This window comes from Pseudomonadota bacterium (genome assembly GCA_018817425.1).
Taxonomy (GTDB): Bacteria; Desulfobacterota; Desulfobacteria; order Desulfobacterales; family RPRI01; genus RPRI01.
Genome location: JAHITX010000100.1, coordinates 1 through 57,671, shown reverse-complemented (window position 1 = coordinate 57,671; position 57,671 = coordinate 1). Strand labels below are relative to the sequence as shown.

At 37.1% G+C, this 57,671-nt stretch carries 56 protein-coding genes (1 of these 56 running past the window's edge); 24 read left to right on the top strand and 32 right to left on the bottom strand.

Translation table 11 applies throughout. The features are described from left to right. From KKC46_17760 to recC, 11 genes are all read left to right on the top strand, one after another. On the top strand, window positions 1-299 hold the final stretch of the coding sequence (locus KKC46_17760; protein MBU1055648.1) for a zinc ABC transporter substrate-binding protein. Its footprint begins 595 nt before the window's first position; 299 of the gene's 894 nt are visible here — the last part of the coding sequence; its start codon lies beyond the left edge, outside the window; it ends in the stop codon at window positions 297-299. Continuing rightward, entirely contained in the window at window positions 292-1,107 is an 816-nt protein-coding gene (locus KKC46_17755; GenBank protein ID MBU1055647.1) for a metal ABC transporter ATP-binding protein, read from the top strand. The genes KKC46_17760 and KKC46_17755 overlap by 8 nt, the downstream gene beginning before the upstream one ends. Further along, window positions 1,100-1,966, top strand: coding sequence for a metal ABC transporter permease (locus KKC46_17750; protein ID MBU1055646.1), 867 nt, complete (start codon window positions 1,100-1,102; stop codon window positions 1,964-1,966). Before KKC46_17755 ends, KKC46_17750 begins: the two co-directional genes overlap by 8 nt. A gap of 340 nt (window positions 1,967-2,306) precedes the next feature. Then, window positions 2,307-3,425, top strand: a complete 1,119-nt coding sequence (locus KKC46_17745) for a carbohydrate porin (GenBank protein ID MBU1055645.1) — start codon at window positions 2,307-2,309, stop codon at window positions 3,423-3,425. Between the two features lie 42 nt (window positions 3,426-3,467). After that, entirely contained in the window at window positions 3,468-4,280 is an 813-nt protein-coding gene (locus KKC46_17740) for a DUF4198 domain-containing protein (GenBank protein ID MBU1055644.1), read from the top strand. A 13-nt stretch (window positions 4,281-4,293) separates the two neighbouring features. Then, window positions 4,294-4,626: a carboxypeptidase regulatory-like domain-containing protein gene (locus KKC46_17735; GenBank protein ID MBU1055643.1), complete on the top strand. Its 333-nt coding sequence runs from the start codon at window positions 4,294-4,296 to the stop codon at window positions 4,624-4,626. After that, window positions 4,623-4,931, top strand: coding sequence for a hypothetical protein (locus tag KKC46_17730; protein ID MBU1055642.1), 309 nt, complete (start codon window positions 4,623-4,625; stop codon window positions 4,929-4,931). The genes KKC46_17735 and KKC46_17730 overlap by 4 nt, the downstream gene beginning before the upstream one ends. A gap of 4 nt (window positions 4,932-4,935) precedes the next feature. Beyond that, the gene (gene cbiM, locus KKC46_17725) at window positions 4,936-5,565 is read left to right on the top strand and encodes a cobalt transporter CbiM (GenBank protein ID MBU1055641.1); all 630 of its coding nucleotides are present in this window, start codon (window positions 4,936-4,938) and stop codon (window positions 5,563-5,565) included. After that, window positions 5,558-6,490 (top strand): cobalt ECF transporter T component CbiQ, encoded by a 933-nt coding sequence (gene cbiQ / locus KKC46_17720; GenBank protein ID MBU1055640.1) that lies wholly within the window; start codon window positions 5,558-5,560, stop codon window positions 6,488-6,490. The genes cbiM and cbiQ overlap by 8 nt, the downstream gene beginning before the upstream one ends. Before the next feature lie 14 nt (window positions 6,491-6,504). Next, on the top strand, window positions 6,505-8,295 hold the full coding sequence (locus tag KKC46_17715; protein MBU1055639.1) for an ATP-binding cassette domain-containing protein: 1,791 nt from the start codon (window positions 6,505-6,507) through the stop codon (window positions 8,293-8,295). 29 nt (window positions 8,296-8,324) lie between these two features. After that, window positions 8,325-11,594 carry an exodeoxyribonuclease V subunit gamma gene (gene recC / locus KKC46_17710; protein MBU1055638.1) on the top strand — a complete coding sequence of 1,090 codons (3,270 nt, stop codon included), beginning with the start codon at window positions 8,325-8,327 and terminating at the stop codon, window positions 11,592-11,594. 9 nt (window positions 11,595-11,603) lie between these two features. Here the strand turns inward: recC and KKC46_17705 are convergent, their stop codons facing one another. Beyond that, window positions 11,604-12,191 carry a 5-formyltetrahydrofolate cyclo-ligase gene (locus KKC46_17705; GenBank protein ID MBU1055637.1) on the bottom strand — a complete coding sequence of 196 codons (588 nt, stop codon included), beginning with the start codon at window positions 12,189-12,191 and terminating at the stop codon, window positions 11,604-11,606. 378 nt (window positions 12,192-12,569) lie between these two features. On the opposite strand from KKC46_17705, the gene serS reads away from it, so the two are divergent. The 3 genes from serS to KKC46_17690 all read left to right on the top strand — a co-directional run bounded on the left by serS (window position 12,570) and on the right by KKC46_17690 (window position 16,180). Continuing rightward, a complete protein-coding gene (serS, locus tag KKC46_17700) occupies window positions 12,570-13,844 on the top strand; it encodes a serine--tRNA ligase (GenBank protein ID MBU1055636.1) in 1,275 nt (424 codons plus the stop codon). After that, window positions 13,841-15,343 carry a threonine synthase gene (gene thrC / locus KKC46_17695; GenBank protein ID MBU1055635.1) on the top strand — a complete coding sequence of 501 codons (1,503 nt, stop codon included), beginning with the start codon at window positions 13,841-13,843 and terminating at the stop codon, window positions 15,341-15,343. The genes serS and thrC overlap by 4 nt, the downstream gene beginning before the upstream one ends. 69 nt (window positions 15,344-15,412) lie before the next feature. After that, entirely contained in the window at window positions 15,413-16,180 is a 768-nt protein-coding gene (locus tag KKC46_17690) for a tetratricopeptide repeat protein (GenBank protein ID MBU1055634.1), read from the top strand. Between the two features lie 81 nt (window positions 16,181-16,261). Here KKC46_17690 and pilQ read toward each other — a convergent pair whose 3' ends face one another. The 6 genes from pilQ to KKC46_17660 are packed head-to-tail and all read right to left on the bottom strand — an operon-like array spanning window position 16,262 to window position 22,342. Continuing rightward, a complete protein-coding gene (gene pilQ, locus KKC46_17685; GenBank protein MBU1055633.1) occupies window positions 16,262-19,105 on the bottom strand; it encodes a type IV pilus secretin PilQ in 2,844 nt (947 codons plus the stop codon). A gap of 1 nt (window position 19,106) precedes the next feature. Then, window positions 19,107-19,847 carry a pilus assembly protein PilP gene (locus tag KKC46_17680; GenBank protein MBU1055632.1) on the bottom strand — a complete coding sequence of 247 codons (741 nt, stop codon included), beginning with the start codon at window positions 19,845-19,847 and terminating at the stop codon, window positions 19,107-19,109. An 11-nt stretch (window positions 19,848-19,858) separates the two neighbouring features. Further along, window positions 19,859-20,494 (bottom strand): type 4a pilus biogenesis protein PilO, encoded by a 636-nt coding sequence (locus KKC46_17675; protein ID MBU1055631.1) that lies wholly within the window; start codon window positions 20,492-20,494, stop codon window positions 19,859-19,861. A gap of 2 nt (window positions 20,495-20,496) precedes the next feature. Continuing rightward, the gene (locus tag KKC46_17670) at window positions 20,497-21,081 is read right to left on the bottom strand and encodes a PilN domain-containing protein (GenBank protein ID MBU1055630.1); all 585 of its coding nucleotides are present in this window, start codon (window positions 21,079-21,081) and stop codon (window positions 20,497-20,499) included. Beyond that, window positions 21,078-22,130 (bottom strand): pilus assembly protein PilM, encoded by a 1,053-nt coding sequence (locus tag KKC46_17665; protein MBU1055629.1) that lies wholly within the window; start codon window positions 22,128-22,130, stop codon window positions 21,078-21,080. Before KKC46_17665 ends, KKC46_17670 begins: the two co-directional genes overlap by 4 nt. 14 nt (window positions 22,131-22,144) lie before the next feature. Next, window positions 22,145-22,342, bottom strand: coding sequence for a helix-turn-helix transcriptional regulator (locus KKC46_17660; protein ID MBU1055628.1), 198 nt, complete (start codon window positions 22,340-22,342; stop codon window positions 22,145-22,147). Window positions 22,343-23,911: 1,569 nt separating this feature from the next. Here KKC46_17660 and KKC46_17655 point away from each other — a divergent pair. The 6 genes from KKC46_17655 to KKC46_17630 all read left to right on the top strand — a co-directional run bounded on the left by KKC46_17655 (window position 23,912) and on the right by KKC46_17630 (window position 34,056). Then, window positions 23,912-24,292, top strand: a complete 381-nt coding sequence (locus KKC46_17655) for a hypothetical protein (GenBank protein ID MBU1055627.1) — start codon at window positions 23,912-23,914, stop codon at window positions 24,290-24,292. Further along, window positions 24,292-24,645, top strand: coding sequence for a hypothetical protein (locus KKC46_17650; GenBank protein MBU1055626.1), 354 nt, complete (start codon window positions 24,292-24,294; stop codon window positions 24,643-24,645). Before KKC46_17655 ends, KKC46_17650 begins: the two co-directional genes overlap by 1 nt. Before the next feature lie 484 nt (window positions 24,646-25,129). Then, the gene (locus tag KKC46_17645; GenBank protein ID MBU1055625.1) at window positions 25,130-29,017 is read left to right on the top strand and encodes a translocation/assembly module TamB domain-containing protein; all 3,888 of its coding nucleotides are present in this window, start codon (window positions 25,130-25,132) and stop codon (window positions 29,015-29,017) included. Between the two features lie 95 nt (window positions 29,018-29,112). After that, entirely contained in the window at window positions 29,113-31,875 is a 2,763-nt protein-coding gene (gene bamA, locus KKC46_17640) for an outer membrane protein assembly factor BamA (GenBank protein MBU1055624.1), read from the top strand. Between the two features lie 127 nt (window positions 31,876-32,002). Next, a complete protein-coding gene (locus KKC46_17635) occupies window positions 32,003-33,577 on the top strand; it encodes a long-chain-fatty-acid--CoA ligase (GenBank protein ID MBU1055623.1) in 1,575 nt (524 codons plus the stop codon). A gap of 29 nt (window positions 33,578-33,606) precedes the next feature. Beyond that, window positions 33,607-34,056, top strand: a complete 450-nt coding sequence (locus KKC46_17630; protein MBU1055622.1) for a hypothetical protein — start codon at window positions 33,607-33,609, stop codon at window positions 34,054-34,056. A 32-nt stretch (window positions 34,057-34,088) separates the two neighbouring features. On the opposite strand, the gene KKC46_17625 is transcribed toward KKC46_17630, so the two are convergent. From KKC46_17625 to KKC46_17600, 6 genes are all read right to left on the bottom strand, one after another. Continuing rightward, the gene (locus tag KKC46_17625) at window positions 34,089-34,226 is read right to left on the bottom strand and encodes a hypothetical protein (protein MBU1055621.1); all 138 of its coding nucleotides are present in this window, start codon (window positions 34,224-34,226) and stop codon (window positions 34,089-34,091) included. 17 nt (window positions 34,227-34,243) lie between these two features. Beyond that, complete coding sequence (locus KKC46_17620) at window positions 34,244-34,786, bottom strand: nitroreductase family protein (protein ID MBU1055620.1); 543 nt, start codon at window positions 34,784-34,786, stop codon at window positions 34,244-34,246. 51 nt (window positions 34,787-34,837) lie between these two features. Next, the gene (locus tag KKC46_17615; protein ID MBU1055619.1) at window positions 34,838-35,023 is read right to left on the bottom strand and encodes a hypothetical protein; all 186 of its coding nucleotides are present in this window, start codon (window positions 35,021-35,023) and stop codon (window positions 34,838-34,840) included. A gap of 13 nt (window positions 35,024-35,036) precedes the next feature. Further along, a complete protein-coding gene (locus KKC46_17610; GenBank protein MBU1055618.1) occupies window positions 35,037-36,017 on the bottom strand; it encodes an MBL fold metallo-hydrolase in 981 nt (326 codons plus the stop codon). A gap of 66 nt (window positions 36,018-36,083) precedes the next feature. After that, the gene (gene focA / locus KKC46_17605) at window positions 36,084-36,953 is read right to left on the bottom strand and encodes a formate transporter FocA (protein ID MBU1055617.1); all 870 of its coding nucleotides are present in this window, start codon (window positions 36,951-36,953) and stop codon (window positions 36,084-36,086) included. A 30-nt stretch (window positions 36,954-36,983) separates the two neighbouring features. Then, entirely contained in the window at window positions 36,984-38,078 is a 1,095-nt protein-coding gene (locus tag KKC46_17600; protein MBU1055616.1) for a mechanosensitive ion channel family protein, read from the bottom strand. 273 nt (window positions 38,079-38,351) lie between these two features. Here KKC46_17600 and KKC46_17595 point away from each other — a divergent pair, with 273 nt between their 5' ends. Next, window positions 38,352-39,272: an Hsp33 family molecular chaperone HslO gene (locus tag KKC46_17595; protein ID MBU1055615.1), complete on the top strand. Its 921-nt coding sequence runs from the start codon at window positions 38,352-38,354 to the stop codon at window positions 39,270-39,272. Here KKC46_17595 and KKC46_17590 read toward each other — a convergent pair. The 6 genes from KKC46_17590 to KKC46_17565 all read right to left on the bottom strand — a co-directional run bounded on the left by KKC46_17590 (window position 39,262) and on the right by KKC46_17565 (window position 42,270). Beyond that, entirely contained in the window at window positions 39,262-39,708 is a 447-nt protein-coding gene (locus tag KKC46_17590; GenBank protein MBU1055614.1) for a YhcH/YjgK/YiaL family protein, read from the bottom strand. The genes KKC46_17595 and KKC46_17590 overlap by 11 nt on opposite strands. After that, window positions 39,709-40,326 (bottom strand): guanylate kinase, encoded by a 618-nt coding sequence (gene gmk / locus KKC46_17585; GenBank protein MBU1055613.1) that lies wholly within the window; start codon window positions 40,324-40,326, stop codon window positions 39,709-39,711. It lies immediately after the preceding gene. Further along, window positions 40,323-40,580: a DUF370 domain-containing protein gene (locus tag KKC46_17580; protein ID MBU1055612.1), complete on the bottom strand. Its 258-nt coding sequence runs from the start codon at window positions 40,578-40,580 to the stop codon at window positions 40,323-40,325. Before KKC46_17580 ends, gmk begins: the two co-directional genes overlap by 4 nt. 95 nt (window positions 40,581-40,675) lie before the next feature. Beyond that, entirely contained in the window at window positions 40,676-41,557 is an 882-nt protein-coding gene (locus tag KKC46_17575; protein MBU1055611.1) for a YicC family protein, read from the bottom strand. Next, the gene (locus tag KKC46_17570) at window positions 41,554-42,090 is read right to left on the bottom strand and encodes a DUF4416 family protein (protein MBU1055610.1); all 537 of its coding nucleotides are present in this window, start codon (window positions 42,088-42,090) and stop codon (window positions 41,554-41,556) included. Before KKC46_17570 ends, KKC46_17575 begins: the two co-directional genes overlap by 4 nt. A gap of 12 nt (window positions 42,091-42,102) precedes the next feature. Further along, a complete protein-coding gene (locus KKC46_17565; protein MBU1055609.1) occupies window positions 42,103-42,270 on the bottom strand; it encodes a Trm112 family protein in 168 nt (55 codons plus the stop codon). A gap of 229 nt (window positions 42,271-42,499) precedes the next feature. Here KKC46_17565 and KKC46_17560 point away from each other — a divergent pair, with 229 nt between their 5' ends. Together KKC46_17560 and KKC46_17555 are read left to right on the top strand one after the other, a co-directional pair. Then, window positions 42,500-42,817, top strand: a complete 318-nt coding sequence (locus KKC46_17560; protein MBU1055608.1) for a DUF721 domain-containing protein — start codon at window positions 42,500-42,502, stop codon at window positions 42,815-42,817. A gap of 2 nt (window positions 42,818-42,819) precedes the next feature. Next, complete coding sequence (locus KKC46_17555; protein MBU1055607.1) at window positions 42,820-43,542, top strand: tRNA1(Val) (adenine(37)-N6)-methyltransferase; 723 nt, start codon at window positions 42,820-42,822, stop codon at window positions 43,540-43,542. Window positions 43,543-43,716: 174 nt separating this feature from the next. On the opposite strand, the gene KKC46_17550 is transcribed toward KKC46_17555, so the two are convergent. Further along, a complete protein-coding gene (locus tag KKC46_17550) occupies window positions 43,717-44,610 on the bottom strand; it encodes a hypothetical protein (GenBank protein ID MBU1055606.1) in 894 nt (297 codons plus the stop codon). Between the two features lie 230 nt (window positions 44,611-44,840). On the opposite strand from KKC46_17550, the gene KKC46_17545 reads away from it, so the two are divergent. Next, window positions 44,841-45,020 carry a hypothetical protein gene (locus KKC46_17545; GenBank protein MBU1055605.1) on the top strand — a complete coding sequence of 60 codons (180 nt, stop codon included), beginning with the start codon at window positions 44,841-44,843 and terminating at the stop codon, window positions 45,018-45,020. Window positions 45,021-45,286: 266 nt separating this feature from the next. Here KKC46_17545 and KKC46_17540 read toward each other — a convergent pair whose 3' ends face one another. The 12 genes from KKC46_17540 to KKC46_17485 all read right to left on the bottom strand — a co-directional run bounded on the left by KKC46_17540 (window position 45,287) and on the right by KKC46_17485 (window position 57,387). Continuing rightward, complete coding sequence (locus tag KKC46_17540) at window positions 45,287-47,140, bottom strand: VTT domain-containing protein (GenBank protein ID MBU1055604.1); 1,854 nt, start codon at window positions 47,138-47,140, stop codon at window positions 45,287-45,289. Between the two features lie 19 nt (window positions 47,141-47,159). Further along, window positions 47,160-47,492: a sulfur reduction protein DsrE gene (locus KKC46_17535; GenBank protein ID MBU1055603.1), complete on the bottom strand. Its 333-nt coding sequence runs from the start codon at window positions 47,490-47,492 to the stop codon at window positions 47,160-47,162. A gap of 225 nt (window positions 47,493-47,717) precedes the next feature. After that, window positions 47,718-49,886 (bottom strand): alpha/beta fold hydrolase, encoded by a 2,169-nt coding sequence (locus KKC46_17530; protein ID MBU1055602.1) that lies wholly within the window; start codon window positions 49,884-49,886, stop codon window positions 47,718-47,720. Window positions 49,887-49,892: 6 nt separating this feature from the next. After that, window positions 49,893-51,323, bottom strand: coding sequence for an SDR family oxidoreductase (locus tag KKC46_17525; protein MBU1055601.1), 1,431 nt, complete (start codon window positions 51,321-51,323; stop codon window positions 49,893-49,895). Window positions 51,324-51,392: 69 nt separating this feature from the next. Next, window positions 51,393-52,013 (bottom strand): 1-acyl-sn-glycerol-3-phosphate acyltransferase, encoded by a 621-nt coding sequence (locus KKC46_17520; GenBank protein ID MBU1055600.1) that lies wholly within the window; start codon window positions 52,011-52,013, stop codon window positions 51,393-51,395. Between the two features lie 3 nt (window positions 52,014-52,016). Next, window positions 52,017-53,069: a phosphatidate cytidylyltransferase gene (locus KKC46_17515; protein ID MBU1055599.1), complete on the bottom strand. Its 1,053-nt coding sequence runs from the start codon at window positions 53,067-53,069 to the stop codon at window positions 52,017-52,019. Between the two features lies 1 nt (window position 53,070). Further along, window positions 53,071-53,709: a CDP-alcohol phosphatidyltransferase family protein gene (locus KKC46_17510; GenBank protein ID MBU1055598.1), complete on the bottom strand. Its 639-nt coding sequence runs from the start codon at window positions 53,707-53,709 to the stop codon at window positions 53,071-53,073. 140 nt (window positions 53,710-53,849) lie between these two features. Then, window positions 53,850-54,470, bottom strand: coding sequence for a hypothetical protein (locus tag KKC46_17505; GenBank protein MBU1055597.1), 621 nt, complete (start codon window positions 54,468-54,470; stop codon window positions 53,850-53,852). Window positions 54,471-54,532: 62 nt separating this feature from the next. After that, window positions 54,533-55,213, bottom strand: a complete 681-nt coding sequence (locus KKC46_17500) for a hypothetical protein (protein ID MBU1055596.1) — start codon at window positions 55,211-55,213, stop codon at window positions 54,533-54,535. After that, window positions 55,210-55,467, bottom strand: coding sequence for a hypothetical protein (locus KKC46_17495; protein ID MBU1055595.1), 258 nt, complete (start codon window positions 55,465-55,467; stop codon window positions 55,210-55,212). The genes KKC46_17500 and KKC46_17495 overlap by 4 nt, the downstream gene beginning before the upstream one ends. Before the next feature lie 107 nt (window positions 55,468-55,574). Continuing rightward, window positions 55,575-56,249: a hypothetical protein gene (locus KKC46_17490; protein MBU1055594.1), complete on the bottom strand. Its 675-nt coding sequence runs from the start codon at window positions 56,247-56,249 to the stop codon at window positions 55,575-55,577. Window positions 56,250-56,574: 325 nt separating this feature from the next. Further along, window positions 56,575-57,387, bottom strand: a complete 813-nt coding sequence (locus KKC46_17485) for a hypothetical protein (protein ID MBU1055593.1) — start codon at window positions 57,385-57,387, stop codon at window positions 56,575-56,577. Between the last annotated feature and the right edge of the window lie 284 nt (window positions 57,388-57,671).

Sequence of the window (57,671 nt, the reverse complement as noted above, 5' to 3'; positions counted from 1 at the left end):
ATCTTGCCAGGGATATGGGGCTTAATATTGTTGCTGTACTTCAGGAGTATGACGGCCAGGAGCCTTCGGCAGCGGAAATCCTCAAAATTATAAAAACCATCCGGAATGAAAACGCAAAAGCTATTTTTACCGAACCTCAATATCCTCAAAAAATCGGCCATGTCATAGCCACAGAAGCCGGTATTGTTACCAAAATCTTAGACCCGGTTGCAACCGGCCCAAAAAACGCATCGCTTGATTATTATGAAACAGTCATGCGAAAAAATATAAAGATTCTTAAAAAAACACTTGATGAATAAATTAAAAACAGTCGAAATATCCGCTGATACGGCAGTCTCATTCGAAAATGTAACTATCGAACGCGGTGGCATATCGATTCTTGACAATGTAACTGCTGCTGTTCCGCGGGGCGGCTGCACCGCTATTATTGGTCCTAACGGCGCAGGTAAAACAACAATGCTCTTAGCCCTGTTAGGTGAAGTAGCATATAAGGGTTTTATACATACAACATGCAATATAAATGGAAGTTGTTCAAAAATCGGCTACGTCCCCCAACGGTTCGCTTTTGATCGCGGAATACCCGTCACTGTAGTAGAATTTCTTGCAATGGGAATCCAGAGAAAACCACTATGGTTCGGTATTCAAAATGACTTAAAAAACCAATCTCTTGAATATCTTGCCTCTGTAAAGTCTGAACATCTGGCCAAACGCAAACTTGGCGCCCTTTCCGGTGGCGAAATGCAACGGGTGCTTCTGGCTTTGGCACTCCAACAGGAGCCCGAGCTGCTGGTGCTGGATGAACCGGCTTCAGGCGTGGATTTTCAGGGAGAATATATATTTTGTGAACTTCTTGACGGACTTCGTAAGGCAAAGGGCTTTACACAGCTTATGGTCAGCCATGATCTTGCCACAGTAACACATCATGCCAGCCATGTTATTTGTCTCAATCATAAAGTTGCCGCACAAGGCCCACCGCAGCATGCATTGACCAGTGAAACACTTACTGCTATTTTCGGTATGCATATGGGAATGGTAGATTCAAATTCCATGCCGGACGGCAGCACTATCTGCTCCGGACCATGCTGCAATAAGGATCAAAATGCCTGATCTTTTACCCATTTATCAAATCATTGCCAAGATTCTCCCCTTTGACTGCCTTCAGGCCGGATTCATGCAGCAGGCTCTTGTCGGACTAATACTACTTGCACCAATGGCCGCTGCTATGGGTGTCCAGGTAGTAAATTTCCGAATGGCTTTTTTCTCGGATGCCATCAGCCATTCGGCTTTTGCCGGTGTTGCGCTTGGGCTTATATTTTCCGTTAATCCTCACTGGACCATGCCTGTTTTAGGTGTTCTGGTTGCTCTTGGTATTATGGCTGTCCAAAGGAAAAGTATGTTGTCTTCCGATACTATTATCGGAGTATTCTTTTCGGCAGTAATTGCATTCGGATTGGCTGTGGTAAGCAGAGATCGCTCTGTAGCTCGCGATATGCAAAGCTTTTTATACGGTGACATTTTAACCATCGGAAATAACGATATCTTATACCTCTTCATTTTGTTTATCACTCTAATGATTTTCCAGGCATTTAGCTATAACCGCCTGCTATATATTGGGCTAAACCCTACTCTGGCCAAAGCGCACAACATACATGTAGCCACCTACCAGTATATTTTCGCAGGGCTGCTTGCTTTAATTGTCATGTTTTCAGTATGGGCAGTTGGTGTACTTCTCGTTACAGCAATGATGATAGTTCCGGCCGCAGCAGCCCGGAATTTTGCCCGTTCGGCAGGTGCCATGTTCTGGTGGGCACTTCTTATCAGCATCACATCAGCAATAGCAGGCCTGATAATTTCAGCACAGGATTGGGCAAACACTGCAACCGGTGCTACGATTATTCTTGTTGCCTGTCTCTGGTTTATCATAAGTGTTTTCTATTTACTTATACGTAAAGATTCCACAATATAAGAAAATATAAGAAATATTTTTAAAGATCATATGTTTTTTTAGTGTAAATTATTTATTGATTTTTATATTTCGTTATAATACAGATTAAAACAATCAGGAAACAGAAGTTTCCTTTAAAGAATCGTGTAAATAAATTTAATAAGGCCATGAAGGCATATCGCATCAAATATGATGCGTTAAACCTTTGTGGCTTTTTTTTTGGAAATCGGAGTTGAACATTACGGAAAGGAGATAAATAAAGATGAAAAATATCATAAGAATTGTTGTGATTGCAGTTATAACAATGTTTGCGGCAAGCGCTTTTGCCTATGATGGGAAAAACGAAGCCATACAAAAAGAAATGACCCAGATAAAGCAAAGGCTGGCTGAACTTGAAAAGATTACGGAAACCAACAAATCAAATGAATCGGCAGAAATTGGCAGAATCAGTGATAAGATCGCACTAAACGGCATAATAGCAGGCGCTTACCAGTATGAAAGTGCTAAAGACAGGCCGGGCGCCAAAGATTTTGGCCGCGGGGCTGTTCCCATTCAACTGGAGCTATCCATAAAACCCACAAAGAATGACGATGTTTTCTTAAAATTCGGGTTCGGTGCAGGAAACGGACTTAATACAGATGATCATTCTTTTGCTCTGGCACCATGGGCTGCATCTCTGGAAGATGATGTAAGGGATATAAACGGACGCAACCGTGATTATCTGCTTGCTGCATGGTACAAACATACATTTGACTTTGGCAAAGATCACACTCTTGGTATCACCGGAGGTATAATAGATGCCACGGATTATCTGGATGATAACAAATATGCCAACGATGAATACACCCAGTTCATGAATGAGGCACTGACAAACGGGCCAAACACATTTCTACCCTCATATGATATCGGCGGTGCTATGGAATGGGAGATGGAAAAGCTTTCCTTAAGGGGTGTGATCATGCAGTTAGGTGAAAACGACGAGGGTAAAGCGTATCAATTTTACGGCGCACAAATCGGATATACTATCGATACGCCCTTAGGCGAAGGAAACTACCGTGTTATGTTCGATACAACCAGTGACGATTTCAGCGATCCGGACGGAAGTGATACGGAAGCATTAAAGTGCTTTATCATCTCATTCGACCAGGAGTTAGGTGATATTCTGGGCGCATGGATCAGATTCGGATGGAGCGATGATAAAGCTATCGTACATTTTCAGGATCTGTATTCAGGAGGAATTAATATCAGCGGCAAATTATGGAACCGCGAACAGGACAATGCCGGTATCGGCTGCGCCTATTTAAAAGGCGGTAATCAGGAAATTGAAACCTCCAAGGTAGCCGAAGCTTACTTACGGATAGGCCTTAACGAGGTATTTTCAACAACTCTCGATCTTCAGTATTTAAAAGATAACCATAAAATCGGCGCCGATGATGTTAAAGGCTGGATCAGCGGCATAAGGATGACAGCAGAATTTTAGTTAGCAGAATAACAAACATAAAAAATTAAGGGGGTATTTACTATGCGTACAAAATATTTATTTTACTTATTAATATCTATGGTTTCAGCGGCTATTATATTTACTTGTGTTCCTGCATCGGCTCATTTCGGAACTGTAATACCATCAGATGACATCATCTCAAAAGATGATAGCAAAACCATAAATATTCAAATTAAATTTATTCATCCAATGGAAATGCACTATATGGAAATGGTCAAGCCCAAACAGTTCGGTGTAATCCATGACGGCAAAAAATATGATTTGCTTGGTACTCTTAAGCAAGCCAAAGGCAAAAGTCCTGATCAAACCGAAAATTTTAGTTTCTGGACATCCGAATATAAAATCCGCAGACCCGGAGACTACACCTTCTTTGTAGAGCCCACCCCCTACTGGGAACCGGCGGAAGATCTTTTTATCATTCATTACACCAAAGTATGTGTTAATGCATTAGGTAAAGAAGAAGGATGGAATGAACCTGTTGGACTGGAAACTGAAATCATCCCGCTTACAAGGCCATACGGCCTGTGGACCGGAAATTTGTTTACCGGCCAGGTATTGCTTAAAGGAAAACCTGTACCATTTGCCGAAGTGGAGGTAGAATATCTGAATGAATCTCCCGGAAATAAAAACATTGTTATCGCGCCATCGGACCCTTATGTAACCCAGGTTGTAAAAGCTGATAGCAACGGCGTTTTTACTTATGCTATGCCCAGAGCTGGTTGGTGGGGTTTTGCAGCTTTAAATGAAGCCGACTGGAAGCTCAAATATGAAGGCAAGGAAAAAGGGATTGAAATTGGAGCTGTTATCTGGGTACATACCATAGATATGAAATGAAAAGGGTGATATGATGAAAAAAATACATTTTGTTTTAATATTTGTTTCTGTGTTATTGCTTTTTTGCACAAACGCAATGGCTCATAAGGTTAATCTTTTCGCCTATGCGGAAGGAGGGAAGGTTTTCACAGAAAGCTATTTTCCGGATGGCCGCCCGGTTGAAAAGGGCAAAGTATTGGTTTTTGACAGTCAAAACAAAAAGCTTCTTGAGGGCATTACAGATGAAAAGGGGCTGTTTAGCTTTACAATACCTAAAATGGATGATTTAAATATTGTTATTGAGGCATCCATGGGACATAAGAATAATTATAAGTTGAAAAAGGCCGAAGTGGAGGCAGGAAAATGAATCTGGTTCAAAGAGCGGTTTTGATCGGTCTGCTGTGTGCCTGTTTTACTTTTACGACAGGTCAAGTTTCGGCGCAGACTACACAGGAGAATAAACCTCAAAATTACTCTGGCGATGATGTTGTGCAGCTTTTAAAAGAGCAAAACAGCAAATTATCTTCCGAACTTAGACGTATCCAGAGGGAAATAGCAGCGCTTCGCGCCGATCTCGACAAACCCGGTTTAAAAGATGTTTTTTCCGGTATCGGCTATATATTCGGTCTGTTCGGAACAGCTGCTTTTGTTGCTTCACGCAAAAAGGAATAGAAGTATGCATATATCAGACGGGGTTCTACCCATTTCCGTGACAATAGGCGGTTATATTGCGGCAGCCGGTTTTACTGCCTTAAGCGCGCGCCGTACCTCAAACAATGATCTTCCCAAACTTGCGGTAGTAACGGCGGCTTTTTTTGTTGCTTCGCTGATACATATCCCTTTCGGGCCTACCAGCGTTCATTTACTTATACCAGGGCTTACCGGAGCACTGCTAGGCCCGGCAGCCTTTCTTTCAATCGGTCTCGGCCTTCTTTTGCAAAGTCTGCTGTTTCAATTTGGGGGATTGACTGCACTTGGTGCAAATACTCTCATGATGGGACTGCCGGCTATAATATGCGGCTGGTTATTCCAAAAATATAAAGGCACCACCAGAAAGCGTCAGACTGTTATAGGAGGACTGGTGGGCGCCGCCGGAACGGTACTGGCAGCAATTATTTTGGCTGGATTGCTTTTTACCGGTGGTGAAGATTTTGTCGGTGTTGCAAAAATAGCGCTGGCAGCGCATGTACCGGTAATAATTATTGAGGGTATTGTGACTGCTTTTACCATAAGATTTCTGGCACATGTCAAACCGGAGCTACTCGAACTATCATTTTCTGATTCGCCCGGAAATAACAATGATTGAAATAAGCCATATCGAACTGCCATTATGGCAGCTGCCGGTTTTTATACTGATTCCGGTAGCACTTCTTGCTGTAACAATAGCTGTTTTAAGGCGCATCGCATACAAGCAAAGCGTGCCTGAAGAAGAACGTGACTGGTCGGTACCGGCAATTGATGAAGCCGTTTCAAAATCACCATTTTATCTCTGGGATGTTCGCTTTAAAATTGTGACAATACTTATCTTCAGTTTTATTATTGCATCACTTAAAAATCTGACACCGGCACTTGTTGCAATTTGTATCTCATCGCTTGTACTTCTTGTTGCAAGGGTTTCTTTTTCCAAAACTCTTCTAAGACTTCTTGCAATATCAGGTTTTATCAGCATGTTTTTTATAGTAATGCCTTTATCAGTGCCAGTTCACAGCAAAGATACGCTTGTTGTTTTTGGTAATATTGATTGGCTTGTTTTTAACCTTAGAGGTTTGCTGCTTGCTGCTACTATTGCCGGAAAGGCTATAGCAATTACTTTATTAATGGAGCCTCTTTTATCAACCGCTCCCCTTCCTGTAACCCTGCACGGGCTCTCCAGGCTGGGCGTTCCGGAAATGGCCGGACAGATGGTTTTATTAAGCTACCGGTATTTACATGTCTTTCGTCATGAAGCCAAACGTATGTCTTCCGGAATGCATGTAAGAGGTTTTAAAAAACATACCAACATGCAAACTTTGCGAGCTTTGTCCAATTTTCTCGGAATGCTTTTAGTGCGAAGCTTTGAAAGAACCGAACGGGTTTTTGATGCAATGCGTGCACGCGGATACAAGGGACGTTTTCCCGAACCTGCCGGGTTGAAGCTGAAGACAAGTGATATTGTAATTTCAGCAATCTGGCTTGCAGCAGGAATTGCGCTTATCATTTACGACCGTATTATATGCCATACAATATATTAAGGTAAAATATACAAATGCATGAACCTTACCAACATATCACAAGGCATATTATCAATACGCCGCTTTTTTCCGCCCGCAATCTGTTTTACCGCTACCCTGACAAAACACTTGCCCTATCCGATATCAACATAGATATAGCTAAAGGAGAAAGAATCGCCCTTGTCGGTCAGAATGGATCAGGCAAAACCACTCTGGTCAAGCAATTATGCGGATTGCTTTCGCCTGCGTCAGGAGAAGTCTTTTATGAAGAAAAACTTCTAAAAGGTGACCATCTTGATAAAAGCAGGCTTAAGATCGGTCTGCTTTTTCAGGATCCGGACGATCAATTGTTCTGCCACACTCTTATAGAAGATACAGCTTTCGGCCCCCGCAATCAGGGGCTTTCGATTCAGGATGCAAATCAAGCCGCTCTTTATGCATTGCAGAAAGTAAGTCTTACGGACATGGCCTATAAAGCTCCACATAATTTAAGCTTTGGTCAAAAAAAACGTGCTGCTTTAGCCGGTTTACTTGCCATGCAACCTGATGTGCTGTTTTTAGACGAACCAACAGCCAATCTGGACCCTCATCAGGAGCAAGTGTTTCTGGATCTATTAAAGGATTTTTCCGGCACACTTATTTGTATCAGCCATGATTTGATCTTTTTGTACGAACTATGCGATCGTGCCGTGGTTTTAGATAAGGGCCGCATACATCACGATTATACAATGAGCGAACTAGTATCTCAAAGGCAATCTCTTAGAACACACGGACTTGATTTTTCATTTCGGCTTGTCATCACAGACTCAAATACCGTTCAAACAAACACAGCACATAAGACAACTTCTTCTTCCGCAATAAATTATAATAATCAACTCGTGGCTCTTAGTGATTACCATTACCGTTATCCTGACAAAACACTTGCGCTTTGCGGTATCAATTTTTCGATTTGTGAAAACGAACGGATATCAATTGTAGGAGAAAACGGAGCTGGTAAAACAACACTCTTATCATGTCTTCTCGGTCTTCTTCATGGAAACGGAGATTTTTATTTTGCAGGAAATCCTGTTAAGCATAAACAGCAAAAGACTCTTTGGCGTCATATCGGCATGGTTTTTCAGGACTGCGCCGACCAGCTTTTCTGCCCAAGTGTGAAAGAAGAAATAGAATTTGGACTGCTTCAGCTTGGTTGTTCACGCACAGAAGCAGATAGAAGAATAAAAGATGCACTGGCAATGGTTCATATGGAAGGTTATGAAGAGCGCGTTCCCCTGCATCTTTCAGGAGGAGAACGCAAACGTCTTGCGCTCGCCTGTGTGCTTGCTATGAAACCAAAACTTCTTATTTTGGATGAACCTACAGCAGGGCTTGATCCACAGGGAGAAGAGCTGCTGCTTTCAATTCTCTCCAACCTTAACGCAACGCTTTTACTTGTAAGTCACGACATCTTTTTCATCAAGGAGCTGACAGAACGCACCATTGTTATGCACAAGGGAAAGATTATAGAAGATATGCCAATAAAAGTTTTTCTGGAAGACAAGCGCTTAGGAAATTTAAACGGATTGGCCTACTCATATCGTGAGAAAAGCAGCAGCACCATCAGCAGATTGCAGCATGAACATGAACACAGGCACATACATAAACATCTCCATATCCAGCCTCATCTGCATGAAGATGCAGGGCATTACGATCTGTTTGAGCACATACACGAACATAGCCATCATTTCGTACACAGCCATCCCGGAGAAGAAAAAGATCATAACCATACACCCCATCGCTATCACAACCACGACCATATAGAACATGATAAAGAAAACAGTTCATAACTTTAAAATATACTATTAAAAGATATCATATGCCTGGCCTTAAAATATATACCAGCAATAAACTTGAAATTCTTGTCCAAAAGCTTGCTCAGATTGTCAAAGCTCCTGCTTGCGGATCATTATCATCTTCTCTTTCCCAGGAGATTATAATTGTCCAGAGCAAAGCAATGGAACGATGGCTCTTGATGCAAATTGCAAAGCAAAACGGTGTTTGCGCAAACTGCCGTTTTCCTTTCCCCAATGCTTTTCTTGATTATTTGATTAAGAGTTTTTTCGCAGATATCCCCGGAACAAACTTTTTTACACCGGATATAATGACATTAAAACTTGTAAAAATGCTTCCGGAATTTTTAGACCGGACAGATTTTGAAGGTTTAAAAAGATATCTTAAAGACGATAAAAGCAGTTTGAAGCTTTTTGAGATTTCCGAAAAAATTGCCGATCTTTTTGATCAGTATACAGTTTTCAGACCGGATTTTATTTTTTCCTGGGAAAACAAAAAAGAAGAAAACAAAATAAATCATAAGTGGCAGGCAATTTTATGGCAAGAAATCATAAAAGATAATGAAAAATATCACAGGCCTTATCTGCAAAAAACCCTGATTGAAAAACTTAATGCCATGGCTTTGGATTCAGGAAAGTTATTTGAACGAGTATCTGTTTTTGGCATATCATCCCTTCCGCATTTTCATATGCAACTTATTGAAGAATTAGCAAATACCGTTGAAATTAATATGTTTATTTTAAATCCTTGCAACCAATACTGGACAGATATACTTACAGACAAAGAAGCTGGTAAAATAAAGAATAAATATGCAACAAACATAAAAGAAGAATATTTACATATTGAAAAGGGAAACAGCATATTATCATCTTTAGGAGAGCTTGGTAAAACTTTTATCGAATATATGACTTCTGCCGAACATATATTAATTGAAGAATTTGAGGATCAGAAATGCATTGATATACTTTCATGCATACAATCCGACATCTTAAACCTTAAAGAAAGAAATATCTCTGATAATCATTACAAACTTAAAGACCCTGATCATTCCATACAGTTTCATTCATGCCATAGCCAAACAAGGGAAATAGAGGTGCTTTATGATAATCTTCTTTCTATGTTTGAAGATTATCCTGATATTTTGCCGGATGATATTCTTGTAATGGCACCGGATATAGAAGTTTACACTCCATTTATCAATGCAGTATTTGATAACAGAGATGATGATGAACCGCATATTCCTTTTTCAATTTCAGATAGAGCCATAAGAAAAGAAAACGAAATTATAGATGGCTTTTTATCTATCCTCGATTTGGGTAAAAGCAGATTCGAAGTTTCACATGTAATGGCGATTTTAGAATATCCGGGAATTAAAGAAAATTTTGGGCTTGTTGAATCCGAACTCGAAACCATAAGAGGTTGGCTGCAAGATACCAGAATCAGATGGGGTATTGACGGAGCCCATAAAACAGCTTTGGGTCTTCCTGAAATTTTTGACAACACATGGAAGTCCGGGATAAAAAGACTGCTCTTGGGCTATACTATGTGCCATAAAGGTGCGCAGCATAACGATTCTATGTATATGGGCATCCTTCCTTTTAGCGAAATCGAAGGCTCTGATGCAAATATATTGGGAAACTTTCTTGAGTTTTTGGAAAAAATCTTTGATTTAAGAAAATCGCTGAAAGGATCTCAAACAATTAAAAAATGGCATACTCTTCTTTCGGAAATTATTGATACCTTTTTTACAACAAATGATGAGATACAGCATGGCATACAGTATATACGCAAAGTTTTAGGAGACATGCTAAACAATGCCAGGCTTTCAGGTTTTGATAAAGAGCTGGAATTTGATATTATTAAATATTATTTAAGAAAAAAACTCGAAAATAAATATAGCGTATCCGGATTTAAAACAAAAGGTATAACATTTTGTTCTATGCTTCCAATGAGAAGCATACCTTTTACAGTTATATGTATTCTTGGAATGAATAATGATGCTTTCCCAAGAAGTTCATATTCATACAGCTTTGACCTTATGGCAAGCAATCCCAGACCGGGTGATAGATCAAAGAAAAATGATGATAAATATCTATTTCTTGAAGGTTTAATAAGCGCAAGAAAAATATTTTATTTAAGCTATGTCGGGCAAAGCATCCAGGATAACAGCCTGATACCGCCTTCTGTAATAGTAAGTGAGCTTCTTGATTATATTAAACAAGGCTTTGGGTTCACGCATGACAAGATGATAACTTCTCATAAGCTCCAGGCTTTTTCTCCTGATTATTTTAAAGATGCCTCAAAGCTTTTCAGTTACTCAGAAGATAATATGCTCGCGGCATGCAGCTTAAATGAAAGCAGGCTTACAGAAAAAGACAATATCCCTTTTATTTCAAGCAAACTTTCTTTTCCTTCTGATGAATGGAAAATAGTACATATTGATTCCTTGAGCACTTTTTTTGCAAATCCTGCAAAATACCTTCTTCAAAAACGACTAGGAATATATTTTGAAGAAGCAGATTACGCTTTACCGGATAAAGAGATTTTTGCTTTGACTGGTATAGATAATTATCTGGTTAATCAAAACCTTTTATCGGACATACAGGCAGGCAAATCTTTAGATTTTTGCCTTAGTGCATATAAATCGAAAGGTACGCTTCCCCATGAAAGAATCGGGGATATACTGCTAAACGAATCAAGTATTGATGCAATAAATTTTATAAAAAACACAGAAGCTGCCAAAGAGGGCAAAATATTATCTTCTTTAGAGCTTGATATTACAATAAATAATTTTTCATTAATAGGAAGGTTAAATAATTGTCATGATGACGGCATAATCAACTTAAGGTATGCTGCAATGAAAGCAAAAGATATTATCAAATCATGGATATATCATCTGGCCTTATGTTCAACTTATTATAATAAAAAACAACTTAAATCATTGCTTATTTGCATGGATAAAGAAGTTGGATTTAAACATACCTCAAACAGCCGGGAAATTCTTGAGAAGCTTCTGAACCTGTATTGGGAAGGCCTTTTAACCCCACTTAATTTTTTTCCTGATTTATCTTACGACTATGTAAAGCAAGTCCACATTGGCAATAAAAATACTAAAGCTGCGATAAAAGATGTTTGCAATAAATGGGAAGGCGGTTATAACCGGATGACTTCTAATGATCTGTATTACAAAACTTGCTTCGGGAAAACAGACTCTCTTGATATATTTAATGATTCATTCATAAAAATATCGGAATCCGTATTTATTCCATTATTAGAACATATGTCAGAATTTTAAAATATATGCTTAAATCCTGTATATTACCCTATCTTCTGTAATTACTATATCTACATGTTTATCATGAGATTCCATCGGCACTTGTTGCATAATCTGGCTCTCATATGCCAGACCTACTTTTCTTGCAGTAGAAGGAAGTTTTGGAATCAATCTGTCATATAAACCATCACCGGAACCTATCCTTCCTCCCTTCTCATCAAAAGCAAGGCCGGGGATTATTGCGATTTCAATAAATTCTATTGGAACTATCTTACATCTTTTGGCATCAGGCTTCAAAACACCATTTTCTCCAGGCTTTAAATCTTTTGCAAAATTTTCAATCTTCATAAAAACTATTTCATGTGTTTCTTTATCATAGGAGGGTAGAACAACAGTCTTATTATACTTTATAGAATTATTAATAATATTCTTGCTTGCAACCTCATATTCAGAATTAATATATAATAAAGATATTTTTGCTTCGACAAAATTTGCAAAATCAAAAAGCCGTTGTTCTAAACTTTTTTTTATTTTGGGTATATTGTTAGAAGAAAGCTTATTGAAAATTTTGGATATATTATTTCGTATTTCAATTTTTTTTACTCGCAACTCTTCCATATATGGTCTCCCTGATTTTGGAAATTTTTGTTTTTTATAGCAGGATTGTTGATAAAAGTCAACTTATAATAATCATTGACTAAAAAGATGATACGTGGTTAAAAGTAACATATTAGGATATCATAATTTACTTTGTGTTATATGCATTATTTCTATGCACTCTATATCTTGCTTTTTTTTGTTTATATGATTGAGCCAGTTTCAAAATGCCCCATTTTGGCCGATCTCTGCGTTGGGCTCAAATTTCAATCCTCGAAATACTCTATGTATTCCTGTGGTTGAGATTTTCGCCCGCCTTGAGCTTGACCAAACTGAAACGTTTTGAAAGTGGCTCGATTATTTATCAATAATTTTCTTAAAAATAAAATAGGAATATCTATGCTGGAAATCAAATTTGTCAGACAAAATATGGATCTGGTGCAAAACTCAATGATAAAAAGAGGTAAAAGCGCTAATCTTGAAGAATTCAAAATTTATGACTCAAAAGTCAGAACAATTCTATTAGAAATTGAAGAATTAAGGCACCGACGTAATATGTTTTCAGAAAAAATCGCATCCATGAAAAAAGAAGGAATAGATTCAAAAGCCCTTGTTTTGGAAATGCGGGATGAGTCAGAAAAAATAAAGAATCTCAATTCGGAACTTTTGGAAAATGAAGAAAAGCTTAATAAGATTCTTATGGAAATTCCCAATATACCAGACAGCTCTGTCCCGGAGGGGAAAGACAGCTCTGATAATTTATTAATAAGAACCGTAGGCAAAATACCTGATTTTGATTTTAAGCCAAAAAACCACTGGGAAATTGGGGAAAAGCTTAAAATATTCGACTTTGAAAGGGCTTCAAAAATTACCGGAGCTCGTTTTCCTCTTTATTTCGGAGCCGGAGCAAAACTTGAAAGATCTGTTCTTAATTTTATGTTGGATATACATACGACTGAACATGGCTATACTGAGATTCTGCCACCGTTTATCGTAAACAAACAGAGCCTGATTAGTACCGGTCAATTACCAAAATTTGAAGATGATCTATTTAAGATAGAGGGTTGGGATTATTACTTGATTCCTACAGCTGAAGTTCCTGTAACAAATATTCACCAGAATGAAATTTTGGATGAAAGCGCTTTGCCAATTTTCTACACTGCTTATACTCCTTGCTTCCGTTCAGAAGCCGGTTCATACGGCAAAGACACAAAAGGCTTGATCAGACAGCATCAATTTAATAAAATAGAGCTGGTAAAATTTAGCAAACCTGAAGATTCCTATGATGAGCTTGAAAAACTCACTCAAAATGCAGAAACTATTCTAAAGCGCCTGGAACTCCCATATCAGGTTGTGGCTCTTTGCGCAGGAGATCTTGGTTTTTCTTCTGCAAAAACATATGATATTGAAGTATGGATGCCAGCACAAGGTGTATATAGAGAAATATCATCTTGCAGTAATTTTGAAAATTTTCAGGCAAGACGCGGCAATATCAGATTTAAGAGAAAAGGCGGGAAAAAAACTGAGCACGTACATACTTTAAATGGATCAGGCCTTGCTGTTGGCCGCACTGTCGCTGCAATTATTGAAAACTATCAGCAAAAAGATGGGTCAGTTATTATTCCGGATAAATTAAAACCTTATATGGGTAATATTGAAAGGATTTCATTATGAAACTTGATAATTTCCCGGAAGAAATCCGCCCTTTCATAATACCTAAGCACAAAGGTAATCTTGTTTATAGATGCTTGGGATGCGGCAAAGAACACGGGATAGATAATCTTCTTTATACATGCCCTGATTGCGGTAAAGTTCTTTTGATTTATGATTTAAATTTTGATCTTTTAAAAAAAATTCCTGGAGAAAAATGGCAAAGTATTTTTGATTATCGCAAGATGTTAAAAACTCCGGCTTTAAAAGGCATATATCTCTACCACGAATTTATTGGACCGGTAATGCCTCTTTCCTCAATAATTTATCTTGGTGAAGGGCACACGCCGGTTATAGAAGCGAATTCTTTATTGCAGGAAAAAGTCGGCATAAAATTTTTCTTTAAAAACGATGGCCAGAATCCAAGTGCTTCTTTTAAAGACAGAGGAATGGCAAGCGCATTAAGTTATATAAATTTTTTAATTAAGGAAAACCATTTTTCGGATATTCTTGCAATTTGTGCATCTACAGGAGACACTTCGGCTTCAGCAGCCTTATATGCATCCTATTTGCAACCTCATATAAAATCTGCGGTTCTTCTCCCTCACAAAAAAGTAACACCTCAACAACTTTCACAACCATTAGGCAGCGGTGCATCTGTTTTTGAAATTCCCGGTGTTTTTGATGATTGCATGAAGATAGTTGAAAACTTATCAGAAAAATACAATGTTGCTTTGCTGAATTCAAAAAATGCCTGGCGCATTCTTGGCCAGGAATCTTATTCATACGAAATTGCACAAATTTTTGAGTATGATATGAGAAATAAAGTAATAATTGTTCCTATTGGAAATGCCGGAAACATTACTGCTGTATTAAATGGTTTTATAAAATTTTACAAAACAGGTATAATAAACGTACTGCCAAAAATTATAGGAGTTCAATCTAAACATGCAAACCCGGTGTACAATTATTATAGCGAACCGGATGCCATTAAACGCAGATTCATTCCTGTAAACGTAAAAGCAAGCGTAGCTCAGGCAGCAATGATTGGAAACCCTGTATCAATGCCAAGGGTTATCCATCTTGTTGAAGAATACAATAGACTTGCAGGCAATGATAGCACATCTTTTATTGAAGTAACGGAACAATCCATAATGGACTGGCAAATTACAGCAAACAGAAACGGTCATATTGCATGTACTCATGGCGGTGAGTGTCTTGCCGGCCTTTTTACAGCAATCAAAAAAGGGCTGGTGTCAAAAACCGATACTGCCATTTTAGATTCAACTGCACATGCTCTTAAATTTTCAGGGTTTCAGGATATGTATTTTGAAGATAAATTTCCATCCGAATATGATGTATTACCAGATAAATCTTTAGTAAACTTTCCTGCTTTAATGCATCTAAACGATCTTGACAAAGTTCCGACTTCGGATAAACCCTTAAATGAAAAAGAATTAAAAATATTTATTAACCGTGTGTCAGATGAAATTGCTAAATCTCTTGATCTGCAAAAAAGATAAATAATATTTAAGAACCCTAAACAATCCATTTTATCTAATCAGTTATCATTTATAGATAGAGGTAATACAATGAATATAAAAAATATTTTTTATACATTAATTATTATTTTTGTTTTTGGTTATTTTTCTTGTGCTGATCAAAAAGTATTAAAAAAACAAGGTGAAGCTAGAAGAGGAGTTGGTGAAGCATATATGTACCAAAGTGATTATACTATGGCACTAAAAGAGCTGCTTGATGCTGAAAAAATATATCCAAATGACCCAGTTCTTCATAACGACCTTGGTCTTGTTTATATGGCAAAAGATCGTCTTCAAACAGCTGTTGAACATTTCAAAAAAGCAATTGATTTAAAGCATGATTATGCGCCAGCAATTAACAATCTTGGAACCGCATATCTTGCCCTAAAAAATTGGGATTTAGCAATTGATAGCTTTAATAAAGTTTCTAATGATCTTCTTTATGCCACTCCACATTATCCTATAGCTAACCTGGGCTGGGCATATTACAATAAAAATGATTTTACATTAGCTGAAAAATACTACAAGGAAGCGTTGAAAATCGAACCAAATTATCCGATTGCATTGCATGGGCTTGGAATTACATATGTAAAATTGAAAAACCCTTCAGAAGCTGTAATTTATTTTGAAAAGGCAATAAAATATTCACCTTGGATTCCTGAATATTATATGAATTTATCCGAAGCTTATATACAATTAAAACAATATGAAAAAGCTATAATATCTTATTATAAAGTTATAGAAATATCACCGGAAAGCGATATATCTGCTAAAGCACAAAAAGAAATTGCAAGATTAAAAGCACAAAATCATAAATAATTTAATTCAATTCAAACTTGAAATAAAAAAAGGGCGGAATTATTCTTGATAATAAAACAGCCCTTTTTAACTTTTTTTTATTTATACTTTCTGATCAAGTGTAACTATCTTTGGAGTTATAAATATAAGAAGTTCTTCCTTGTTATCGGTTTTTGTAGATGATTTGAAGAGTAGCGGCCCAAGAATAGGGATTTTTGAAAGTCCGGGAATTGATGACCCCCCGGTACTCTTTGTTGTCTTAATGATGCCTCCTATTACAACAGTATCTCCATCATTAACGAGTAACTCCGTTTCAGCCTCTTTTGTCGTAAAAGAATAATTATCATTTACTAGCGTTCCGATGTCCTTTTTCTTAATTGTTATCACCATTGAAATCCGGTTATCAGGAGTAACATGGGGCTTTACTTTAAGTTCAAGATCAACATCTTCAAACACTGTTGTTGTATTTCCTGAATTATCGAGTTTGTTATATGGATAACGCAATCCTTGTTTGATAGTAGCTTCTTTATTATCAAGGGTGGCTATTTTTGGAGAAGAAACAATTTTACCTTCTCCATCGGCTTCCATTGCCTGAAGCTTTGCACTAAGCATAAAGGGAGTGCCGGCTATTCTTACAAAGTTAAATCCTATGCTGCCTGCATTACTTGCAGATGCCGGAAAATTTATAGATGAGGTTATCCCGTAAGTTCCTCCAAGGCTGCTGGCACCACTTTGTTGAGTAGCATCCCCTACCATGTTATTGACTGACGTAGCGTTTGCCGAAGACATTGCTGAAGTAACGGATGAATCTAATTTAGATGTAGACTGTACGCCATATCCTGTTCCCCAGCTTACACCAAGATCTCTTGAAAAATTTGTACTAGCTTCAACTATTCGTGCTTCTATAAGAACTTGAGGAGTAACTTTGTCAAGTACTCTCACGATATCTTTTGCATTTTTAATTACATCTGCTACATCCGTTAAAATTATAAGGTTTGTCCTATCGTCAACAGTGACATTTCCCCTGTCTTTAGTTAATAGTTTATTTAAATGAGGTAATATATCTTTATTTGCACTAGCATAATTAATAGGAATATATTCAACAATAAGTGGTTCCAATGCTTTCTTTTCTGCAATTGCCTTTTTTTCTGCAATTAAACTGGCTCGTCTTAATTCATGCTCTTTTTTTATAGTTTCAAGAGGTGCAATCCTTACAATATCACCTTCATAAATCATCCCTAGTTGATTCATTTTAAGAATAAGATCCATAGCCTGATCCCAGGGAACCGGCTTTTCCAATGACAAGGTTACTTTGCCCAGTACATTTTTATCAATTGCAAAATTTTTCCCACTAACTTCCTTCAAAATTCGAAAGACATTTTTTATATCAGTATCAAAGAAATCAAGTGCAATCTTTTCACCTGTATATTTTTGCTCAAGTCCGGAAATTTCTTTTTCATCACTTACAGCCTTGCTAACAATCGGCGTTTCCGCCTCTGTTTCCTCTGCTTCTATTTCTTTAGGTACTGTTTCAAGAACTTCTTTCCATACCGGAATACCCTTATCTTGTTCAGTTTTTGGTAAAACTGTAGAAGCTTCAAAATGAATATTGATTATATTATCCGATTGGTCCAGCACATAAGAAACTGCTTCTCTTAATTCAATTGCAATTATAGATGTTTTCTCCATTTCAGGCATCTGAACAGGCCAAATCCCATCAACAGCACTATTAAAACGCGTTGTAATAAGAGGTCTTTTTTGTTTTTTTGCTATATTGGTATTTTTTAACTGAAGATGGAGTAATCTGTCACTTGCTTTGCTAATACTATATTCAACAGGTTTAGTAGTACCGATTGTTATTGAGGATCTACCACCATCTTCACTTAAAAAATCTATTCTATCAACCCATGCAGGCTTTAAATCTATTTCCTGTTTTTCAACTACTAATACACCTGTTTCAGTTTTAGTCTCTGTCAACTCCTCTGGTTTTTCGCTTATTGCTGTGTCTATTGCTTCTTCTTCAATTAGTTCTTTACCATCAGCATTGGAAAGAATGCCGTCTTCATCAGTCTTATCGGGCTCAATATTTCCAAATTTTATTAAAAGTCCATTTGCAATCGGTTTAGCCGAAAAAGCATTTAAAAATTCATCTTCTGTATCCAAAACAAAACGAAATTTATCAGATGATGCATAATGGCGAATTCTGCTAACCCATTTAGTATTAACCGAAACAATTTGTTCTTTTCTGAAAGGACTTTTTATTTTGAAAATATCAAAGACTATTCTTGCAGGAAGTTTAGCAGAAAGATTCTTTTTAAGCGTAAAAGAATTATAATCTTTTATCATACCATCTGATTCAATTAAAATAGATAAACCACTGCTGCCTTTGTCAACAGAAACTGACTTGAAATTTATAGCATTTTTAAGATCAGTTTCACCACGATTTGTATTTTCGTTTATAGTTATTGCTTTTACATTAATAACACCCGGCACATGAACATCGGGTGATTCAGTAATTCCTTTGGAATCCGATAACTCATCATCTTCTGTGGTATACACACTCTCAGACTGTTTTCCCGTCTCATCCTTTACTTCAGAGGTTGAAGAGGCATCAGATTCAGTGGCAAGTTCTTCAGAAGTCGACTCAACTTCTTCTTCTGTATCGAGATTCTCAGGCTGATCTTTCTCATCATCCTGTGTTTCTGATATCATAGATGTATCAGGTTCTTCGGCAAGTTCTTCAGAAACTATTATTTCACTGCCTGTGGAATTAGTGCCTTCAGACTGTTTATCTTCATTTGCAACTAATTCATTAACAACTGTTGAATTCTGTTCTTCTTCCTGGGCATAAATTTCAAGTGGAAATAAAACTTGAAAAGAAGTTAAAACCGCAAGGAAAATAACTACTGAAAAAGCTTTAATTATTTTCAACAAATAATAATTCATATTATTCTTCTCCAAGAGGTTTCTGAAGTTTAAGTTCTCTTTCTTGGATCTTTTTATCCCCAATAATATTTTCAATTTCTTCCTCTACAATTATTCTATCATTGAGTATCTTGACAATTCTACCAAAATTATTGCCAATATAAGTTCCCTTTACTACAACATATCCCTTACCGGAAGATTCTTCAACAAGAGCCCTATTTCCACTTTCAGCACGCAATATTGCTACAAGTTTTAACTGACTTAAATCAACCATTTCCAGAGGCGTTAGCAAAGAACGCATTTTTTTACCCTTGTTTTTACTGAGACCTTGTTTAAACAAAGATGCAAATGGATCTATTTTACCTTCCGGATTATATGTTATAATTCCTATAGGCAGAAGTTTTGCTATTTCTTTAGAAGTTATATCTGATGATGATGTTTTATCATTTGCATTACTATTTTCCAGATTAACAGAATCAGTATCAATTTTATCATTTTTGGTATTTATATTTTTATCAGATATGTCATTTTCTATTTTACTTTCATCATCATTCTTTTTTTTCGAAACAGTAACCGGAACCTTCACGGGAGTTGGAGTTGGTTCTTTACTTTTTGATACTATCTTTTTACTTATAGCAACAGCCTTGTTAGTTGGTTTTTTTTTATCGTCGCATCCCATCATTAAATGAAGCAGACATAAAATAAATACTGCGATATAAATTATAGTTAGATTTTTTCGCATGCTCACCAAGTTATCTCTCATCTGATGTTTTATTATCGCCTTTTTCTGCCTTTTTTCTTCCCTTTATTCTTACTTTTGGAAGCATCAGCTTTTAAAAATCTATAAGTCACTGCGGTACATGAAGTAAAAAGATTATTACCCTTGTCTACTTTCATGTTTATGTTATCGATATTAACTATTCTGGGAAGCCGCGCTACTTTATCAAAAAATATTGCAACATTATGATACTTGCCGATAACTTGTATGGATACAGGAATTTCTGCAAAAAAATTATTTTGCTTTTCTCCTTTTGGCTGAAATAAAATAAATTCAAGTCCGGCATCCTGGCCACATAATGAAATACTTTCTAAAAGTGTTGGTATCTCTTTTTTTTCTGGAAGAGCTTTCAATACTATTTTTAGTTTAATATCAGCTTTAAGCATTTTAGCTTTAAATTCAGGTAATGATTTTGACGTTTTTTCAGCAATATTAAGCTTTTTTGTTAATTCTTGGTTTTCAGACTCAAACTTTTTTATTTTATCTAATTTCGGAAGCCATAGTGCATATACAAATATGCCAACAGCAGCAATTAATATACTGCAAAAAATAAGGATTCTTTGTATCTTTGAAAGTTTTTCCAGCTTTTCAAAGATAGGTGCTAATGATTTTGAAAGTTCAGGCTTTTCCATTATTATTTCTTTTTTGCTCCGATTTTTGCTCTTTCACCTGGAGTATATTTAATACACGAAATTTCAAAATTTTTAAATCTTGCCCGCTCGCCTTTGGCTCCACTTTTTTTCAATGTTTTTAAATTTACTGTTGAAAATATTTTTGAACCTTCCAAACGTGTCATAAAATCAGCAACTGTCTGATTATCAACGGCTATACCTGATATATTAATATTTTTTCCACTTGACTTAAAAGTGACAAACCACATCCTTTTAGGAATAATCAAATTTGTCATTGCATCCAGAAGCATTACCGGCTCATAACGATTTGCCTCAAGACCATTAATAATTCCCATTCTTTTATTTAAAATATCAAGTTTCTTTTTGATTTCTGCAAGTTCTTTATTAATTTTTGCATATTTTGCGATTTCTTTCTTTTTACTTTCAACTTTCCTGCTAATCTCTTTAACTTGGCTGCTTAATCTGAAATTTTGAAATGCCAAAAGTATAAATACCAACAATAATGCCAAAGATAATATTGATATCTGACGGCGAATATTCTCTTTTTTTCTAGCTGTACGAAAAGGAAGAAGATTAATCCTGATCATTTATCATCCATCCTTCTTAATGCCAAGCCTATACTGATAGCAGCTTGAGGAGCAATTTTTTTCAGGTAAGTTGAATCTATATTGTCAGCCAATTCCAATTTATTAAATGGATCAATAAGCTCTACTTCAGCTGAGGTTTCCATAGACAAAAGCTGGCGAAAATCTTTTATATTTGCTCCACCTCCACTTAATATAATTTTTGTTATAGAATCATCCGGATACGTAGAATAAAAAAAATCAAGAGCCCTTTTTATTTCCGTACACCAATCCGATACAACCGATGAGACTATTTCTTTTAAATCATCTGTAGAAACTTTATCATTCTGGCCGCCAAATTTTATTTGTTCAGCTTCATCTAAAGTACAGCCTGCAAGAGAAACAATTTTTTGGTTTATCTGCCCGCACCCCAGAGAAACATCTCTCATAAATAGTGATGAAAAACCTTTTAAAATATTTAATGATGTCTTACTTGCACCTATATCAATTAATGCTATATTTTCAGTATTTTCATCATAATTAAACTCATATATATTTTGGAGCGCAAAGGCTTCCACATCAACTATACAGGGATTAAGACCGGCTATCTGGACGAGATTTAAGTATTCATTCACCATTTCTTTTTTGGCAGCAACAAGAAAAACACTCATCTGGTTAGGATTGTTTTCATTTTCTCCAATAATTTGGAAATCAAGATTAACATCACTGATATCGAAAGGAATATACTGTTCAGCCTCAAACTGGATAGTTTCCTGAAGCTTATCCTCATCCATTTTCTGAACATATATTTTTTTTACAATAACAGAAAATCCGCCTATTGACACCGCCACATTATTTTCTGTCAATTTATTATCTTTAAATAATTTGCGGATATACTCCGCTATTTTTTCACTATCATTGATAGTTCCGTCTTCTATAAGCCCTGGCGGAATATCAATAGTACAAAACTTTCTGAGGCGATATCCTTTCTTAGTCTCAACAATTTCAGCGGCTTTAAGGATTCTTGATCCAATATCCAAGCCAACAAGATTATTTTTATTACCGAATGCCATAAGACACTCTCATCTCAATCGTCAAATATTTTGTTTTTATCGGAAAGACTAAAGCCCATTGCCAGTATTATTTTTCGTTTTGTCTCCATACGACAAGGCATACCTTCTTCAATACGGGAAATTGTAATAGAAGAAACATTTGCCTTTCTGGCAAGTTCCGCTTTACTCATCATAAGAGATTCCCTGATTTTTTTTAATGAATTCTTTGCCATTGATCGTACATCCTGATACATTTTAGTTCACCTTTATTTAAAATCTACAGTTTAATTTATATTAGTCAAGCAAAATTATATATAATTTATATATAGTTATGGATAGATACTTTATATTGCGTATCTTTGGCAAACCGTCACAACAGATTGTATATTTAGTGTTTGACCGGCAAATAGTAATCGATTGATTTGGAAGATAAATACGGATTGTACCGAAAGCATGTCATAAAATTGGAAGAACGGGTATGGATCTGTGGAAGATACTGGTTTTAGGAACCTTGAGGCAGCTGTGATTCTTTTGTCGTGGAAACAGATGTACATTATCCGAATGACACAAATCTGTTGTTTGATGCCATGCGCAAAATGATAATTCTGATTGCAGAGGAAAGAATTTCGATGCTTTTGGCATCCTTTATATTGTGACTTGTCCCATATTATTCCTCCAAGAATAATTTTATTGCTAATAATTATATGTACACATATATGTGGAAAATTTCAAATAAAAAGAGCCACTTTCAAAATGTTTCAGTTTGGTCAAGCTCAAGGCGGGCGAAAATTTCAACCACAGGAATACATTGAGTATTTCGAGGATTGAAATTTGAGCCCAACGCAGAGATCGGCCAAAATGGGGCGTTTTGAAACTGGCTCGAAAAGATATAATTTATTTGACTTCTTATCCGGCCCCTTTTGCCATTTTTCGCAGGAATATCTGACAAAGGACATTCCACCCCGGCTTCTTTTATCAAAGCTCTTTATTCAATGGTTGCCCGCATGCTTTTGTTTTAAAAAACCTATTGGGTGGAAACAGTAAAAGGTGAAGGATCAGGGCCTTGGGATACACTGAATTGGGATAAGATCTATCAGAAAGTCTTGCAAGACCTCTTCTAAAAAACACAAGAAGCCATGTTGTCTTCAAAATTGCTCAGAAACTTGAAGTAGCCAAACAATATAAATATCTATTAGCGAGTCCGATGCTTATGATATCCTTATCAAAGTGCAACTCAAGAAATTCTGGATCTATAGCCATGTTCTCCCAGACATTGGCTCACTTGCTCCTAAAACAGCATTAATCAGTACAATTATTGCTGACATTGATCTTATAAAGGCTAAAGGAGATGATGCGTGCTCCTTTCAGAAACGACCAATACAACCTATCAAGTTCCATTTAATCTGAATATTAAGAGTTCCTATCAGAATGCAGTAAAAAATGCCCTGAAAGGAATTTGCCAGAGATTTTTCTTTCAATTCTAAAATCCTGGGAGCTCTAAATAATGTCTAAAGCAGGGCTATAAGTCAATTATGTTTGCAAAAAAAGTGGGGGATTGGGGTCAACTATTATAGGGCTCGTCAAGAGAAAAAACATCCCCTTATTAAAAATGGTCTCTTTTTTAATGACATGTCAGTCTACACTTGCTAACTCGGACACCGCTTAAGTTTCAATATTGACAACCTCAAGTTTTGCCGCTATGAGGAGTAGTTGTTCAATATATTTGTTGTAGAGTTAAGGGCATATTCTGGATAAGGAACACAGAGTAATTTAAAAGAACACTTATGAATGAGGAGGAATGAGTGAAAATAAGAGGCGGCTTACTAATTCTGTTGGCAATTTTATTTGTTGGATGTGGGCATCAGAAAACATGCCAAGTGGGATTGATGTCATTTGGAGATTTGGAAGGTAAAATAATTCCCCAAAACATATCGGGCCCCACCGTTACCGGAACTGATCAATGTAAAATTGGGGCAGATCCTTATTATCTATCTGAAGCAGTTCGGAATGCTTTGAAGGGTACAACATACGATACTATTATTGATGCCCAGGTAACCACCGAAACCGGGCTCTTTGTGAGATCAAATTATATTAAAGTCAGTGGTACAGCTTTGAGTAGTAAAATGCTTTCATCTTCAGAAGATGAAAACCTTCAAACGCAATATAGCTCAGGGGGTGAATAATGAAAAGATTTTTAACTATCTGTGGTGCTTTATTCTTGAGTTCCTGTTTATTTTACAGTTGTGCCTCTACTGACCCACTACCATTAAAATACCTTGCTTTGGAAAGGCCTGAAGGAAAAATAACCACCCCCGAACATCGAAATTTGGCAAAAGAATTCCCTAGAGGTGGTTGGTATTTTGGCAATTATAATTTTCGCCCTGCACCGGAAATTGATGTTTACCTGCAACAAGCACAACAACAAGGTTCAGGGGAAATTTTAACCGATGCAGATATCAGGTTTAATATCCCTTTTGCATTTGACATCTTCTTTTTTGGTTACAACAAAGGAACGGATATTTTAAAAGCCAATTAGTAACCTATGGCAACAGAAAGACTCTCATATTTTGAATCACAACAGCAATCTTATTCCCCGTTACTTGCAGCGGGGAATAAGATTGCTTTAAGCTATTAGAAAGATCAAAATCCATCACATTAACAACTTTCCTATCTTAGCATTGCCTGCATAAGATTTGCAGGTGGTTCAACAATTTTAATCCGCTTTGAGCGGTTCATAAATTTATACCTCCAGCTTTGTCGGATATGACTTCCTAATGTCAATATATGTCTTCAGCAAGATATGTTCGTGCGTTTTGCTAAGCGAAGATTTTCGATTCCATTCTATTCAAATTGCTGCTTGACATTGGCACAATTATTAGTACTATTAATAACTACCTAATATCCATAAATATAGTGCCAGCAACTAACATGTTCAAAGGATTCGATTAATTAATCTTTTTAAGCCTGATGGACATTTGACAAGTTCATCAGGCTTTGTAATTTATTTCATAGAAACATATATGCCAAAGAAATTTAAAATTATATTGATCAGTATTGCTGCCTTATTTTTTCTATTAATAATAGGAATTGCAGGATTGATTTTTTCTATTCAAACGGATTTCGGCAAACGTTTTATTGAATCACAAATAGATAAACAGATTAAAGGCTCTATCAGTTTCGATAATCTGCGGCTTTCTTTGTTTAAGGGACAACTCGAAATAGATCATGTTAATTTAAAGGATTACAGCTTAAAAGATATTGCAGGTATAAAAAGGCTTTTTATAGATATCTCATGGGACTCTTTTTTAAAAGGCTGCCTGATTGTAAGACAACTCACAATAGAAAATCCTTGGGTTTTGCTTCGTCCGGATAAAAGCGGCAATCTTAATCTGACAAACGCCCTATCATCTGTCAAAAATCCAAAAGCGGCTGAACCTGAAAAACCGGTAGAATATAAAATTCGTCTGGAAAATTCCAACCTGATAAATGGAAAATTTCAGTTCGAATTTCCGGATTCGGCTATGTCAATTACTGCAAATGGCATAGATCTTATAGCAAACGGTGATTGGCCTCAAAAGACAGGCTCCTTTGACCTGAAAATAAAAACCGGAAATATGGTTCGCAAGTCCTCCAATCTTACATTTGGTCCCATCAATCTTGAAGCATCGTTTGCTAAAGAAATAATTTCTTCTTTGAATCTGCAAGTTACTTCCGGCAATTCTCATATAGATATAGCCGGACACATAACTAATGTATTTGATAAGCCGTCAATAGATCTTGCCGGGGATTTTGACATAGCTTTGTCCAAATTGCAAAATGTCCTTGGAATCGAAGGTTTATATAACGGCCAAATCCGTTCCCATCTTGAGGCAAAAGGATATATAAACAATCCTGAAGTTTCGGGAAAAGTAAATTATTATGGCGGTATTGTTGCCGGGCATAAAATTGAACGAGCGGATATTTTGTTTTCATTAAAGAATCGTCTTGTAATGTTTAAACCATGCAGCTTAAGGGCAGGTGGTGGTCAGATAGATCTTAGCGGGACAATTGATCTTATGAAGGTTTTTCCTGAAGGCTTTATATCTGATAAAAGCTATCCCGATGAGCTTACTTACGACATTGTTCTTGACGGGAAAAAGATAAACCTGGAAAAAATAAGCCTTGATGGCAAAAAGATGCGAGGTTTGATTCAATCTAATATTTCAATCCGAGGCAAAGGAATTGAACCTCGGTCTGCCAAAGCCTTTGCCGACTGGAAAGTTCAGGGACAAGGGGTTACAATTGATAGGCTTGCAGCACCTGTTAACCTGCTTTTTTCAGGAAAGGCCGATCTGAGTCAGGGCATAGCAACTCTTAAACAGGTACAGTTTAGTTCCGGTAAAACGGAATTTCGGGCAGACGGTCAATACAATATAATTTCCCAGGCTCTTGACGGTAAGGTGTTACTCACTGCCCCTGATCTCTTGCCAGCATTATCTCCATTGGGTATTAAAGATATTAAAGGCAGTATTTGGCTGGATGCAGCGGTTTCCGGATTTGCAAAAGCACCGGTATTTGTCTGTGATGCAAAATCGGAAGCACTTTATATTCGAGGTATATCTATTGGCGATGTCTGGCTTAAGGGCGGCATGGACAACTCCGGAATTCTTCATATCAGTGAGCTTAAGTTAGTTAACAAAAATTCTTTTTTAAATGCTTCAGGTACAGTTCATGTGTTTAAACCAAAATCACTTGATACGTCTTTAGGCACAAACCTTAATATAGAAAAAGCTTCAATTTTTCTAAGTGATTTCCATAAAGATTTTAAGGGGTCTTTATTTATAAAAGGTCAAGTAGAAGGTGCGTGGAAAGAACTTCGCGGAAGGTTTAATATCCTGGGCCAAGATCTCATAATTGCAGGACAACCTATACATGAGGTTAAACTGAATCCTGAACTGGACGGAGATACCATTAAGGTTAAGCCTCTTACTATCCAGATTGCACCCGGAGAAAGCATCACAGGAGAAGCCTGGATTTCTTTCGATAAGAAATACCAGATAAATCTTATATCGGAAAATATTTCCTTAAGTTCAATTGAAGCTATCCGCAAGCAAGACCTTGTCGAAGGAAGACTTCGTATTGATATTTCCGGTGAAGGGTCTTTAGATCATCCCATGCTTTCAGGCAAAATATTTATAACCCGGTTAAATTTGAAGGGGCAAGACTTTAAAGATTCTATAATAAATTTTAATCTGAACCAAAATATTATCCGTTGCAACACCGATCTTGGTTTTCAGGCAAATGGCAAAATGAATCTTAAAAGCAGTACTTTTGATATAAACGCAGTTTTTGATCATTCCGATCTTTTACCTTATCTTAGCATGGCCGGATATCCGGACTGGTCGGGAAAACTTACCGGTAGCTTTGAAGCACAAGGAAATGCAAAAAACCTTGAAAACATAAGCGCTCGTGCAAATATTTCAGATATGGAACTATCCTTTGGAAACAATAAAGCAGTTAATGCAAAGGATGCAAACCTGTCATATCAAAACGGCAAGTTATTGATTCCTGCTTTCAATTTATTTTTTATGGATAATGCGAAAGTTACCATTAACGGAACAGGCAGGCTAAACGGACCTTTAGATGTACATGCCCGTGGTGATATCCCGGTATCAATTGTCGGTTCATTCATTGAAGACCTTGCCGATATAAAAGGAGGTCTGAATATTTCTGCAGATCTTGGCGGATCATTTAAAAATCCTCAAATCAGCGCCAAAGCAGATCTTAAAAACATTTCTTTTACTATTCCTTATCTTTTCCAGAAACTGCATAATTTAAATGGGTCTATTCGTGTTAATCACAAAGACATCTTTATTGAAAATATTGATGGCAAGTTAGATGACGGGACATTTAACATAAATGGCAAAATAGAATTAAAAGACCTCAAACCGGGAAAAGGGCAGATCAACTTTAAAGCCAGTGCTCTTCCAATCCAGATTCCCGATACGATGGATATAGTTATAGATACAAATCTAAGGCTTTCCGGCAGTAAAGATAAATCTCTTGTTGAAGGTGAAATTGTGCTAATTGATGGCTTGTATTACAAAGATGTGAAACTGAATCTGCTTGAAGAACTTACGGAAAAAAAGCGTGAAAAAGTGATGATGGGGAAGAAAAACACATCTTCTTTATTAAAAAATATGGCTGTTGATGTAGATATAAAACACAGAAATCTCTTCCGGGTTGAAAATAATCTGGCAAAACTTGAAATTGCACCAAATATTAAAATTCAGGGTACAGCTGATAGCCCTTTGATAAGAGGTAGAACTTCCGTCGAATCAGGAACAGTAGATTATCTGCGAAAGGTCTTTGTGGTTAAAAAAGGAACTATCGACTTTTTAAATCCATATGAAAATGATCCTACCTTTGATATAAAAAGTGTGGTTCAGGTACGGCAATGGAAAATTTTTCTTGAAATTTCAGGCACCAGAGAAGCGATATTGCTCAAGCTTACATCCGAACCGGCTGAAGAAAGTGAAGATATCCTGTCTCTCTTGCTGGTCGGTAAGACAAGCCGCGAGTTGATTAAAAGCGGGGGTGGTGTTACCCAATCAACGGAACAAGTACTTGCGGAAATGATAGCATCAACTCTGGGTAATGATATAAAAAAAACCACAAATCTTGATTACCTGGAAGTTGAAACTACAGATAATAAAAACGATGAAGCCAAGGGCTATGTCAAGGTAACAATAGGTAAGGATCTTTCCAAACGATTGACAATTAAATATGCGGTAGCATCGGAAAAAGGAGAATTCATCCAGCGTGCAATAGCAGAATATAAACTTTTGCAAAACCTTCGTTTGAGCGGATACCAGAATACAAGTGGACTCTACGGTGGAGAGCTTAAGTACAGGATGGAATTCCGATAATTAGAAACAGCAGTTCATTCTATTAATATAGCCATCTGAGATCTTATAAAAATTATATGAAAAAAATATGTACAATATATGGAGTTTTGATCTGTTTGATTAGCGGAGTTATTTTTTCTTTTCCTGCTCATTGCTCTGATACAAAGCTAGTAAAGGAGAATATCCTTAATATTTCAGATATAAGAATTACGGTTGAAAACAAAACAGATACCGGTCTTCAGAAAATGGCTGCCAATCTTATTTCACTTAAAAAGGGAGATAAATTCTCTCCTGTTCTGCTGGATGAATCTATTCGTTTTTTACAACAGACCGGAAATTTTAAAGAAATCAGTGTTGATTCAAAAGAAGAAGATGGAAATATCATTCTTTTCTTTCATCTTATCCCCTACGACTGGATCAACGACATCAGTATTTACGGACGTTACCCTGTATTTGAGCGCGATGTGCTTGGTGCTATGACGATATATCCCGGAAATGCTTATGTGGAAGAAGAACTAAAAAAACAGGAATCAGGAATCGTTAAACTTTTTGAAAAAGAAGGCTATATAGCACCGCAGATCAATGTTACTGCAAAACAAGATCCGGTTGATTCTAACTACACAATTAAAGTCAGAATTAATAAAGGCCCTTTTTACAATCTCAAGAAACTTATCTTTACCGGAAACAAAAATTTTTCCGCTACAAGACTCAAATGGAATATGAAAACATGGCGTGCTTCATTGTACCCCGGCAGCTCCGGCAGATTTATTGAAGCCGATTTTAAAAAAGATGTTGATGAACTGACAAAGTTTTACAGAAGTAATGGTTTTGCAGATGTAGAAATACAGCCGGTTATTGACAAGGATACTAAAAACCGAACAGTTGCTGTTAAATTGGTAATCAATGAAGGGCGCTGTTACCGGATTCTCTTTGATGGAAACAATGCCTTTTGGGATCTTACATTAAAAAAGGATCTGATAATTTTTAGTGATGGAAATCGAAATGGTTTAGGTCTGAAACGAAGTATAAGAAAAATCAAAGAAAGATACCTATCTTCAGGCTATCTTTCCACTAAAGTGAAAATAAAAGAACAAGCACTATCCGGCAAGGAAAATGCCATCCGGAATATTCGTATATTAATTGAAGAAAATCCCCAAGCTATTGTCGATTCAATCGAAATCAAAGGAAACTCCTCATATACTGAAAGCAGAATCAGAAAACAAATGCTTACCGGAGCCTATGAAATATTACAAAAAAAAATTTTCATGCCAAAAACCTTTGAAGAAGACATTGCCAGCATACAGGCGTTTTATGTCAGTGAGGGCTTTATTAGCCCTGAGATTAAACACGAGCTGGAATGGGACCAAAATAAAAGTCGGGTAAAAATCCGTATTCTCATCAATGAGGGTGTTAGAACCATAGTTTCTTCTGTTAAGATAACCGGTTCAAGAGTACTGTCATCTGATGATGCTTTAAAAGTAATTGCTCTAAAGGAAAAGCAGCCCTTTAAGAAATATATGATCAAAGGAGATGAAAATGCTTTATCCCGGTTGATTTCCCAAAAGGGATACCCATATGTAAAAGTAAAAACGGAACTTAATTTCACTAATAACAAAACGCAAATTCAAATTACATACCGTATAACAGACGGGATATTCGTATCAATGGGAGATGTTTATTTAACAGGCAATCTTCGAACAAAGGATCGGATAATCAAAAAAGAAATGGAAATCCGTTCTGGCGAACCCTTCTCCCTGGAAAAAATGCTATTGAGCCAGAGAAACATTAGAAATATGGATATCTTCAATGATGTACGTTTTAAGAGTCTTGGACTTAAAGAGGAAAAAGACCTGATCAATCTTATGGTAGATCTTGAAGAACAGAAACCCTATTTCATCGAGTTGGGCGGCGGTTATGACTCATCAAAAGAATTTTATACACGCACAGCAATGGGAGATCATAATCTTTTTGGATTGAACAAACACGGGTGGATGTCCGGAGAAATCAGTCAGATCGGTTACAGGGCAGAAATCGGTATGAGTGAACCACGATTTCTTGACACACACATATCTGCTTCCAGCAATCTATACACGGAAAAAGTGGAAGATTTTAACCAGAACTTTGGTTACAATGCTATCGGAGCGTCTTTGGGTTTTTCCCCAAAACCATTTAAGAACATTACTCCAGGGCTTAATTTCAGCCTGGAGAGAAGAGACCAGTATCGGATAGACACCTCTCTTCCTTTTGGAAATTCAATAACGGAAAATGAATACGATCAGCGCAGTATACTCATTATTACACCTTCTTTAATATATAATACGAGAGATTCTTTTATCCGCCCGAAAAAAGGGATTTTTTCTTCTCTTCATGTTGATATTTCAAAAGGCCTGAAAAACTCTTTTGATGATTTTATTAAATCCCGGTATGATCTGCGTTATTATTATACTCCGCTTGCCCCCTTGACATTGGCTTTACGTGGACGGGTCGGATATATCAAAGCTTATGGCAATAAAGGGAAGGTTTCCCAGGATCAGCTCTTTTTTCTTGGCGGAGCTCTTGATGTTCGAGGATTTGAAGAAAACCTGCTCAGGTTCGACAGTGAGGGAAATGCTGTTGGAGGACGTTGTGCAATTTTAGGCAGTGTTGAAGCAAGGATAGACCTTGGTGCTCATTTTGAGATGACTGCATTTTACGACACTGGCAGTGTGTCAAAAACATTTGTTGATGCCGGTTCCGATAAATTCCGATCTTCGGTCGGACTGGGGCTTAGATATATTACCCCGATAGGGCCTATCGGAATTCTATACGGACATAAGCTTGACAGGGAAAAAGGAGAAAGTTCCGGTCAGGTTCACTTTTCAGTTGGATACACATTCTGATTATCTGTTGCATAATGTGTAAATCTGTACTTTACTCTCTAATAAAAGCTGAATAGAGGGAGTATAGCCATTTTCAACCCTCCGGATAAACTGAAAAGGAAGATCAAGGAAAAGAGGAGAGCATAAGTTGAATATACCATTTATACTGGAAAAGGCCATCGGCCTTTATGAAGAAAAGGAAGCAGTTGTTTGCAGCGGCAAGCGTTTTTCCTATGGCCAATTCGGCCAACGTGTTTTCAGGCTATCGCGTCTTCTAAAGGCCCTTGGGCTTAAGAGGGGAGATAGAGTTGCAATAATTCACAGAAACGCTCATCAATATCTTGAGGTATATTTTGCGGCGGCACAGCTTGGCGCAATACTCAATCCATTGAACTACAGGCTTTCGGCAAGAGAGCTTGATTTCATCCTTAAAGATTCAGGCGCAAAGATTTTATTAGCAGAAGACATTTTCAGCGAAACAGTAGATGCCCTCAAGGGACTTAAAAGTAATATAGGTAAGGTAATATGGACAGGGTCAGGGGATGTCCCCGACACATTCGAGTCAGTGAAATATGAAAATGCAATTGCAGGGGAAAGCCCTGACTATATTTCCCCACCTGACATCAAGGATGAAGACACCGCCCACCTTTATTACACAAGCGGAACCACCGGGAGGCCGAAAGGAGTTATACTGTCACACAAAAATGTGTGCACCCACGCCCTTGCAGCAATCGCTGAATTGAGTCTTTCAGATCATGACAACTGGATACACGCGGCCCCTCTTTTTCATCTGGCGGACGCCTGGGCAACATTTGCAATAACCTGGATAGGGGGCAAACATGTGATCGTCCCGGAGTTTGAACCATCAGTTGTCCTTTCTTCCATCCAGAAAGAAATGGTTACCATAACAAACATGATTCCTACCATGCTCAACATGCTGGTAAACACTCCGGGTGTTGAGAGTTATGATCTGACAAGTCTCCGGGCAATTCTGAGCGGCGGTGCACCCATTGCCCCTGAAGTTGTAAAAAACATTATGGACACGTTTAAATGTGATTACATCCAGACATACGGCATGACAGAGACAAGCCCCTATCTTACACTTTCATTATTAAAGGAAAACCTTTCAGTACTTCCCCCAAAAGAGCAATTTGTATTCAAGGCAAAGACAGGCAGGCCCATTATGGGTGTGCTCTTAAAGGTTGTAAGGGATAACGGAAAAGAGGTGGCGCGCGACGCAAAAGAAGTGGGCGAGATAATTGTAAAGGGTGACACAGTTACCCAGGGTTATTGGAACCAACCTGATGAAACCGCCAAGGCCATTCGTAATGGCTGGCTGTATACCGGCGATATAGCAGTTATAGATCGTGAAGGTTATGTTAATATTGTGGACCGTAAAAAGGACATGATCATAACAGGGGGGGAAAATGTCTACAGTATCGAAGTTGAGAACTCACTCTATAACCATCAGGCAGTGCTGGAAGCAGCTGTCATAGGAGTTTTTGACAGCAAGTGGGGTGAGGCTGTAAAGGCATTTGTTGTGCTGAAGCCCGGGTGCAGTGCAACTGAAGATGAAATCATAAAACACTGCAAGGAGCAAATTGCCCATTATAAAGCCCCTAAGTCTGTTGAATTTATTGCCGAGCTTCCGAAGACGGGTTCGGGTAAGATATTTAAGAAGGGGCTTAAGGAAAAGATACGATGTTTTCGCACAAAAACGTAAATAATCAAACAAAGTTTTGGAGGCAAGATATGTCCAGTTTGAAAAACAATATGAATTATATTTTATGTGTAGCTATTCTGTTAATCTCGGTTTCTTCATATGCCGGAGAACAATCTCAAAATACATATTACAAGTATGCAGAACTTGTTATAGTTAACAGATTTTATGATGAGAATGGCGGAATAGCGGAAATGTCAACAACCGTATTTTTAAATGACGGTTCAGGAAAAGAAATTTCATCTTACAGCAAAGAGAGTATAATCGCTCAGAAAGATGCGAAACACGAAGCATTTAAAGATTTTATTCAAAAATACACTAATAAAAAACCAAACACTCCCAAAATATCGGAAATGAGTATATTAAACGCATTGAGCATAAATGGGTGGGAAGTTACACACTACAACAACCAAGAACTTACTTTTGAAGATGGAAGCGGCTCAAAAGCAAGATATTTACTCAGAAAAGAAACAAATAAATAACTTTATTCGGGTTTTTATATTGCTGGACTTTTTTAAAGTCCGGGAATTCCTGTTTCGTCATGCCGGACCCAATCCGGCATCCAGCAATTTAAATAGGTTCTGGATACCGGTTTCGCCCGTATGACGATTTGAGGTGTTTTTACGAATTCATCAATATTGTTATTACTCATAAGTGGGTAGCTTTGCCCTAAAAAGTATTATAATGAATAAAATCCTTAATTTCTCTTCGTTTAGGAACAGAGCTTGATTTTGCAGAATACCCAAGCGGAATAAGGGCTACAAGCTCATACCCTTCCGGCACGTTTATATGCTTTTTTGCCTTGTCATGATCTAAAAGCCCAACTACAACTGTACCTATCCCAAGGTCTTGCGCTGCAAGACAAAGCGTCTGGGTAAATATACCAAGATCAAACATGAACCAGTCTTTAAATTTTGTCGGAGCCTCATTATTGTAAAATCCCGATGAATTTAATTTGCCGCAAACTGCAAGAAGAACAGGTGCCTGGGTAATTGCATTTGTAGCAGGATTTTTTGGCAAAATTGTTTCTCTCAGATTTTCTTTTATGACCTTATCTCTTATTACAACTATTTCCCAACACTGCGTATTTGCCCAGGAAGGCGACCATCTTACTGCTTCAAATATAGTATTTAATTTTTCATCAGAAACATCTTTTACATCATATGTTCTTATACTTCTTCTTTCTTTTATAACTTCCATAATATCCGACATGAATACCCTCCTATAACAAATGAAATTAGTTATATCTTCACATGTGGCTGGTTAATGTTTATGTGTTATATCTTCTTTGTAGCAATTGCAATTTTTTTCGCCGCATTCTGTACATACATAAGTTACTGCTATATCTTTTGACTCTTTTTCTATTTCTTCTTTTTCTTCCGAAGCTGGTTTTCTGACAATTATAAAAATTACAAAAACCGTAATAAGCAATACAAGAATTTTAAGCATTTTCTCTCCTTTTTCATATGCCCTTTTTCAACGAGTATATGATATTCTTTTCAAGCTTTTCTTTTTGCACTTGATCTTGTTCAAGATATTTTAAATGGGCAATAGCTTCACCTGTAGCAATCCATTTTTGCGCACCGGGAAATGAATCCCAACTCTCATAATTTGTGTCCCAGCTCATCTGTGAGGCTATTTGAAATGCATTTTTCTTCCCAGTTTTCAGTATAGAAATAATATTTTCAAGCCTTTTTTGATGGTGATCCTTTATTTCCAGAATCCTTTTTCTGGTATTTGTTATTAAAGATCTATGGCCTGGAAGTGTTAATTTAATATCAAGCCCATAAATATTATCAAGACTTGTCATATAGTCATTTAAAGGATTTTGCTCATCAGACCATAATTGAATTGTAGCAGTAATATCATTAAGGATATGGTCTCCTGCTATCAATATTTTTTTGTCCGGTTCATATAGGCACATATGTCCTTTTGTATGGCCGGGAGTTTGAATGCACTTGAACTGATAACCGGATATGCCAAATATAGTGCCATCATTTATAATATGAAAGTTTGCCAATCCTTCTGAAGCATATTTATAAGATTTAAATCCGGGATGATTGTAAAGGGCTTTAAGCTCTTTTTCCGGAAAACCGTTTTGGCATGCAGCGTCAGTATATTCATCCAGGAAATATCCCGATCTGAGCATATCTGCTTCTATCTGATTAAAATATATTCTGGAGGTATCCGGAGCAATTCTTAAAGCAAGGCCAAGATGATCAGGATGCATGTGAGTAATAAAAAAGTCAGTTTTTTTTATATCAATTTCCAGTTCTTTTAAACCGGAAAGCATTACATTCATGCATTCATCCTGAGCAAAACCGGTATCAATAATTATGCTTCGCTCACTATTTTTTATTATATAGGAGTTTAAAGCTCCAAGCGGATTCTTGGGAAGCGGAATTTTAATCCTGTATATATGAGGTAATATTTCTTCAATCATAGTTTATTTTATTTGGCTAAAGTCATAGTATTCTTTATAGTATCTTGAGCAGTTATTATCAATCTTTTAAAAAATAGGAACCTTTGATTTTCTGATATATATAAACCAGTATACCAAACCTACTAAAACCGACCCGCCTATAATATTTCCTATTGTTACAGGAAGAAGATTTGCATAAAAGAAACCACCCCATGTAAGAGCAACATAGTCAGCGGCCGTTTTGCCGATATTTTCCCAAAAAAGAGGCTTGGCAAAAGATTTTATAAACATACCAATGGGAACAAAGTACATATTTGCTACACAGTGTTCAAAACCACAAGCAACAAAAGCGGTTATTGGAAATATTATAGATAAAATTTTATCGGTAGTAGTTTTTGCGCTAAAGCACAACCATACGGCAAGGCATACCAAAGCATTACACATAATTCCAAGAAACAATGCTTCAATGAATCCAAGATTACATTTTGTTGTTGCTATATTTAAAGCATTGAGTCCGATTGCTCCTTTACCAAACATATATTGATTGGTAAAAAACATAATAATTGCAGTTAAAAATGAACCGGCAAAATTTCCGATATAGACTATAATCCAGTTTCTTAGTAATTGCCATAATGATACTTTACCACTGGCCCATGCCATCACAATGAGGTTATTGCCAGTAAACAATTCCGCTCCGCCAACAACTACAAGTATAAGTCCTAAGCAAAAAACAAGACCGCCTAAAAGTTTTATAATTCCAAAAGGAATAGTTCCAGCAGCACCAGAGGTTACTGATGTGCTGAATATTGCTCCTAAGGAGATAAATGCACCGGCAAGGATTGAAAGAAGAAATAAATTACGCCATCCGATAGTAGCTTTTTTTACACCAAGTTCTTCCGCTTTTTTGGCCATCTCTACAGGAAGCAACATATCTATACGGGATGTTATGTCATCCATATTAGTCTCCAATGATTAACTTTACAAATGTTACGAGTTATTAAAGTTTTTTTCACTTTTTATATAGATATCACGCTTCGGGTATGGAATCTCAATATTTTCTTTATCAAAAACTTCTTTTACCCTGTCTGTAATATATGAAACTGTATCTATCCTGCGCCGTGGATCACTAATCCATACTCTTGCCTGCAAGTTGACAGCCGAATCTCCGAAACTGTGAACAACCACCTTAGGTTCAGGTTCTTTCATTACCCAGTCAAGCTCAAGTGAAACCTTTATAATAGATTCCTTTGCCTTTTTTATATCCGAATCATAAGCAACGCCGATGGGGATTCTAACCCGTATTTCTTTTGTAATTGTTGTATAGTTGATAATATCGCGTTTCATAATCTCATTATTTGGGATTATTATAACAATGTTATCCGTGGTTCTGATCTTGGTTGCTCTTAGGCCTATATCTACAACATCTCCCCATGTGGCGCTGTTTTGTGGAGCTGTCCAGACTTCAATCCGGTCTCCGACTTCAAAAGGCCTGTCAATAATCAATAAAATTCCGGCAATCAGATTTGATAACGTATCTTTAGCTGCAAAACCAATTGCTATACCGGCAATACCGGCTCCGGCAACAAACGGCATTATGTTTAATCCAAGTATATCAAGAGCCAGAATAATTCCTGCAGCATAAACAACTACGTTTGAAAATTTCGACATAAGCTCAAAAATCACATCATCTATTTTTGTATGTGTTTTTAAAGCAATCTTATCTCTTAGGAAAGGGATCAATAAGCTTACAAATTTACTGATAATTATGGTAAACAGCAAAATCATTAAGGCATATGCCGTTTTTTCCAGAAGCGGCGCTTTAAAAAGACGAACTAATGCAATAACAACAATAATGAAGATGGCATAATGCCCGCCCTGCTTTATAATGGGTAAGAAAGCACCTTTTTTTCCATTTAGAGAAGATTTATTATATCTTTTTTTCAAACTTCCCATAATGGCATTTAAAATCCACCACGCTGCAAAAGCTGTAATTACAATGGCTAAAATACTGATGATATAATTTTCTAATGATTTATTGTCAGAAAATAGGTGTGAAAAAAATAAGTTTATGTAATTTTCCATGATATTTACTCTTTATGATTTGTAATAATACCGACTATATTGGGTTTAGCTTTTTTCATATAACAATTTTAAGAATTTTGAACAAGATATTAATCTGTTGCCTGATTTATATATAGGATATTCTTATTATGAGCTATTGGTTTAGAACTTGACACATAAAACTGATATCAATATAGTTTAAAAAAGCAAAAAGCCCTTAAATAATATACATATATCAACAGGGCATTACACTTGGAAAGTTGTAAGAAATGAGCTTAATTTAAGAAGGTAGAGATGATTAAAAAACAATTAAACGATTCTGTTAAAAACGGTTTTAAAGAAAAATCAAAAGACAAAATTCACAGGTTTCTTCTTGCAAACGGGTCTATACGTGGTGCTTTTATCTATGGGACTCGAATGATAAAGGAAATGCGTGCAAATTTTGATCTTGGCATATTGGAAACACTTGTCTTAGGCCAGGCCTATCTGGGTTGTGGTTTATTATCTTCCAATCTGAAAGGAAATGACAGAATCGCTTTAAAAATCGACTGTTCGGGGCCTATAAAAGGGATTAGTGTTGAAACCAATGCTTATGGAGAAATAAGAGGATATTTAAAACAGACGCCAATTCCAATAGATAAACCTCTTGAAGATTTTAATATATCACCTTTTCTTGGTGCAGGTTTGCTGACAGTTACAAAATATCTCGAAGATGCAAAGCAACCCTACGCAGGCCATATAGCACTGCTTTACGGCTCTATAGCAAAAGATCTGGCAAATTACTTTTACTCTTCCGAACAAATACCAAGCGTTTTTAATTTAAGTGTCAAGTTTGATACACAAGGGGAAGTTGTCGGCGCCGGTGGGCTGTTTCTACAGTTAATGCCGAATGCATCAGATGATTTGGCAAAAAACCTTGAAAGTATTATAAACGATCTTCCATCAATCGGTATTCTTATTGAAGAAGGAAAAGAGCCGGATAACATTATTTGTGAATCATTTAAAAAACTGAACCCTAAAATTTTAGATGACTACAGAATAGAGTTTTTTTGCAGATGTAATGAGAAGCTTATGCTGCATTATATTTCCATGTTTGATAAAAACGAGAAAAAAGATATTTTAGAAAACGGACCTTTTCCGCTTCAGATAACATGTCATAATTGTAATTCATTATACGAATTTTCAAAAAAGGATTTAGAAAAGCTTATATCCTGACCTTTACTACTACTTTTCTTACAGGGCCCGGCATATCTCCTGTACCCGGCATATGCAGATCTGTTGGAAAAAATATTGCAAACATTGCTTTTTCCAATTTTATAAAAGAAGGGGTTCCGCCAAAAAAAACACAATCTTTTTTTTCATCATATTCCTTTACAATCGCATGGTCTTTTAAGGGTGCATACCCTACCCATTCAACTCCATTTACCATATACTGCACATCTATATATTTCCGATGGGCTTCTAAAAAACACTGATTGCTGTGCTTTGTGATATAATCACTGACAATGGCAAATATGTTATCACCATCAATATCATACTTTCCCGGTTCAACATTTTTAAAGTCGGCTGCTGCTATATATCTTAATGCAGTAGTTATCTTATCTCCTGCTCCGGCATATGTTTCAATATTATCAATGCTGTCAATTATCATTTACAAGCTGCCTGTCCGGTATTGTTCAATCAGTGCGAAAAGTTCAGATGTTGCTTTATCAAGGCTATCATTAATTATCTCGTGTTTATACAGATTTTTTTGAGCCATCTCTTCTTTTGCATTCTTCAAACGCTTTTCTATTACTTCCCTGGTATCTGTGCCCCTTGATTCCATTCGTATCTTCAGCTCCTCAAATGATGGAGGCATAATAAAGATTGTAATGCTTTCAAAATAGCGCTTAATTATCTGCATGGTGCCTTTTACATCTATATCAAGCAGTATATCTTTTCCGGATAAAATAGCGTCATTTATATATTCGGCAGATGTGCCATAGAAATTTCCGTGTACTTTTGCCCACTCAGCCCATTTGCCTTCTATGATTTTTTTTTCAAAATCTTTTTTTGATATAAAAAAGTAATCAACACCGTTTTTTTCATCTATGCGGGGGGCTCTTGTGGTATAAGATATTGAATAAATCATGTCAGTAAAGCGTGCCAGCAATCTCCTGCAAAGAGTAGTTTTGCCTGCTCCGGAAGGTGCGGAAACTATAAAAAGACGGCCAGGTTTTAAAGTATTGGTGGTATCCGTATCTTTTTTGGTAACTGATCGTAAAGTCATATCTCTTTATTTAAATTCTTTGTATAACGCTGGGATATCGTTTCAGGAGTATAACTGGAAAGAATTATATGATTACTGTCCAAAACAATTATTGCTCTTGTTTTGCGTCCATGGGTTGCATCAACTAGTCGTTTTTCATCTTTTGCATCATCCTTTAAGCGTTTCATTGGAGCTGAATTGGGAGATACAATTGCAACAACCCGTTCTGCTACTACAGAACTTCCATGTCCAATGTTTAAAAGAGTCTGTTCCATTTTCCTCCTTTTTCAAACAAATTTGTGTAAATAGTTTTCATAGAGCAAATAACATAAACGGATTAAAACACTATACTCTATATTTTTTCATATAATTATTCGATATTTTGCACCTGCTCCCTTAACTTTTCAATCTCGGATTTAACATTTACAATTGTATGAGAAACTATTGCTTTTTCAGTTTTTGAACCAATTGTATTAAATTCACGGTTCAATTCCTGCAATAAAAAATTAAGTTTTCTTCCGGCAGGCTCATCCAAACTCATTATAAGATTAAACTGGTTTAAATGGCTTTTTACCCTGACTACTTCTTCCGATATATCACATCTGTCTGCAAGAAACGCCGCTTCCTGAGCAATTCTTCCGGCATCAAGCTCAATAGTATCTTTTGTCAATATTGATATCCGGTCTTTTAAACGTTGCGTGTAGTAAAGAAGCATGTCACGGGATTCAAACTCAATACTGTTTAATAATTGTTCAATGGTTTCAACCCTCTTAACAAAATCACCGGCAATAAACTTACCCTCTTTTTTCCTCATATCATCTAAAATACTTAAAGCCTCATCCAAAGAATCTTTTATCAAAAGCCACTGAGCCTCAATATCTTTTTTAGTTTCCGCAACTTTTATTACTCCTTCAGCACCTGCTATCATATCAAGGGGTATTTGTGCATCCATACCTAATTTATCTCTTAAACTCAAAAGTATATTATAGTATGCGCTCGCTTTTTTTTCATCGATTTCAAATTCAATTAAATTACCATTATTTTCTTTTATAGTAATTTTAATCTCGATACGGCCCCTTGATACTCTTGAACCGATCAAGCCTCTTATTTTATCTTCAAACGCATTATATTCATGGGGAAAACGAAGATTTATATCAAGGTGCTTGCTGTTGTATGTACGAATTTCAGTTACAATTTCAAAACCTGCTTCTGTTTTTTCAGACCTTGCATATCCGGTCATGCTTTTTATCATTTATCGTGGCCTCGTTTCATATCGGCAACATATTTATCACGGACATTTATTAGAAAAGTCAGCATTTTTTCATCCGCATAATCAGGATATGTCCAGGGCAATGTTCTAAATTCCCTATTCTGATAAATTAAAGTCAAATCTGCGTAAATATTATTTCCGATATATATTCTGTGACTAAAGTTTTTGCCTGTTGCAAGAACAAACTTTTCATGAAGCATGTATCCCGGATCAATGTTAACGGTTCTTTTACCGTTTTTTGAGTATCTTGCTTCAAGTTCATTTGTAAAATTTTTTATTTGTGAAAGGCTTGCCTGTTTAATAAGTTTTTCGAAAACAAACATCCTCCTGAAAAGAGGCGAACCCATCTCATGGGCATAGTAAGAGGTATAATCAAATAAGAACCATTGACTTATGATATCGACCGGACCAAATTCAGCAATTAGCTCATTTTCCAGTAACTCAATAAGGTTCTTATCTTTTAAATAAACTCCGATCACAAGCTTTGCCGGATTGGGCGGTCGGGGAATGCTCATTAATGCCTCTGCTTACAACGGCTTTGCCTCATCTATCAACATTATGGGGATATCATCCCTTATTTCATATACAAGTTTACAATTTTTGCAGATAAGGCCATCACCCGCATCAGTAAGATAAATATCCCCTTTGCACTTTGGGCAGGCAAGAATTTCAAGCAGTTCTTTACTTATAGCCATTATTTTAATTTCTCCGGTAATTTTTAAGGCCCGCATAAACATTTTATATAATCTATAGCAAATATATTTCAAGCAAGCAAAATTTTATTTTTTGCATGTTGTTATTTTATAATGCCTTTATATTTTCATCATAAAAAGCAATCGCACTTGAATGATATAATTTCTTGTGGCATAACACTTTTATCTTTTTTAAAAATGTGTTTTATATACTATTTTTATGGAACAGCAAATGAAAGACCCTAAAAAAAAAGAAGCTGATTTTGAACCAATCGGCAATATTATCGGCAATGTATTAAACAAATTCCGCCTGGAACTGGGTTTTGAATCTGCTAATATTTCCAGCATATGGAAAAACATAGTAGGAGAAGCCGTTTGCAAAAATACAAGGCCTGCCGGTTTCAAAGGACAGATACTTCTTGTGTATGTAAGCAGTTCAGTATGGATGCAGGAACTCCAATATTACAAAGAAGATATAATATCAAGACTAAATAATGAGATTGGAAAAGAACTTATCAGTGATATCAAATTTAAGATCGGGGCTGTCTGAATATGGATTTGCTTACAGACGACTATTTTTTCAAAGGTAAATTATCTATTAAACAAAATAAGTCAGGATATCGCTTTTCAATCGATTCAGTTTTACTTGCCTCACATGTTAAAGCATCTGCGGGAAATAAAATTCTTGATATAGGAACAGGGTGCGGCATAATTTCTCTTATACTCGCATACCAAAATCCGGAAATTAAAATATACGGGATCGAAGTACAGAAAAGTCTTGCAGATATTGCCGTCATGAATGTGAAAAACAACGGCATGGAAGAACAAATTGGAATCATTTGCACTGACCTGAAAAATTTAAAAAAAAGTATGATCTTTGGATCACCTGATATTATTGTATGTAACCCGCCATACAGAAAGGCAAATTCAGGAAGGGTAAATCCCGATAATCAGCGCGCGCTGGCTAGACATGAAATCATGATTTCTCTTCCCGGAATCTTTGAATCGGCAAAAAGTCTTTTGGATATTTCAGGTAAATTCATAATGATTTATCCTTCAGAGCGCATAGCCGATATAATTGAACATATGCGTTTTTCAGGAATAGAACCAAAGTATTTTAGATTTATTTACTCGAAAAACAATTCGGAATCCAAACTTGTAATTGTCGAAGGCATTAAAGGTGGTAAAGCAGGAGCAAAGGTCGCCTCACCTCTTGTAATATATAAGGATGATGGTTCTTATACTGATGAAGTAGAAAATATGTTTATACCATAGAGCTACCGGTTACCTGTCCGTCTGCCTTCAAGCTGCCCTGACCGTTTGCAAACTCCGTAAGAGTGATGTCTCCGTACGATACACCGACACTGGTAATAAAAATTAATGTTATTTACCCGATTTTTGTTATATTTTTTTCATGCTTTGTTTTATAGCTCCTTTGATCCGAAATATTTATGCGCTTGCATCTTTTGTAGATGACAAACGATGGGGCCCATAAATTGATTTAATTACCACCTCCACTTTAGACCCGACAGGCGGCATACGATCCCAGTTGATCTTGTAATAGTTTACCGTAGTTTTTAAAGGCAGAACATTGTCGGTAATAATGCCGCCGTTACAGTCGGAAGGGCAGACAATACAACCTGAAGGAAAATTTAAAGCCTCGCCTGAACCGTGATAAACAAAATGTGGCGTATAGGGCTTAATTACATCTTTTCCTTCCACGATGATCTTTTCCTGAATAAAATCTTCCAAAGCGCCTTCAACGATATTACCGGTTTTTTCAAAGCGGATAGTCACGATAACGGGATCGCCGTCCAGATAATCCTCAATGGTAGTGGTCGGTTTAAGACCGGTGCGGGCGGCCACCTCCTCAAACGGGATAATTCTTCTGGATTGAATGCCGATTTCCCGAATGGATTTATCGATATCAGTGCGGGAAACATCCGTGGTAAATACGAAAAAGCTTTCCATTTTGCCGCCTTTCGCACCGAAAAATGCCTGAAATCGCCTGCCCCAGTCAGCCACGGAAGGCTTGGTTACGTCCTTGGTAACGGTTGCTGAAATACGTAATTCCTTGTTTGCAGTATCCATAATCATCATGTCGCCTGAAGAACCTTTGAAAATTTTAATATCAGGGTTTTTCACAACTTCTGCAAAGGCTTTGGTTCCGGCAAGTGTACTCATGCCTATAACACCTGCGGCCACAGTTTTTAAAAAGATCGACCGAGTCATTTCACCGGGTTTTGCAATTTCCTTTGCTCCTGTTTCACCGCCTAAAAGCACTCCGCCGGATGTATTATCGCAGCAGGAGCAGCCGCAGTTTTTATTGTTTTTTGAATCCATTTCAAACCTCCCCGGACTTTAAAAATCCCATTTAGTTGTTGATTAAACTTCAATGAATAAAACCGAAAGCTATTCGAATTAATAAACCAGTAATCATAAGCATAAAAAAGTATTTTAATTTTACTTGAAAAAATGCCGCTAAAATTGCCGGTAGCAAAATTGTTATATAGGGTATACAAAACAATATAAAAAGAGCCGGCATCATCCAACGTGGAGGAGAAATATATTTCTTGCATGTTAGCGCAAGAATATCTCCTGAAAAAAATAATCCTAATCCATATGTACATAACCCTATACTTGAGGCACTTATCAGGTTAAGCAATATTGCGGTGCCGGGTCCGAATGCATTTACTATTGAAAAAGCCAGCACAGGCCATGAAAAAGGATTTATAAAGGTGCTGATCACTTGAGATAGTAAAAGATTGGGAAGACAATCAAGCGGTCCTAAAGCCTTAAAGTATTCTGAAAGCAAGGATATGTTTGCCGATTTAAGATTACCTGTCAGAAATAACCAGTGAAATTCGGCTGTATAAACATAACTGTTCAGCATATAGAAATAATGGAGAATTAAAAAATAGATTGTTGTACAAATCGATAGTATTGCGCATAGTATTAAGGCTTTTATTTTCAGTATGGGTATGATGTCTTGAGGCATAAAAACCTAATGTAAACTTTACTATAAAGGATCCGATGTCCCTTTTTTGGTTTTATATTTTTTGTGAAAAATCGGAATAAGAGAAACTATGATAATAAGTATTATTCCGGCTAACAGATTTCCAGATATTTTCCCCTTAAACAGATCAAGAAGCGAACTTGAAAACACAATAAATGCTATGCAGGCAGGAAGCATACAAATGAAAGTGGCCAGTATGTAATGTGTAAATTTTATTTTGGTTAAACCAAAGGCATAATTTAAGAGGTTAAAAGGAAACAAAGGGATTAGCCGTGTAAAAGCGACTACTTTCCACCCATGTTTTTCAACTCCTTCATCCAGCCTTTGCCATCTGGGGCTTGTAAGTTTTGCAGCAATCCAGTCCCTTGCAACGTAACGGGATATTAAAAATGCCGCACCGGCGCCTATTGTGGAACTGGTAATAGTATAGATAACACCCCATAAAGGACCGAAAAGAATGCCTCCTGCAATAGTAATTGGAAGTCCCGGCAAAAAAAGGGCTGGTGCTATAATATAAATCAGCATGTAGAGGATAGGGGCAAGTGCCCCTTTTGATGCTATCAGTTCTCTTAACGCCCCGGTTTCAAAATAATTTTCCAAACCCCCAGCACGAACTAGTATAATAATGGATATAATGGCAAGAAGAATAACTATACGTTTAAACATTGCTGCTTTGGATGATTTTTCCTGACCTGTAAATGTTCTTTCCCTTGATACGGCTGTATTTAAACTGTTTTTCAGATGCCGTTTAAGTTTTAAGCGGTTTAAGTAGGTAACCGGAGCCTTGTAAATTTTGGCGTTTCCTGCCAATGTGGCTTCCGGTTCAAAATAAAGATCTATAATATGATCAGTGGGCATGGCCTGATTCAGGTGATTCGCACATCCGGCGCAATAAGTGATAACCCGGTTTCCTTTATGTTCCTGTTTTCGGATACCTATCCATTTTTCAGCAAGTCCGGGAGACAAGAAACTTACAGATCCGCCTTCACCGCAACACAGAGTATTTATACCGGAATGCGGCATTTCATAAATACTGATTCCCAGTTTTTCAATAAGCTTTCTCACTGATTTCTGCACAGGTTCCTTATAACGCAGAGCACAAGGGTCATGCACAGTAACACTATAAGACATTTTTTTTTCAACAGGAATATCCAGATCGGCAAGAAACTCATAGATACTAATAACGGAAATATCACCGCCGTATTGATCAAAGATTTTGTAACAATTGGGGCAAGCCACCAGTACTTTTTTGATTTTGTTTTGAATCAAAAATTCTTTCATTTCTCCAAACATGGCAGTGAAAAAGGCATTTCTCCCAAGATCATGCGATGGTTTTGTACAGCAGTCAAAAACGATTCCGGCCGATGGGAATTTTTTTTGAATGAGTTTGAAAAGCCCAAGGGTTTTGTCCGGCCTGGTACCGGGCAAAGAACAACCTGGAAAAAATACGGTATCGCAGCCTTCAGGCAGACCATACCATGAAAAAAGCTTTGAAGTGCCTTTTTTCTCATAAGCTAAAATGCCGTTGTGTTCGGCAAATATCCCGCCACCTTGCTTTACAGCTTCCCGTCGCATTTCAAGAAACATGTCTGCCGGATTCAAACCCAACGGACACACAGCTGCACATAACCCGCAAAGGCTGCATTCGAAAGCCATTGTCTTAAAAGTCTTATCCGTAAGGTCAAAAGAATCGGCAATTTCCTTGGGCTTGCCATATTTTCTTAAAAATTCACATTCCTTTTGACAAAGTTTACAGTTAATACATTTTTCAGAGTTAGCCTGCAATTCTTCCTGTAAGGCGGAATAAGACTTCTTTGTATATGATTCGGCTATTTGCAAATAACTATTATCATTCATTTAGAGTATGCTCGAATTTTTAAAGTGTAATTACCTGCTCAACGCCCGATCCGGCCAGAGCTTTGTGCAAGTCCGGGAAACAGCCTATTGTTGCCGATTCCACCAGGCTATCTTGTATTCTGCGATCAATCACACATTTGTCACATCCCATGAGCAGCATCCCTTTTTCTGAAGCAATCTTTGAAAGACGCTCACCTACATCATTGTCTTTTACCAGAATAAATGTATTGTCTAAAAAAAAGAACATTCCGCATACTTCAAATCCGTGTTTCCCTGATTCCAATTGCGGTACAATCATATTGCTCAAAATATAATGTGAATTGGAGCTTGAAAAAATATAAGCAACTTTCATGGCATTCTCCGTTACAGGTTACGATACAGCAGTATTTAATTATTTATTTTATAAAACAAAAGATATTGTTTTTATACTATTAATTAATTGAAGCGTATATTGTCAAATCGATAATCCTGATACCATAAGAGATGAAGTATTGATAATTTATATGGGGCGTAGCTCTTTATGTATGCTAAATTAAAATGAAATGAAATATTGAAGATAAATTGGGAATAAATCAGGTCAGATTCTCGTATTAAGAAATTCTTTTATCTTGCTGAAAACACTTTTTGAAATATCGCCTCTGAAAATACCGTGTCGGTCAGAATTGAGCATAACCAACTCCTTATCCTCGGAGCCAAGTTTCTCGAATACAAATTTACTTCCATCAGGATCAACAACAAGATCCCCGGATGATTGTATCAAAAGAGCAGGAACTTTTATATGCTCAAGCCTGGGTGAGAGCTGATCCATTAACTCCATTAACTCTTTAACACCATTAATTGGATTGCGCAGATAGTTGATATGCGGATTCTCAGGTTCATTTGGCACAAAGTGCCTGCGCCCTTCATCATTAACCATTTTATCTGCAAGCTTGTTCCACAAAACAATAGCCGGGGCAAATTTGGCGCTTTGTCTCCTTAATCTCATAGCACAGTTAACTGCAAAAACTGCTTTAATTTTATATGGCATGTTTGCAGCCGCAAAAAGGGCCAAGCCGGCTCCCATACTTATTCCACCCACAATAACATCCTTAGCGCTATTTGCTAAAAGCATATAACCAAGTTCAACTGATTGCAACCAATCCTCCCAGGTTCTAAGAGATAGATCTTCAGGGCTGGTGCCGTGTCCCCTAAGACGTGGAGCAAAAACGGTATAGCCCTGCTGATAGAGATACTCTGCAAGAGGTCTTACTTCCTCTGGAGCAGCCAAATAACCATGAACTAGTAATATTCCGGCTTTCGGGGAAAATCTTTTATAAAAAATCGGAGCACCAATATTTTTAGGTTTTGACTCACCCTCGCTCTGATAAGTTTCATAGTCGGAGTCAAACTCCTGTTTGGCCATTTGAAGAAATTTGAGCCGCAGGCTCCGGCACACTGACCAGAAAGGCTGCTGGGCAATTAATTGCAATCTAAAAGTAAGCGGTCTAAGATATTCTACCTCGTTTAGAATAACCTGGTATGGATTTTCTCTTCTGATGCTGTTAAAATCAAAAAGTGTGTTAATTGCCGGACCCTTCAGATGGATTATATCAGCATCTATTTCTACAGCACCGCTTCGTTTTGCTACCTCGAGGAAATCGGCAAGAAATGTTTTATAATTGCGACAGAGTTGTACGCATTGGTTTTGTTGTAATCCATTATGTAACCTTATGGATTTAAGCCTGGTAACTGCTTCCACAGCCAGGAAAAGCCGCTGTGCAAGGTTAAATAAGCTTAGCTTTTTTCCGGGATAATATTTTATAATATAGGCAAGTAGATGATCATAATTCACCGTAGTATTTTGGTAAATACAAGCCATTACTTCCATGGTAAGTTTACTGGCCATCATTCTTATCACAGGCCTTGAATGCAGCAGATCATCCGGCATTAAAGACTTTGGCGTGTGTATGTCTTTTTGGATAATCCCTTTATTAAGGAAGGGCCTTATAGCCATTGGCTTTCCGATAGTGATATCAATATCTACTCCTGAAAGAAGCATGGTACCTTCGGTTTGCAGTTCTTCAGCTATATAATCAGGCATATCCTTCACAAGATATGAAGCCATTTTTTCAATGGCGTTTTGACGTGAACGGATAGGATAATAACTAATATTAACCGGCACCAGAAAGGTTTCTTTTTTGCTCACCTGTTCCATGGAAGAAAGATCAAAAATATTTAGCTGCTGATTAAGCAAATCGCTGTCAGTTTCCTGCAGATACTGTAGTCTTTGCCTATAAAACTCCGTACGTAATGCCAGTGCTGCAGCACCTGTATGAGGTGGTCGCCGTTTGCCCGTAGCGCTGTATATGAGAAACTTACCGCTTTCAACAATCTTTTTATCTTTTACCATCTGGCCTTCCGGAAAAATCAGCCAGGGATTATCTCCGATTAGTAAAGAGCGAATAATAATTTCATCACGGTTGGGATCATTGGTAGATACCACACCCATTTTATCCAAATATTTGCCCAAAGCTCCGGTGAATAGACCATGGTAGGCAAGAGACATAATTGGTTTGCCGGTTAGTCTGTAAAATTCGTAGGGTAGAATCAGGGTTTCCAAGCGTGTAAAATGGTTTACTGCAAAGATAATTACACCATCCGGAATGTTTTCGGCACCATGAATATGTACTGATGCCTTAGACCAACGTCTTAGCGCCTGTATAGACAGCTTGCTTAAAGAAAAAGCCAAGCGGCTGATATTTGCCATCGTATCTCACCCTTTCATTACTATCTGCTTTAACAGATCTTTGAAAATAATACCATGAAAAGGTAGAAACATATACCAGTAAATATTTCCTAAAACACCACTGGGAATATAATAGGCGGTAATGGACAATTGATTGCTGTACCCCCTCTGATCAATATCAAATTCAAGCCAGGCCTTTCCGGGCAGTTTCATCTCTGCCCTCAGAAGAAGTTTACGTGCAGGCTTCATGTCTTCCACGCGCCAGAAGTCAATAACGTCATTGATTCTCAATTCGGATGAACTTCGTCTCCCACGGACCATGCCAACACCACCCAGCATGCTGTCCGCCATTCCCCTTAAACGCCACATCCAGTTGTTTTGAAACCATCCTTCCTTACCGCCAATCCTGCATACCGCACTAAAGATGTCCGCTGCATTTTTAGTGTTTACCAATGAATATGTCTTGATAAATTCAGGGGGTATTTTCAACTCATTTAGTTTAATCGCCAGGCTGTGGGCCGGGGGATAGGCATCGGACCATCGGGTGTGTACATTATCCTGTTCTTCCCGGCTCATGGCCCTGATAATGGACTCTTTGTATGTTAAGGGTTTAAATGGAATCAATTTCATAATTGCATTGTCCTGGCACACCACATTATTCCTAAGCCCTTCCAAAAGCGCAAGAATGATTGGCCATGGCACCGGTGCAAAAAGGTTGGCAAGGATGGCGAAAAATCGCAACCCCGAAAAAAAGCTGGGCAAACTAATTGTTTTCTTTCCAAACATTTTTGCAAGGATTTGGAGCATTTCATCATAAGTCAACACATCCATACCACCGATATCAAATGATTTACCGGTGGTTTCAAAACATTCAAGAGCTCCTACAAGGTATTTTATGACATCCCTAATTGCTATAGGCTGGCACTGGGCCTTCATCCAGAAAGGGATTGGTATGATCGGCATTTTTTTGGCTGTATTTATTAAAATTTCATAGGAAGCACTTCCTGACCCAAGTATAATGGCGGCCCGAAGGATTGTGGTGGGAACCTTGCCCTTTTCCAGCTCCCGTCCTACTTCAATACGGCTTCTTAGATGTGGTGAAAGGGTTGAACGCAGATCTCCAAGCCCTCCCAGATAGATGATCCTTTGAACACCCATCTCTTCTGCTGCATTTCTGAAATTAATTGCCCCCTGGACATCCGCTGACTCAAAATATTTTTTTCCAAGCAATAGTGAATGGATCAGATAATAGGCTGTATGGATTCCTTTAAATGCATTTTTCAGACCGACAACATCTAACACATCCGCTACAACTATCTCGGCATCCGGCCAGCGCTCCTGATGGACTGGAGACAAAACCCTGACCATAATTCTGACTTGATACCCCCGTTCAATGAGTTCCGGCACCAGTCTTCCGCCAATATACCCGGTGGCTCCGGTAACCAGAATTCTTCCCATTTCAGGCTGGGGTATAGTGGGCAAGTCCCGGCAAAAATGATATTCGCTATCTTTTATTGGTTCCAATATTTATGACCTGTGGCCCATTTCTTCATTAATCCTGCGTTCAATCTCTGATGTTATTTTTTTCCTGCCTTCTTTAGAATGAAAACTTAAATAATCTTTTCCGTAAATAGGCTTAAGAATGCTCATTTTTATATTGAAAGGAACAGGAATACGCGTCCCTCTTGGAAGAGTTTTTTCAGCACCGGATAGATAAACCGGGTATATTGGTATATTCGGAAAATCTAAAGACATCTGGCCGATACCCGATTTAAATTCATTTATTATACCCGGCTCTCCCCTTGTTCCTTCGGGAAATATTATCAGCGAATATCCATCTTCAAGCTCTTTTTTTAATATCTTGAATGTCGTTATGGCCGATGCGCTTCTGTCCACTAAAACCGCATTAAAAAGAATTTTAGCTATGTAACCTTTAAGCCCTTTGTTAAAATAATCTTTTGCCACGATTGTTTTTACTTTATTCACTCTTGATATATTAATTAATCTAAAAAGAACCATTACATCTATATGAGAATTATGATTTGCTGCGATAATGAACTGCTCATCCATTATCTTAGGAGAATTCTCAACTCCAAGAAATAGTGTAATAAAAGCTCTTCCTAATACGTGTAAAAGTTTTTTCAACATAATTTAAAAGTACATCCAAAATATCAGATGAAAGGTAATCGGTATAGTAAAAACAAGACTATCAACACGATCTATTATTCCGCCATGACCTGGCAGTATTGTTCCTGAGTCCTTGCTTTTCAAATCTCTCTTAACCATTGAAAATACTAGATCTCCAATCAAACCGAAAATCCCGATACTAAATCCGATAATAAGAGAATATTCAAAACTCAATTTGCCATTGTTAAACTCCGGCATTATCGGAACAAAAACAAGTGAAAGCAAAGAAACTAATAAAGACGAAAACAATCCTACTGCCCAGGTTTTGTTTGGGCTTATATCTTTCGCTACCCGACATTCCAAAAACCTTTTAATCGTTCCATCAGAAAGTTTGGTAGTAAACGATTCAAAATATTTTCCTAACCAATAAGACAATAAATCCCTTACTTCTGTGAGAACGAAACAATACATTATCAAAAGCGGCCCGATGTTTATCATAAACAGACAATGGCCCAGGTTATGCGCAAAAAACATAAGGCCGAGCGTTATTATCCCTATAGACTTTAAACTGCCTTCCGTTCTGTTTTGAAGCACAAAAAGTGTTGGTATTAAAAGAAAAACATACACAGGAATTGCAACTATGAAAAGGCCGTACCATTTAATATATGCAAGGTATATCATTAGAGGAATAGAAATATAGCATAGCAGTATTGAAGGACGGTCTTTAAATGAAAGTGTTTTTGAATCAACAATCTCTGACATAGGTATAAGAGAAAAATATTCTCTCAATGCAGCGAAACATAAAAACCCTAAGAACACGAAAGATACTATCCGGTTAAAAGCTAATGCGAGCATGAACACCGCAACCATCCACCACCATGTTATCGTTCGGTTTTTTATTTCTTCAGCCATATGTGACTTTTTTCTTTCAAGCAACCTGTATACTATCGAAAAAATCATTAAAAGTCCCACAATGCCGATCATTACATAAAGCATAGCCACATCATCTTTTCTGGCAAGCAAATAAAACGAGACCATAATAATTAACGCAAGCAGTACTTTTTTATAAAAGTTCATTTTATCTTCCTATCCATGTATATGATTCATATTTCTTCCCTTTTGAGTCAGAAATAATTTTTTTGATTCGAATCACGCTGGTCATGAACACAAAAAAACAAACTCCTGAAATATAGTACCCGGCAAATTCAATCAAATCAGGTTTAAAGTACAAAACTAAAGCCATAAGCCCCATCCAGACCGCTCTGTCCGGTTTTCCGCCCAAAAATGTCTCATGTCTTCGAACCCCACCTGGCATACTGTTGCCAAAAACTCCCCAATATTCTGCTGACCACGTTAATATAATAAAAAGCACTACCGGTACTTTTGAAATATCAGGCACAAAGAAAAGGATTCCATAGCAGATATTATCTCCTATTATATCCAGGCCCTCATTACATATTTCTCCAAAAACCGAACCTGTTTTATATTCTCTTGCAAGCATTCCATCTAGTGTGTTCATCATCAAACGAAGAATTAAAAAAAGCGGAACAAGAAGTAAAGTCCATCTAAATTTACCGTTAGTTAACCCGACATAAAAAGACAAAGAAACAAGAACAATACAGATACAACCAAAAAATGTAGCTTGATTTGCAGACATCCATTGCCCTGCCATCCAACGTGTAATTTTCTGAAAGTTTCCTTTTTGGAGATACAGCATAGTGTTTCCTTTATAAATTTATATATTCCAGACATTAATATTTTTATGTGCTAAATCTGAACTTCTTTTTCATTCCTCAATCAGGTCACAATAATACTTCCAAAAAATCCTGCCGTATTATTCCCGGTATTAATATCGTTTCATGTACCAAAAAGACCTTCAATACTCTTTTCTAATTGATAAAGAAAAGAACTGCCAAAAGCATTTTCAATAATTTGAGCTATATTATTATCCAAGTCAATAGACTGAGATGTTCTTTTTTTATTGCAAGGAAACAGCAAGGCATCTTCTTGTATAGATAAAATTAACGGGTCAGATTCTACCAGTGCTAACGGCCAAAGAATACACGCCAATGGTTTTACTGATTTTAAGGGAATTTTCATATCTATTGCCACTTTATGCAAAGAGCATAAAACCTTTGCCCCTTTACCTCGATATCCAAAAACACAAAATTCCTTATTGTTTTTATCAATTGAATATATATCACTTCCTTCATCTTCAAAAATATTACCGAAACTCTTATCTGATTTTAAAACTCTTGCGTATTTTGATGCATATGGCAATAAACCGATAATATTAGATAATTCAATACTGTTAATACATACTTCATAATTAGAACAACAGCTTTGCGAAATTTTACAATTGCTGGTCATGCAAGAATGATTGATAGATGTTAAAGCTTTACAATCTACGACAATTTCATCAATTGTCGGGAAAAATTCACTTCCATTCATTTTGACATCACCACCTGTAATCCCCATCTGTTTTTAACCCTGCACTAGTATTATGTGGATCTCAACACGTCTGTTCTGCTGCTATTTTCTTATTTATCATTTATACCATTATTCAAAGCAATTTTCTCAGCTCTGGCTTTTGTCTGCAAAAATGCTTCCGGCACACTCTTTTCACTTAAAATATCAACTATCCATTCCAAACCGAATGGTATAGGGCCAGGATCAGTATATACATGGTAGAACACAAGTGAAGTATTTTCCGTTCCTTCTTCTATACGCCAATATCCGGTTGTATCCTTGATGGTCTCTGCTGGATTTATGCCGGGCCATTTTTGTAATTGCCATTTTAATATTAAAGTTTGATTATCAGGCTCTGTCATTAACATTTTGAGCCGATACTTTTTTATTTTTCTAAGAGGCAGACTCAATGTGTATTGAAGAACTACATCAGGCTTTCTCTTTTCAATAATATCGACCCGACTGACATTGGGCATAAATTCCGGGTATTTTTCATACGCTGTCAAAACCTTCAAAACAGTCTCTCGTGAAGTATTAATAAAACCAATTGCCTCAAATGTTTTACCCGGTTGAGCATCTATACTAACATCACGCACAATTACTTCACCCTGATCAACAAGTTTTTTCTCATCTTCATTCAAAGAATCAGAAGCATAAGCATTAACTGTGGAAAACATAAAAAGCATAGCCGCTATTAAGATAGCCCAAGAAGTTCTTTTGATTACCGAGTTACTTACTAAACCAGGATTCATATATAATTCATCTCCATAGTCAGAATATCATGACAATATATAGTTCTGCTATCTTTCTGATAGTAGATACGAGCTGTTCTCGCCAATGGCACCAATATCTTGTCGCGGATCAAATAGGCTACAGCAAGATAATAGTCATTTTTAGATGCAACGGGAGCAAAGTGGCTCTGAATGCAAATAAGCTTGTCAAGGATAGACTGTTTGATCTCCAGCACATCACTGGCGGTTCTCACTATGTATGTGGAATATTCCATGACCGCCCCTTTCATCTCATAGTACACATACAAAGCCTTAGTGGCGAGTAGTTGCCGGAATTGAGAATTACGGTTGGAAAGGAAGTAAACGCCCGACAGCAGCCACGTTATGTCTGTTTTTCATATACACTAAATTTACCCTGGCGATGCAATCTTACAAAAACGTCAACCAAGGACAAAAGTTTCGTTAGCTCATCGTAGCCTATTTGTATTCTTTTTTGATTAACCCAGGAACCATGTTTAAATATTTTTAATGAATGAAACCTTACTCCCACAAAGAAAAACACACCATCAGCAATAAACTGGTATACAGTTCTCCCATCATACTTCGATTTCGATGGATATATTTCCATAAACACACCATTTGAAGGATTTTTATTAATGTGTGTTTGATACATACATATAGGGTAGTTGTTTATTGGCGTCTCCAAACCGTTTAACAACATCACCCTTAGTTCTTCCTCATACTTTCCAAGTGATACAAATTTAAAGCTGTTTTGGGTGCTTATAGATGCACGCCACAGTAGGCTTAATACAAATAATTTAAAAAGCCTATAGTCATATTTTTCATTAGTATATGGCTTTGGGGTGGCGCCTATTGTTGGTTTAGCATCGTCATACAGTATGAACTTTCCATAATCTTCATACTCTTGAATTATTTCTTCGCATTTTTTGCATAGAAGTTTTTCATAAACTCCCTTCCTGCGTTTTTTATTATATTTTCCTTTTTCAGCATCAAACTCAATGTAGGAATGATTGACGTCATAACAATGTGCATACATGTACTCAGGAAATATGTGTGATTTGCATAAATCCCGCTTGTTTAGACATAATTTACATTCAGGCGCTTAAGAGCCTCCAAAGGCATAACATTCCGCATCACCAGTTCATCTGGTGAATGCGGTGGTTGGGATAAACATTTTCAAAGGAACAGACTGTCAACTGAGTGGGTCTGAAATACATTACTTTTGCAGCCAGCCTGTTAGCAGTCTCATTTATCGTCCTTTGATGCTGTGGGCTTTGGTTTGTCAACGCCGCCTTTAACTGATCTTGTTTTTGGCGGTGGTGGGGGTGGGGGGGGCGTAGTTTTTTTATCCTTTTCTGACATTATTTACTCCTTTCTTTTTTATCTCGGCTAATCATGTCTCCTATTTTTACATCTTCTCTGATAAGCCTTTTTGGGGGTGGCGGAGGAGGAGGTGGTGGTGGTGGTGGTTGCACCTTCTCTTCTTTTTCTTCAGGCATTATTTTTAATTCTCCATTTAATGTTATTATGTTTGAAGACCGTTGGCCTTTCTCACCATTGACAATCACGACTCCTAGTGGATTTTTAGAAAAGTTAATTTCAAGCGGCTTCTTTATTTCGATAACCTCAACATGTTCTGACATATTTTTGTCAATATTACCAAAATGAAAGGATAGGAATGTTAAGACCAAAGGGATAGCGGCAAAGACGATAAAACTATTAGCTTTATGCAAATTTTCAGATTTTTTATCGTTCACAACTGCATTTTTTGAAGAACATTCTTGGTAATACGTATACATATAATCTTCTAAATAAGTTTTTGATAATTCATCACTATTCTCGTATTCTTCATAGGTCGAATTCAATGTTTTGCGGTAAGCTTCAGTTGCATTTGCCGTAGGAATAAACTCATATGTATGCCCATAAAATGATTTAATAAAATAGGTGATTCCAACGATCATCAAAATCGAACTTACAGTAAACAAAAGGAGAAATGAAATAAGGTAACCCTTATTACATGCGAAGTTAATGTTCCTGACCATAAAACCAAGGAGGCTTAAAAAAGTAATGTAAATAGCTAAGGGCAATTGCAACCGAGAGGTAATTTTGTCTCTGTATTCTATTTCATGAAAATACAGCTTTTCATGAAATTTGAATAATTCTTTCTTATCCATATACCCTCAAAAAGAACTTCCGAATTAATTGACCCAACGATAAGGGTAACTTGCGGTGCTATTTGCCGTCAAGTTCACCCGCTGATTAGGAGATTTTTTATGACATACTCTCTGCCTTTTGGAGTTATCGAAAAACAAGCGGGATTGTAATTATTCAGCGTCATTTTAATATATACTCCCGTTCACATAAGAAAGTCGGGCAATTTGCCTTTAAACAATAGCTCCAACGCCTGACTTGCCTTAACTCCATGCTTACGGCAAGTCGACAAATAGCTTCGAATTCG

What these genes read in the sequence shown, in the direction of transcription:
- KKC46_17705 (MBU1055637.1), bottom strand. Translation starts at nt 12,191, where the DNA reads ATGGAAGAGTTGCGAGTAAAAAAAATTGAAATACGAAATAATATATCC.
- KKC46_17530 (MBU1055602.1), bottom strand. Translation starts at nt 49,886, where the DNA reads ATGGCAAATATCAGCCGCTTGGCTTTTTCTTTAAGCAAGCTGTCTATA.
- KKC46_17735 (MBU1055643.1), top strand. Translation starts at nt 4,294, where the DNA reads ATGAAAAAAATACATTTTGTTTTAATATTTGTTTCTGTGTTATTGCTT.
- KKC46_17510 (MBU1055598.1), bottom strand. Translation starts at nt 53,709, where the DNA reads ATGCTGTATCTCCAAAAAGGAAACTTTCAGAAAATTACACGTTGGATG.
- KKC46_17515 (MBU1055599.1), bottom strand. Translation starts at nt 53,069, where the DNA reads ATGAACTTTTATAAAAAAGTACTGCTTGCGTTAATTATTATGGTCTCG.
- recC (MBU1055638.1), top strand. Translation starts at nt 8,325, where the DNA reads ATGCCTGGCCTTAAAATATATACCAGCAATAAACTTGAAATTCTTGTC.
- KKC46_17625 (MBU1055621.1), bottom strand. Translation starts at nt 34,226, where the DNA reads ATGAGTAATAACAATATTGATGAATTCGTAAAAACACCTCAAATCGTC.
- KKC46_17575 (MBU1055611.1), bottom strand. Translation starts at nt 41,557, where the DNA reads ATGATAAAAAGCATGACCGGATATGCAAGGTCTGAAAAAACAGAAGCA.
- KKC46_17615 (MBU1055619.1), bottom strand. Translation starts at nt 35,023, where the DNA reads ATGCTTAAAATTCTTGTATTGCTTATTACGGTTTTTGTAATTTTTATA.
- KKC46_17485 (MBU1055593.1), bottom strand. Translation starts at nt 57,387, where the DNA reads ATGGATAAGAAAGAATTATTCAAATTTCATGAAAAGCTGTATTTTCAT.
- KKC46_17525 (MBU1055601.1), bottom strand. Translation starts at nt 51,323, where the DNA reads ATGGGAAGAATTCTGGTTACCGGAGCCACCGGGTATATTGGCGGAAGA.
- KKC46_17535 (MBU1055603.1), bottom strand. Translation starts at nt 47,492, where the DNA reads ATGAAAGTTGCTTATATTTTTTCAAGCTCCAATTCACATTATATTTTG.
- KKC46_17620 (MBU1055620.1), bottom strand. Translation starts at nt 34,786, where the DNA reads ATGTCGGATATTATGGAAGTTATAAAAGAAAGAAGAAGTATAAGAACA.
- KKC46_17565 (MBU1055609.1), bottom strand. Translation starts at nt 42,270, where the DNA reads ATGGCTATAAGTAAAGAACTGCTTGAAATTCTTGCCTGCCCAAAGTGC.
- KKC46_17675 (MBU1055631.1), bottom strand. Translation starts at nt 20,494, where the DNA reads ATGGAAAAGCCTGAACTTTCAAAATCATTAGCACCTATCTTTGAAAAG.
- KKC46_17610 (MBU1055618.1), bottom strand. Translation starts at nt 36,017, where the DNA reads ATGATTGAAGAAATATTACCTCATATATACAGGATTAAAATTCCGCTT.
- KKC46_17580 (MBU1055612.1), bottom strand. Translation starts at nt 40,580, where the DNA reads ATGGAACAGACTCTTTTAAACATTGGACATGGAAGTTCTGTAGTAGCA.
- KKC46_17590 (MBU1055614.1), bottom strand. Translation starts at nt 39,708, where the DNA reads ATGATAATTGACAGCATTGATAATATTGAAACATATGCCGGAGCAGGA.
- KKC46_17690 (MBU1055634.1), top strand. Translation starts at nt 15,413, where the DNA reads ATGAATATAAAAAATATTTTTTATACATTAATTATTATTTTTGTTTTT.
- KKC46_17505 (MBU1055597.1), bottom strand. Translation starts at nt 54,470, where the DNA reads ATGGGGATTACAGGTGGTGATGTCAAAATGAATGGAAGTGAATTTTTC.
- KKC46_17745 (MBU1055645.1), top strand. Translation starts at nt 2,307, where the DNA reads ATGACCCAGATAAAGCAAAGGCTGGCTGAACTTGAAAAGATTACGGAA.
- KKC46_17650 (MBU1055626.1), top strand. Translation starts at nt 24,292, where the DNA reads ATGAAAAGATTTTTAACTATCTGTGGTGCTTTATTCTTGAGTTCCTGT.
- KKC46_17660 (MBU1055628.1), bottom strand. Translation starts at nt 22,342, where the DNA reads ATGGCAAAGAATTCATTAAAAAAAATCAGGGAATCTCTTATGATGAGT.
- KKC46_17500 (MBU1055596.1), bottom strand. Translation starts at nt 55,213, where the DNA reads ATGAATCCTGGTTTAGTAAGTAACTCGGTAATCAAAAGAACTTCTTGG.
- KKC46_17550 (MBU1055606.1), bottom strand. Translation starts at nt 44,610, where the DNA reads ATGGATTCAAAAAACAATAAAAACTGCGGCTGCTCCTGCTGCGATAAT.
- pilQ (MBU1055633.1), bottom strand. Translation starts at nt 19,105, where the DNA reads ATGAATTATTATTTGTTGAAAATAATTAAAGCTTTTTCAGTAGTTATT.
- KKC46_17715 (MBU1055639.1), top strand. Translation starts at nt 6,505, where the DNA reads ATGCATGAACCTTACCAACATATCACAAGGCATATTATCAATACGCCG.
- KKC46_17730 (MBU1055642.1), top strand. Translation starts at nt 4,623, where the DNA reads ATGAATCTGGTTCAAAGAGCGGTTTTGATCGGTCTGCTGTGTGCCTGT.
- KKC46_17645 (MBU1055625.1), top strand. Translation starts at nt 25,130, where the DNA reads ATGCCAAAGAAATTTAAAATTATATTGATCAGTATTGCTGCCTTATTT.
- cbiQ (MBU1055640.1), top strand. Translation starts at nt 5,558, where the DNA reads ATGATTGAAATAAGCCATATCGAACTGCCATTATGGCAGCTGCCGGTT.
- KKC46_17600 (MBU1055616.1), bottom strand. Translation starts at nt 38,078, where the DNA reads ATGGAAAATTACATAAACTTATTTTTTTCACACCTATTTTCTGACAAT.
- KKC46_17595 (MBU1055615.1), top strand. Translation starts at nt 38,352, where the DNA reads ATGATTAAAAAACAATTAAACGATTCTGTTAAAAACGGTTTTAAAGAA.
- KKC46_17490 (MBU1055594.1), bottom strand. Translation starts at nt 56,249, where the DNA reads ATGTATGCACATTGTTATGACGTCAATCATTCCTACATTGAGTTTGAT.
- focA (MBU1055617.1), bottom strand. Translation starts at nt 36,953, where the DNA reads ATGGATGACATAACATCCCGTATAGATATGTTGCTTCCTGTAGAGATG.
- KKC46_17520 (MBU1055600.1), bottom strand. Translation starts at nt 52,013, where the DNA reads ATGTTGAAAAAACTTTTACACGTATTAGGAAGAGCTTTTATTACACTA.
- KKC46_17560 (MBU1055608.1), top strand. Translation starts at nt 42,500, where the DNA reads ATGAAAGACCCTAAAAAAAAAGAAGCTGATTTTGAACCAATCGGCAAT.
- KKC46_17540 (MBU1055604.1), bottom strand. Translation starts at nt 47,140, where the DNA reads ATGAATGATAATAGTTATTTGCAAATAGCCGAATCATATACAAAGAAG.
- KKC46_17740 (MBU1055644.1), top strand. Translation starts at nt 3,468, where the DNA reads ATGCGTACAAAATATTTATTTTACTTATTAATATCTATGGTTTCAGCG.
- KKC46_17665 (MBU1055629.1), bottom strand. Translation starts at nt 22,130, where the DNA reads ATGGCATTCGGTAATAAAAATAATCTTGTTGGCTTGGATATTGGATCA.
- thrC (MBU1055635.1), top strand. Translation starts at nt 13,841, where the DNA reads ATGAAACTTGATAATTTCCCGGAAGAAATCCGCCCTTTCATAATACCT.
- KKC46_17755 (MBU1055647.1), top strand. Translation starts at nt 292, where the DNA reads ATGAATAAATTAAAAACAGTCGAAATATCCGCTGATACGGCAGTCTCA.
- cbiM (MBU1055641.1), top strand. Translation starts at nt 4,936, where the DNA reads ATGCATATATCAGACGGGGTTCTACCCATTTCCGTGACAATAGGCGGT.
- KKC46_17495 (MBU1055595.1), bottom strand. Translation starts at nt 55,467, where the DNA reads ATGGAATATTCCACATACATAGTGAGAACCGCCAGTGATGTGCTGGAG.
- KKC46_17670 (MBU1055630.1), bottom strand. Translation starts at nt 21,081, where the DNA reads ATGATCAGGATTAATCTTCTTCCTTTTCGTACAGCTAGAAAAAAAGAG.
- KKC46_17750 (MBU1055646.1), top strand. Translation starts at nt 1,100, where the DNA reads ATGCCTGATCTTTTACCCATTTATCAAATCATTGCCAAGATTCTCCCC.
- KKC46_17570 (MBU1055610.1), bottom strand. Translation starts at nt 42,090, where the DNA reads ATGAGCATTCCCCGACCGCCCAATCCGGCAAAGCTTGTGATCGGAGTT.
- KKC46_17680 (MBU1055632.1), bottom strand. Translation starts at nt 19,847, where the DNA reads ATGAGAGATAACTTGGTGAGCATGCGAAAAAATCTAACTATAATTTAT.
- KKC46_17630 (MBU1055622.1), top strand. Translation starts at nt 33,607, where the DNA reads ATGTCCAGTTTGAAAAACAATATGAATTATATTTTATGTGTAGCTATT.
- KKC46_17555 (MBU1055607.1), top strand. Translation starts at nt 42,820, where the DNA reads ATGGATTTGCTTACAGACGACTATTTTTTCAAAGGTAAATTATCTATT.
- gmk (MBU1055613.1), bottom strand. Translation starts at nt 40,326, where the DNA reads ATGACTTTACGATCAGTTACCAAAAAAGATACGGATACCACCAATACT.
- serS (MBU1055636.1), top strand. Translation starts at nt 12,570, where the DNA reads ATGCTGGAAATCAAATTTGTCAGACAAAATATGGATCTGGTGCAAAAC.